57 protein-coding genes (1 of these 57 only partly in view) are annotated in these 56,504 nt (G+C 69.0%); 20 read left to right on the plus strand and 37 right to left on the minus strand.

Annotation, left to right across the window (positions count from 1 at the left end):
* The 9 genes from A4R44_RS46985 to A4R44_RS41015 all read right to left on the minus strand — a co-directional run.
* Window positions 1-804, minus strand: an 804-nt coding sequence (locus tag A4R44_RS46985; protein ID WP_198545647.1) for a pyridoxal-phosphate dependent enzyme, incomplete at its 3' end; no start/stop codon positions are given.
* Between the two features lie 5 nt (window positions 805-809).
* On the minus strand, window positions 810-3,719 hold the full coding sequence (locus tag A4R44_RS40980; RefSeq protein WP_067593730.1) for a type I polyketide synthase: 2,910 nt from the start codon (window positions 3,717-3,719) through the stop codon (window positions 810-812).
* The gene (locus A4R44_RS40985) at window positions 3,716-4,906 is read right to left on the minus strand and encodes an FAD-binding oxidoreductase (protein WP_067593733.1); all 1,191 of its coding nucleotides are present in this window, start codon (window positions 4,904-4,906) and stop codon (window positions 3,716-3,718) included. The genes A4R44_RS40980 and A4R44_RS40985 overlap by 4 nt, the downstream gene beginning before the upstream one ends.
* Window positions 4,903-5,652: a thioesterase II family protein gene (locus tag A4R44_RS40990; RefSeq protein ID WP_067593736.1), complete on the minus strand. Its 750-nt coding sequence runs from the start codon at window positions 5,650-5,652 to the stop codon at window positions 4,903-4,905. The genes A4R44_RS40985 and A4R44_RS40990 overlap by 4 nt, the downstream gene beginning before the upstream one ends.
* Window positions 5,649-7,295: a (2,3-dihydroxybenzoyl)adenylate synthase gene (locus A4R44_RS40995; protein WP_067593739.1), complete on the minus strand. Its 1,647-nt coding sequence runs from the start codon at window positions 7,293-7,295 to the stop codon at window positions 5,649-5,651. Before A4R44_RS40995 ends, A4R44_RS40990 begins: the two co-directional genes overlap by 4 nt.
* On the minus strand, window positions 7,292-7,549 hold the full coding sequence (locus A4R44_RS41000; protein WP_067593742.1) for a hypothetical protein: 258 nt from the start codon (window positions 7,547-7,549) through the stop codon (window positions 7,292-7,294). Before A4R44_RS41000 ends, A4R44_RS40995 begins: the two co-directional genes overlap by 4 nt.
* Window positions 7,550-7,649: 100 nt before the next feature.
* Window positions 7,650-8,597: a ParB N-terminal domain-containing protein gene (locus A4R44_RS41005; protein ID WP_198545648.1), complete on the minus strand. Its 948-nt coding sequence runs from the start codon at window positions 8,595-8,597 to the stop codon at window positions 7,650-7,652.
* Window positions 8,594-9,841, minus strand: a complete 1,248-nt coding sequence (locus A4R44_RS41010) for a DegT/DnrJ/EryC1/StrS aminotransferase family protein (RefSeq protein ID WP_232792003.1) — start codon at window positions 9,839-9,841, stop codon at window positions 8,594-8,596. The genes A4R44_RS41005 and A4R44_RS41010 overlap by 4 nt, the downstream gene beginning before the upstream one ends.
* Window positions 9,842-10,151: 310 nt before the next feature.
* Window positions 10,152-11,558 (minus strand): MFS transporter, encoded by a 1,407-nt coding sequence (locus A4R44_RS41015; protein ID WP_067593748.1) that lies wholly within the window; start codon window positions 11,556-11,558, stop codon window positions 10,152-10,154.
* Window positions 11,559-11,584: 26 nt separating this feature from the next.
* Between A4R44_RS41015 and A4R44_RS41020 the strand changes: the two genes are divergently transcribed.
* The gene (locus tag A4R44_RS41020; RefSeq protein WP_067593751.1) at window positions 11,585-12,118 is read left to right on the plus strand and encodes a CGNR zinc finger domain-containing protein; all 534 of its coding nucleotides are present in this window, start codon (window positions 11,585-11,587) and stop codon (window positions 12,116-12,118) included.
* 164 nt (window positions 12,119-12,282) lie between these two features.
* Here A4R44_RS41020 and asnB read toward each other — a convergent pair whose 3' ends face one another.
* The 6 genes from asnB to A4R44_RS41045 form a co-directional block, all read right to left on the minus strand.
* Complete coding sequence (asnB, locus tag A4R44_RS41025; protein ID WP_067593754.1) at window positions 12,283-14,112, minus strand: asparagine synthase (glutamine-hydrolyzing); 1,830 nt, start codon at window positions 14,110-14,112, stop codon at window positions 12,283-12,285.
* A 28-nt stretch (window positions 14,113-14,140) separates the two neighbouring features.
* On the minus strand, window positions 14,141-15,334 hold the full coding sequence (locus tag A4R44_RS41030) for a cytochrome P450 (protein ID WP_232792004.1): 1,194 nt from the start codon (window positions 15,332-15,334) through the stop codon (window positions 14,141-14,143).
* A 16-nt stretch (window positions 15,335-15,350) separates the two neighbouring features.
* Entirely contained in the window at window positions 15,351-16,583 is a 1,233-nt protein-coding gene (locus A4R44_RS41035; RefSeq protein ID WP_067593757.1) for a Bcr/CflA family efflux MFS transporter, read from the minus strand.
* A gap of 121 nt (window positions 16,584-16,704) precedes the next feature.
* A complete protein-coding gene (locus A4R44_RS41040; RefSeq protein ID WP_067593961.1) occupies window positions 16,705-17,706 on the minus strand; it encodes an AraC family transcriptional regulator in 1,002 nt (333 codons plus the stop codon).
* Between the two features lie 46 nt (window positions 17,707-17,752).
* On the minus strand, window positions 17,753-18,058 hold the full coding sequence (locus A4R44_RS46990; RefSeq protein ID WP_093573122.1) for a hypothetical protein: 306 nt from the start codon (window positions 18,056-18,058) through the stop codon (window positions 17,753-17,755).
* Between the two features lie 137 nt (window positions 18,059-18,195).
* Window positions 18,196-19,320, minus strand: a complete 1,125-nt coding sequence (locus A4R44_RS41045; protein WP_067593760.1) for an alkaline phosphatase family protein — start codon at window positions 19,318-19,320, stop codon at window positions 18,196-18,198.
* 45 nt (window positions 19,321-19,365) lie between these two features.
* Between A4R44_RS41045 and A4R44_RS41050 the strand changes: the two genes are divergently transcribed.
* A complete protein-coding gene (locus A4R44_RS41050) occupies window positions 19,366-19,569 on the plus strand; it encodes a zinc ribbon domain-containing protein (RefSeq protein ID WP_067593762.1) in 204 nt (67 codons plus the stop codon).
* 175 nt (window positions 19,570-19,744) lie between these two features.
* Here the strand turns inward: A4R44_RS41050 and A4R44_RS41055 are convergent, their stop codons facing one another.
* Entirely contained in the window at window positions 19,745-20,857 is a 1,113-nt protein-coding gene (locus A4R44_RS41055; RefSeq protein WP_067593765.1) for a PLP-dependent aspartate aminotransferase family protein, read from the minus strand.
* A gap of 59 nt (window positions 20,858-20,916) precedes the next feature.
* Between A4R44_RS41055 and A4R44_RS41060 the strand changes: the two genes are divergently transcribed.
* Window positions 20,917-21,432 carry an Lrp/AsnC family transcriptional regulator gene (locus A4R44_RS41060; protein WP_067593768.1) on the plus strand — a complete coding sequence of 172 codons (516 nt, stop codon included), beginning with the start codon at window positions 20,917-20,919 and terminating at the stop codon, window positions 21,430-21,432.
* A gap of 18 nt (window positions 21,433-21,450) precedes the next feature.
* The gene (locus A4R44_RS41065; protein WP_067593771.1) at window positions 21,451-21,885 is read left to right on the plus strand and encodes a GNAT family N-acetyltransferase; all 435 of its coding nucleotides are present in this window, start codon (window positions 21,451-21,453) and stop codon (window positions 21,883-21,885) included.
* Here the strand turns inward: A4R44_RS41065 and A4R44_RS41070 are convergent.
* The 9 genes from A4R44_RS41070 to A4R44_RS51485 form a co-directional block, all read right to left on the minus strand.
* Entirely contained in the window at window positions 21,879-23,645 is a 1,767-nt protein-coding gene (locus A4R44_RS41070; RefSeq protein ID WP_067593774.1) for a 3-hydroxyacyl-CoA dehydrogenase family protein, read from the minus strand. The two genes, A4R44_RS41065 and A4R44_RS41070, sit on opposite strands and share 7 nt — an antisense overlap.
* 114 nt (window positions 23,646-23,759) lie before the next feature.
* Window positions 23,760-24,446: a dihydroxyacetone kinase phosphoryl donor subunit DhaM gene (dhaM, locus tag A4R44_RS41075; RefSeq protein ID WP_067593777.1), complete on the minus strand. Its 687-nt coding sequence runs from the start codon at window positions 24,444-24,446 to the stop codon at window positions 23,760-23,762.
* The gene (gene dhaL / locus A4R44_RS41080; protein WP_067593965.1) at window positions 24,443-25,066 is read right to left on the minus strand and encodes a dihydroxyacetone kinase subunit DhaL; all 624 of its coding nucleotides are present in this window, start codon (window positions 25,064-25,066) and stop codon (window positions 24,443-24,445) included. Before dhaL ends, dhaM begins: the two co-directional genes overlap by 4 nt.
* Window positions 25,066-26,067 carry a dihydroxyacetone kinase subunit DhaK gene (gene dhaK / locus A4R44_RS41085; RefSeq protein WP_067593780.1) on the minus strand — a complete coding sequence of 334 codons (1,002 nt, stop codon included), beginning with the start codon at window positions 26,065-26,067 and terminating at the stop codon, window positions 25,066-25,068. The genes dhaL and dhaK overlap by 1 nt, the downstream gene beginning before the upstream one ends.
* Before the next feature lie 92 nt (window positions 26,068-26,159).
* Window positions 26,160-27,167: a hypothetical protein gene (locus A4R44_RS41090; protein ID WP_157905128.1), complete on the minus strand. Its 1,008-nt coding sequence runs from the start codon at window positions 27,165-27,167 to the stop codon at window positions 26,160-26,162.
* Window positions 27,168-27,214: 47 nt separating this feature from the next.
* Window positions 27,215-27,490, minus strand: coding sequence for a hypothetical protein (locus A4R44_RS41095; protein ID WP_067593786.1), 276 nt, complete (start codon window positions 27,488-27,490; stop codon window positions 27,215-27,217).
* Between the two features lie 10 nt (window positions 27,491-27,500).
* Window positions 27,501-29,198, minus strand: coding sequence for a sodium:solute symporter family protein (locus A4R44_RS41100; RefSeq protein WP_067593789.1), 1,698 nt, complete (start codon window positions 29,196-29,198; stop codon window positions 27,501-27,503).
* 701 nt (window positions 29,199-29,899) lie between these two features.
* The gene (locus A4R44_RS51480) at window positions 29,900-30,754 is read right to left on the minus strand and encodes an XRE family transcriptional regulator (RefSeq protein ID WP_232792005.1); all 855 of its coding nucleotides are present in this window, start codon (window positions 30,752-30,754) and stop codon (window positions 29,900-29,902) included.
* Window positions 30,645-31,301 carry a helix-turn-helix domain-containing protein gene (locus A4R44_RS51485; protein ID WP_232792006.1) on the minus strand — a complete coding sequence of 219 codons (657 nt, stop codon included), beginning with the start codon at window positions 31,299-31,301 and terminating at the stop codon, window positions 30,645-30,647. Before A4R44_RS51485 ends, A4R44_RS51480 begins: the two co-directional genes overlap by 110 nt.
* A 275-nt stretch (window positions 31,302-31,576) precedes the next feature.
* On the opposite strand from A4R44_RS51485, the gene tgmA reads away from it, so the two are divergent.
* From tgmA to tgmC, 3 genes are read left to right on the plus strand one after another with little or no spacing between them, the layout of a single operon-like run.
* Window positions 31,577-31,894: a putative ATP-grasp-modified RiPP gene (gene tgmA / locus A4R44_RS41110; protein WP_067593792.1), complete on the plus strand. Its 318-nt coding sequence runs from the start codon at window positions 31,577-31,579 to the stop codon at window positions 31,892-31,894.
* Window positions 31,891-32,874: an ATP-grasp ribosomal peptide maturase gene (gene tgmB, locus A4R44_RS41115; protein WP_067593796.1), complete on the plus strand. Its 984-nt coding sequence runs from the start codon at window positions 31,891-31,893 to the stop codon at window positions 32,872-32,874. The genes tgmA and tgmB overlap by 4 nt, the downstream gene beginning before the upstream one ends.
* Window positions 32,871-34,064, plus strand: coding sequence for an ATP-grasp peptide maturase system methyltransferase (tgmC, locus tag A4R44_RS41120; protein ID WP_067593799.1), 1,194 nt, complete (start codon window positions 32,871-32,873; stop codon window positions 34,062-34,064). Before tgmB ends, tgmC begins: the two co-directional genes overlap by 4 nt.
* A 185-nt stretch (window positions 34,065-34,249) precedes the next feature.
* Here the strand turns inward: tgmC and nucS are convergent, their stop codons facing one another.
* Window positions 34,250-34,909: an endonuclease NucS gene (gene nucS / locus A4R44_RS41125; protein ID WP_067593802.1), complete on the minus strand. Its 660-nt coding sequence runs from the start codon at window positions 34,907-34,909 to the stop codon at window positions 34,250-34,252.
* A gap of 93 nt (window positions 34,910-35,002) precedes the next feature.
* Between nucS and A4R44_RS41130 the strand changes: the two genes are divergently transcribed.
* Window positions 35,003-35,542: an NUDIX hydrolase gene (locus A4R44_RS41130; protein ID WP_067593805.1), complete on the plus strand. Its 540-nt coding sequence runs from the start codon at window positions 35,003-35,005 to the stop codon at window positions 35,540-35,542.
* Window positions 35,543-35,617: 75 nt separating this feature from the next.
* On the opposite strand, the gene A4R44_RS41135 is transcribed toward A4R44_RS41130, so the two are convergent.
* Entirely contained in the window at window positions 35,618-36,391 is a 774-nt protein-coding gene (locus A4R44_RS41135) for an enoyl-CoA hydratase-related protein (protein WP_067593808.1), read from the minus strand.
* Entirely contained in the window at window positions 36,364-37,362 is a 999-nt protein-coding gene (locus tag A4R44_RS41140; protein ID WP_067593811.1) for a GlxA family transcriptional regulator, read from the minus strand. The genes A4R44_RS41135 and A4R44_RS41140 overlap by 28 nt, the downstream gene beginning before the upstream one ends.
* A gap of 71 nt (window positions 37,363-37,433) precedes the next feature.
* On the opposite strand from A4R44_RS41140, the gene A4R44_RS41145 reads away from it, so the two are divergent.
* Window positions 37,434-38,057 carry a cysteine hydrolase family protein gene (locus A4R44_RS41145; protein ID WP_093573134.1) on the plus strand — a complete coding sequence of 208 codons (624 nt, stop codon included), beginning with the start codon at window positions 37,434-37,436 and terminating at the stop codon, window positions 38,055-38,057.
* Here A4R44_RS41145 and A4R44_RS41150 read toward each other — a convergent pair.
* Genes A4R44_RS41150 through A4R44_RS41160 form a run of 3 tightly spaced genes read right to left on the minus strand, consistent with a single transcriptional unit; the run spans window position 38,054 to window position 40,961 of the window.
* On the minus strand, window positions 38,054-40,078 hold the full coding sequence (locus A4R44_RS41150) for a protein meaA (protein WP_095213933.1): 2,025 nt from the start codon (window positions 40,076-40,078) through the stop codon (window positions 38,054-38,056). The two genes, A4R44_RS41145 and A4R44_RS41150, sit on opposite strands and share 4 nt — an antisense overlap.
* Window positions 40,079-40,128: 50 nt before the next feature.
* On the minus strand, window positions 40,129-40,446 hold the full coding sequence (locus tag A4R44_RS41155; protein ID WP_338080371.1) for a DUF6191 domain-containing protein: 318 nt from the start codon (window positions 40,444-40,446) through the stop codon (window positions 40,129-40,131).
* A gap of 41 nt (window positions 40,447-40,487) precedes the next feature.
* A complete protein-coding gene (locus A4R44_RS41160; RefSeq protein ID WP_067593814.1) occupies window positions 40,488-40,961 on the minus strand; it encodes a hypothetical protein in 474 nt (157 codons plus the stop codon).
* A gap of 114 nt (window positions 40,962-41,075) precedes the next feature.
* Here A4R44_RS41160 and A4R44_RS41165 point away from each other — a divergent pair, with 114 nt between their 5' ends.
* Window positions 41,076-41,705 (plus strand): LysE family translocator, encoded by a 630-nt coding sequence (locus tag A4R44_RS41165; protein WP_067593817.1) that lies wholly within the window; start codon window positions 41,076-41,078, stop codon window positions 41,703-41,705.
* A gap of 476 nt (window positions 41,706-42,181) precedes the next feature.
* The gene (locus A4R44_RS46995) at window positions 42,182-43,099 is read left to right on the plus strand and encodes a hypothetical protein (RefSeq protein ID WP_095213934.1); all 918 of its coding nucleotides are present in this window, start codon (window positions 42,182-42,184) and stop codon (window positions 43,097-43,099) included.
* Window positions 43,100-43,558: 459 nt separating this feature from the next.
* On the opposite strand, the gene A4R44_RS47000 is transcribed toward A4R44_RS46995, so the two are convergent.
* The 3 genes from A4R44_RS47000 to A4R44_RS41180 all read right to left on the minus strand — a co-directional run bounded on the left by A4R44_RS47000 (window position 43,559) and on the right by A4R44_RS41180 (window position 45,656).
* On the minus strand, window positions 43,559-44,446 hold the full coding sequence (locus tag A4R44_RS47000) for a Scr1 family TA system antitoxin-like transcriptional regulator (protein ID WP_157905129.1): 888 nt from the start codon (window positions 44,444-44,446) through the stop codon (window positions 43,559-43,561).
* Entirely contained in the window at window positions 44,443-44,790 is a 348-nt protein-coding gene (locus A4R44_RS48645) for a hypothetical protein (protein ID WP_157905130.1), read from the minus strand. The genes A4R44_RS47000 and A4R44_RS48645 overlap by 4 nt, the downstream gene beginning before the upstream one ends.
* A gap of 314 nt (window positions 44,791-45,104) precedes the next feature.
* Complete coding sequence (locus tag A4R44_RS41180) at window positions 45,105-45,656, minus strand: NUDIX hydrolase (protein WP_067593973.1); 552 nt, start codon at window positions 45,654-45,656, stop codon at window positions 45,105-45,107.
* Between the two features lie 227 nt (window positions 45,657-45,883).
* Between A4R44_RS41180 and A4R44_RS41185 the strand changes: the two genes are divergently transcribed.
* From A4R44_RS41185 to A4R44_RS41200, 4 genes are read left to right on the plus strand one after another with little or no spacing between them, the layout of a single operon-like run.
* A complete protein-coding gene (locus tag A4R44_RS41185; RefSeq protein WP_067593826.1) occupies window positions 45,884-46,291 on the plus strand; it encodes a hypothetical protein in 408 nt (135 codons plus the stop codon).
* An 8-nt stretch (window positions 46,292-46,299) separates the two neighbouring features.
* The gene (locus tag A4R44_RS41190) at window positions 46,300-46,896 is read left to right on the plus strand and encodes a DUF3558 domain-containing protein (RefSeq protein ID WP_067593975.1); all 597 of its coding nucleotides are present in this window, start codon (window positions 46,300-46,302) and stop codon (window positions 46,894-46,896) included.
* A complete protein-coding gene (locus A4R44_RS52110) occupies window positions 46,896-48,182 on the plus strand; it encodes a hypothetical protein (protein WP_067593829.1) in 1,287 nt (428 codons plus the stop codon). The genes A4R44_RS41190 and A4R44_RS52110 overlap by 1 nt, the downstream gene beginning before the upstream one ends.
* Before the next feature lie 12 nt (window positions 48,183-48,194).
* Window positions 48,195-48,968 (plus strand): ESX secretion-associated protein EspG, encoded by a 774-nt coding sequence (locus A4R44_RS41200; RefSeq protein ID WP_067593833.1) that lies wholly within the window; start codon window positions 48,195-48,197, stop codon window positions 48,966-48,968.
* A 9-nt stretch (window positions 48,969-48,977) separates the two neighbouring features.
* On the opposite strand, the gene A4R44_RS41205 is transcribed toward A4R44_RS41200, so the two are convergent.
* On the minus strand, window positions 48,978-50,147 hold the full coding sequence (locus A4R44_RS41205; protein WP_067593837.1) for a hypothetical protein: 1,170 nt from the start codon (window positions 50,145-50,147) through the stop codon (window positions 48,978-48,980).
* A gap of 223 nt (window positions 50,148-50,370) precedes the next feature.
* On the opposite strand from A4R44_RS41205, the gene A4R44_RS41210 reads away from it, so the two are divergent.
* Window positions 50,371-50,769, plus strand: a complete 399-nt coding sequence (locus tag A4R44_RS41210) for a transcriptional regulator (RefSeq protein WP_067593841.1) — start codon at window positions 50,371-50,373, stop codon at window positions 50,767-50,769.
* On the opposite strand, the gene A4R44_RS41215 is transcribed toward A4R44_RS41210, so the two are convergent.
* Window positions 50,704-51,849: a hypothetical protein gene (locus A4R44_RS41215; protein ID WP_067593844.1), complete on the minus strand. Its 1,146-nt coding sequence runs from the start codon at window positions 51,847-51,849 to the stop codon at window positions 50,704-50,706. The two genes, A4R44_RS41210 and A4R44_RS41215, sit on opposite strands and share 66 nt — an antisense overlap.
* Before the next feature lie 182 nt (window positions 51,850-52,031).
* Window positions 52,032-52,412: an XRE family transcriptional regulator gene (locus A4R44_RS41220; protein ID WP_067593977.1), complete on the minus strand. Its 381-nt coding sequence runs from the start codon at window positions 52,410-52,412 to the stop codon at window positions 52,032-52,034.
* A 360-nt stretch (window positions 52,413-52,772) separates the two neighbouring features.
* On the opposite strand from A4R44_RS41220, the gene A4R44_RS41225 reads away from it, so the two are divergent.
* The 4 genes in view from A4R44_RS41225 to A4R44_RS41240 are tightly spaced (each overlapping or abutting the next) and all read left to right on the plus strand, a layout consistent with a single transcriptional unit that may run on beyond the window.
* Entirely contained in the window at window positions 52,773-53,105 is a 333-nt protein-coding gene (locus tag A4R44_RS41225; protein ID WP_067593847.1) for a WhiB family transcriptional regulator, read from the plus strand.
* The gene (locus tag A4R44_RS41230; RefSeq protein ID WP_067593980.1) at window positions 53,102-53,434 is read left to right on the plus strand and encodes a hypothetical protein; all 333 of its coding nucleotides are present in this window, start codon (window positions 53,102-53,104) and stop codon (window positions 53,432-53,434) included. Before A4R44_RS41225 ends, A4R44_RS41230 begins: the two co-directional genes overlap by 4 nt.
* Complete coding sequence (locus tag A4R44_RS41235) at window positions 53,431-54,228, plus strand: hypothetical protein (RefSeq protein ID WP_232792008.1); 798 nt, start codon at window positions 53,431-53,433, stop codon at window positions 54,226-54,228. The genes A4R44_RS41230 and A4R44_RS41235 overlap by 4 nt, the downstream gene beginning before the upstream one ends.
* A protein-coding gene (locus tag A4R44_RS41240) for a hypothetical protein (protein ID WP_067593850.1) crosses the window boundary here: on the plus strand, window positions 54,225-56,504 show its 5' portion. The gene runs 72 nt beyond the window's last position; only the first 2,280 of its 2,352 coding nucleotides appear in the window; it begins with the start codon at window positions 54,225-54,227; its stop codon lies beyond the right edge, outside the window. Before A4R44_RS41235 ends, A4R44_RS41240 begins: the two co-directional genes overlap by 4 nt.

The following is a 56,504-nucleotide window of genomic DNA, read 5'->3' on the forward strand; positions in this document are numbered from 1 at the left end:
CACGCTTTCCGTTGCCAAGTCCGGCAGTTCTCCCTCCACGAGCGGCTGCCGGTAGCCGTGGCCGAGTCCGGCCCATCCCGGCAGCCCGGACCTCGGCGCGGCGGCCGACCCGTACGGCAGCTCCGCGGCGGTCACCCCGGTGACGACCGGGTCCGCGCCCGTCGCGCGCAACGCCCTGGTCACCCCGGCGAGGCAGCCGCCGGTGCCGGTCCCGCACACCCACGCGGCCGGGACGAGTCCGTCGAGCTGGCCGATGATCTCGCGTCCGGTCACGAATTCGTGCATCGCCACGCACACCGGATCACGATGCGCGGCCAGGAGAATCCACTCCGGTCCGGCTTCCGCGATCTCCTCGGCCAGCGCGATCGCGCCGAGCAGCCCGTCCTCCGGAGCAGACCGGTCGACCCGCACGCCGGCCCCGTCCGGACCGAGCGCCGCTTCCTCGGCGAGCACCAGCCGCAGCGGCGCGCCGATCAGCGAGCAGAGGCGGCTCAGCGCGCGAGCCAGGTCCGCTCCGGCCGCGGCGACGAACCGCGGTTGCCTCGCCGAAGCCCCGATCGCCTGGCAGACCAGCGCGTAGGCCACCCGGTCCGCGTCGGATCCGGTCGGGTTCTCGTACTCGTGTTTGGCCAGCACCCGAGCCCCGCCCGCCGGTCCGGGCACCTCGGCGAGCCGGGTCAGGCCGAGCCCGGCCCGGAAGGCGCGCAGCCGGGGAAACCGGGAAAGCGGAACGCTTTCCCGGAACAGCGAACCGTGCGGCTCGGACAGTGCGGTCCAGTTCGGGAACCGTCGCGTGGACACCACGCTCTTCACTCCTTCGGTTCAGCGGGCACGGTCTTTTCCAGCGCCTCGGCGAACGCGGCCGGGGTAGGCCGCCCCAGCACGTCCGGCAGCGAGATCTCGCGGCCGAGCGCGGCGGCGAGACCGGCGCTCAGCTTCGCGGCGAGCAGCGAATGGCCGCCCAGTTCGAAGAAATCGTCGTGCACGCCAATCGGCCGGTACTGCAGGACGTCCTCCCACACCGCGACGATCCGGCGGAGCAGTTCGGTGTCCGGCTCGGCGAAACTCCCGCTCAGCTCGGCCGGCCGGGAAACGGCTTCGTCCGCCGGGACCGCGGCCGGTTCCGGAGCGCCCGGCTGCCGTCCGATCCAGTAGCGCTGCCGGGCGAAGGCGTACCCGGGTAACGAGACCGTCTGCCCAGCTCCGTCGTGCACCGCTTCCAGATCGACCGGACAACCCCGCTGCCAGAGCGCGCCCACCGCGCCCAGCAGCACCTCCAGTTCGGGCCGGTTTTCGTTCGGACGCGGCATAGTTCGCGCCACCGCGACCGGTTCGCCGAGCGTCGCCCGCGCGAACGTGCCGAGCGTGGCACCGGGCCCTGCTTCCAGCACCAGCCCGCCGCCCGCGCTGGCCAGCGCCGCGGCGAAGCGGACCGGTTCCCTCGCCTGTGCCGCCCAATACCCGGGATCGACGGCCTGCTCGTCGGTGAGCAGCGCTCCGGTCACCGCGGAGAACACCGGCACCTCGGGTTCGCTGAGCTGCGCGGTGCCGAGGAAATCGGCCAGCCGCGGCACGACCTCGTCCATCATCGCCGAGTGGAAGGCATGCGAGGTGTGCAGCGGTTTGTGCGGAATCTCATGCCCGGCAAGGACTTCAGCACATTTCGCGATCGCCTCCGCGGGCCCGCTCAACACGCACAGCTCCGGCGCGTTGACCGCGGCGACCGTGACGTCACCGGACAGCAACCCGGCGATTCGCTCCTCGGCCGCGGAAACGGCGAGCATCACTCCCGGCGGCTGCTCCGCCATCAGCCGCCCCCGCTCCGCGACGAACCGCAATGCGTCCGGCAGCGACAGCACTCCGGCCAAGCAGGCGGCCACCAGTTCGCCGAGACTGTGGCCGACCATGGCGTCGGCGCGGCAATCCCAGCGGAGCAGCTGGCGAGCGAGCGCGTAGGAGGTCACGAACAACGCCGGTTGCGCGAGTTCGGTCGCCCGCAGCCGAGCGGGATCGGTGTCCGGCGAGAACATCAGCTCCCGCAGGTCGACGCCGAGGCGCGGCGTCAGCTCCCGGACGCATTCGTCGACGGCTTCGGCAAAGCCGGAGAGTTCCCGGTAGAACTCCGCGCCCATCCCCGGGTACTGCGCGCCTTGCCCGGGGAACATCCACACCACCCGGGGCTTGTTCGCCGACACCGCGGCCGCTGGAGCCGCAAGCGCGGCGGACGACTCGGACACCACCACCGCCCGCCGGTACCGCCAGGCTTCCCGGCCACGGCGCAATGTCGCGGCGACATCCGCGATAGCCGGCGCGTCCGGCTCCCGAAGCACCGCGGCCAGCTCACCGGCCATCGTTTCCAGCGCTTCCTTCGTTTTCGCCGACAGCACCAGCACTTGCGGACGGCGCACCGGCGGCGTCGGCTCCGGCGGGGCCGCTTCTTCAAGCAGAACGTGGGCGTTGGTCCCGCCGATGCCGAACGCGCTGACCCCGATCCGCCTCGGCAGCCCGCCGGTCTCCCATTCCCCGGCCTCGGTTCGCACCACGAACGGCGTGCTCGCGAAGCCGATCGCCGGATTCGGCTCGGCGAACTGCGCCGTCGGGGCCAGAACACCGTGCCGCAGCTGGAGAACCGCCTTGATCAGCCCGGCGATCCCGGCCGCGGACTCCAGGTGCCCGACGTTGCCCTTCACCGAGCCGACCGTGCAGAACCCGGTGCGCGAGGTGCCGAACGCCCGGCTCAGCGCGGTGATTTCGATCGGGTCGCCGATCGGGGTCGCGGTGCCGTGCGCCTCCACCGCGGTGATCGTCTCCGGGTCGAAGTCCGCGTCCCGCAGCGCGGCGCGCACCACCGCCTCCTGGCCGGCGGCACTCGGCGCGGTGAAACCGACCTTGCCCGCGCCGTCGTTGTTCACCGCCGATCCGGCGAGCACCGCGAGCACCCGGTCCCCGGCCGCGAGCGCGTCGCCGAGCCGTTTGAGCACCACGACGCCGACCCCGTTGCCGAACACCGTCCCGGAGGCCGCCGCGTCGAACGGACGGCAGTGCCCGTCCCGCGAGAACACCATGCCGCGTTCCCAGCGATAGCCGACCCGGTGCGGAACCCGCACGCACACCCCGCCGGCGAGCGCGATCTCGCATTCGCCCGCGCGCAGCGCCCGCACCGCCTGGTGCACCGCGACCAGCGAACCGGAACACGCCGTCTGCACGCTCACCGCCGGTCCGGTCAGGCCGAGCCGGTGCGCGACCCGGGTGGCGAGATAGTCCTTGTCGTTGTGGATCTGGAGTTCGAAGACCTCCGAACCGAGCACCACCGGACGCCCGCCCAGCAGGTTCGACATCAGGTACGCGGGCATTCCCGCCGAAGCGAACACCCCGCCGCTGCTCGCGTCGCCCGGCCGGATCCCCGCGTCTTCCATCGCGTGCCAGGCACATTCCAGAAACACCCGGTGCTGCGGGTCCAGCAGCGCCGCCTCGCGGGCACCGAAGCCGAAGAAGCGGGCATCGAACAGATCGTGCTCCGCCAGGGTCGCCGCCACCGGCACGTAATCCGGGTGCGCGATTTCCTCGGCAGGCACGCCTTCCGCGAGCAGTTCGGCTTCGCTGAGCGGAGCGACGGATTCGACCCCGTCGCGAAGATTGCGCCAGAACGCCGCCGTGCTGGGCGCGCCGGGGAACCGGCCCGCCATGCCGACGACCGCGATCCGCTGGCCGGCACTCACTGGACGGCGGCCCGAAGGCCGGTCAACGCGTGCCGGGCGATGTCGTGCTCGGTCTTGCCGCGGGAAAGCAGGTCGGCGCAGATCCGGCCGAACAACGGGACCAGCTTGAACGCCCAGCCGCCCGCGGCGACCACGACGTTCTCGCCGCCCTCGACCAGTCCTTCGGCGGTGCCGAGGTAGAACTGCCGCTGCGGGTCCCCGGGCAGCACCGCGAGGCAGGTGCCGGTGGAGACCGGTTCCGGGTCCAGCCACGGCAGGTGCGCCCGGACCCAGCCCGACACCCGCTCGACGTGCGCGGGACGCGGACGGCCGGTGGCGAGGTCGGCGTCGGCCAGCGCGTCCACCTCGAAATCCGGGCCGAGCCGGGCGAGCCCGTCGTTCGACCACGGGTTGGGCGGGAAACCGTAGAACAGGTTGGTGTCCTCGGCGGTCGGCTCCTGGAAGGCGAACCAGAACGGCCTGCGCACGCCGTCGCCGCGATCGCGCAAGGTCACCAGCGCCATCTCGTAGGTGTGCAGGTCCAGCTCTCCCGCTCCCCACGGCCGGATCAGCTCGTTGACGTGCGCGTTGGCCGCCAGCACCACCTTGTCCGCGCGGTAGGTCGCCCGGTCGCTGCGCACCACGACGCCGTCCTGGCCCGGTTCCACCGCGAGAATCCGTTCGGGCGACTGCATCCGCACGCCGTTGAGGTGGCATTGCCGCACCAGTGCGGCGAGCGTGCCGCGCACGTCGATGGCTCCGCCGCTCGGCTGCAGGAAGCCCTCGAAGTGCGCGGGCAGGTCGCGGAATCCGTAGCGGCGCTCGATTTCCTTGCCGGACAACCATTCGTACGGCACGGACAGTTCGTCCATCGCGGCCGCGGTGTCGGCGATGTGCCCCTCGTTGGTCGGCACGTGGGTGTCGCCGAACCACAGACTGCCCAGTTCGTGCACCAGCGTGCGCCCGGTGTCGGCTTCCAGTTCCTTCCACAGCGGCGCGGTGGCCAGCGTGAGCCGGAAAATGTCCGGCTGGGTGTACTGCACCCGCCAATGCCGTTCGCCGCCGCTGGATCCGCAGCTCTCGTTCAGGAAGCCGAACCGGTCGGTGACGAGCACGCGCGCGCCGCCGGCCGCCGACCGCCACGCGGCGGACAGCCCGACCGGGCCGCCGCCCACCACGATCACGTCGAAATGCTTCTCGGCACTCATGCCAGTACGTCCTCTCGTCGGAGAATCCCGGTGATCGCGGCGACCGTCTCCGCCGCCGATTCGCGCAGATAGAAATGGCCGCCGGGGAAGACCGTCCGGTCGAAACCGGCCCGGCACCACGCGGCCCAGCCCGCGACCTCGTCCGGGCTCACCGCCGGGTCCCCGGCCCCGCAGAAAGCGCTGACCGGCACGGTGATGGCCGCCGTGCCCGGCCGGTAGGTCTCGACCGCCTCGTAGTCGGCGCGGACCAGCGCGGCCACGAACGCGCTGAGCCGTGAATCGGCCCGGATGCCGGAGGATCCGCCGGCCAGCCAGTCCACGAGGTCCAGCACCGCCTCGTCGCCGAAGTCGCGGACTCCCCGGTCGGGCAGCAGCCCGGGCGGGAACTGGCTGGACACTATCAACCGCCGCGGTGCCGGAAAACCGTTCTGCCGCAACACATTCACCAGCTCATACCCGACCAGCGCACCCATGCTGTGGCCGAACACGGTGTACGGCGCGTCCAGCGCCTCGGGCAGTGCGCCGGCCACGCCTTCGGCCAGCTCCGCCAGCTCGGTCAGCGCGGGCTCGCCGATCCGGTCCTCCCGGCCCGGATACTGCACGACCAGCAGTTCGACCTCCGGCGGAAGCAGCTGCCGCCACGGCCGGAACGACGACGCGCCGCCCCCGGCGTGCGGAAGACAGAGCAACTGCTGCCGGACCGGGCTTTCACCGGGAAGCCGTTTGAGCCACGCGGAACCGGTCATCCTCGTGCCCCGCTCAGCATCGTGGGCTCCGGCGGCCCGGTTACGTCCCGGCGCAGTGCGGCTTTGTCGACTTTGCCGGTGCCGGTCAGCGGAAGCGCGTCGAGGACGACGAGATGCTCGGGGAACTTGTACCGGGCAAGTCCTTGGCCGTCCAGGAATTTCCGGACCTCGCGCAGTCCCGGCCGCTCGGCACCGGCGGCAGGCACCACGCAGAGGCAGACCGTTTCCCCGTGGACCGCGTGCGGCATGGCGACCCCGGCCGCTTGTGCGATCGAGGGATGCCGCAGCACCATCGCTTCCAGTTCCTCGGCGGAGATCTTCTCGCCGCCGCGATTGATCACGTCCCGAAGCCGTCCGAGAATCGCCAGGTTGCCGCCGGGATCGACGCGGACGAGGTCGCCGGTGCGGTAGAAGCCGTCCGGCGTGAACGCTTCCGCGGTCGCTTCGGGATTCGCGTAGTACCCGGCGACGGTGTAGGGCCCGCGAGTGAGCAGTTCCCCTTCCTCGCCGGGCTCGACGTCCGAACCGTCGGCGGCGACCACCCTGATCTCGTCCTCGGGCAGCAACGGCCTGCCCTGGGTGTCGCGGATGACCTCGTCCGGGTCGTCCAGGCGGGTGTAGCAGAGCAGTCCCTCACTCATCCCGTAGCACTGCTGGACGGTGCCGCCGAGCGCGGTGCGGAGTTCGTCGGCAGTCCCTGGCGCGAGCCGGGAACCGCCGACCAGCAGCACGCGGAGAGACGACAGATCGCGGCTGGTCCGCTTCGCTTCGGCACTCCAGCGCAGCGCGACCGAGGGCACCAGCGTGCTGTGCGTGACCCGCTCTCGTTCGATGATTTCGAAAGCGCCCGAAGGAGATTCGGGCGAGCTCAGCACCACGGTCGCCCCGACGGACAACGCGCCGAGAATGCCAGGGCAGTTCATGACGAAGCCGTGCTCGGCGGGCATCACGACCAGGTTCACCGCGTCCCGGGTCATCGCGTTCACGGTGATCGCGTGCCGGATCATGCAGCCGTAGCCCTCGTGCGTCCGCGCGATCGCCTTGGGCAGACCGGTGGTACCGCCGGAAAGCAGGAACACCGCCGGGTCGGACGGGGCCGCCGCGGGCTTCCACTCGCTCGGCGTCTCGCCGCCGGGTTCGCACAGCAGCGCGAGATCCACCTCGTCGCCGGTGGTCTCCCCGCCGCGCACGAGCAGGTTTTTCAGCCCCGCATGGCGTTCTCTCAGCCGCCGGGCGACGGTCAGCGCTTCCGTGCGCCGTCCGGTCGCGTCCACCGCCAGCAGCACCGGCTCGGTCACCGCGACTACGTGGTCCAGTTCGTGTTCCCGGAAGGCAGGCAGGATCAACACCGGGGCGGCGCCGAGTTCCAGCGCCGCCAGCACGAGCACGACGTACTCGGCGCAGTTGGTCAGCGCGACCGCGATCCGATCGCCAGGACGCACGCCCAACCCGGCGAGCCGGTCTCGTGCCACGCCCACCGCGTCGCCGAGTTCCGCGTAGCCGATGCGGCGCGTACCGTCGACCACGGCACACCGGCCCGCCGCTTCGGCGAACTGCCGGCGGATCGGCGTCACCACGAGTTCGTCGTTCCACAGCCCGGATTCCCGGTACCGCCGGGCGCGTTCTCCGGTCACCCCGGTCATCGGGACACCGCCGCACCAGCCAGTTCGGCGAGCTGGCCGAGGGTGTAGTCCTCGGTGTCCCACAGGTTCACCGCGAGCCCGAACCGGGCGGTGAGCTCCAGTTGCAGGTCGGTCGTCTCGACCGAGCTGAGCGCGAGGTCCGCGCGGAGCCGGGTCGAGGAGTCGGCCTCGGCCAGGGTTTCGGCGTCGAGGCCGATTTCGGTCAGCAGGTCGAAGATCTCTTCCGCGGCCGGGGCCGGGTGCGAGGATGGCACAGCTCTCCATACCTTTCACGGTTTGGTCCCGCGTCCGGGCGCGCGGGAGTTCGGAACGGGCCGTCCGGGGCCTGCCGGACGCCGGGGCACAGCCAGGAATTCAGTGCGGATCCGGCAGCGCCGCGCGGATCTGCTCGGCGAGCCCGGACAGGTCCCGCGCGTAGGCCTCGGCCATCGCGGCCACCGCGGGCAGGCAGTGCGGCGGCACCGCGCCGAGGATGTCCGACCGGCGGCCGAGCGCCTGTCCGGTCAGGTTGAGCAGGTGCAGCAGCACTCGTCCGGGCTCGCTCGAACGCAGCGCCGGGTCCGTGCGGAGCTGGCGCAGCAGCAGCGCCGCGTCCACCCGCGGCGGGGCTTCCGGCACCGTCTCGGCGCGCGAACGCCGCTGGTCCGGCACCGGATCCTGGCCGGAATCCAGCCGCCGCCGCACGTCGTGCGCGGTGCCGAGCGAGATCCCGGCGCGGCGGGCGACCTCGCGCAGGGACAGGCCGGGCTCCTCGGCCAGCAGCGCGCCGGCCTGGCGGCGTCCCTGCGCCGCCGACAACGGGCGCGCCCGTCCGTCGCGGCCGATCCGCGCGGTGTTCGACTCCGGAATTTCCGAGGTCGAACGCCGCAGCGCACCCACCGTTTTGTCCGAGAGCCCGGCCAGATCCGCCACCACGTGGTCCGACCAGCCCGGGAATTCCCGCACAATCCGCACCGCCGCGGCCCGCCTGCTCTCCAGCGACAGCGGAAGGCCGTGCGCGATGTTCGACCGCACCGCGTAGAGGAAGCACTCGGCTTCGGTGCCTTCACACAGCACCGCGCGGATCCGCTCGTCCTCGCGCAGCACCGCCGCCCGCACGCGGTGTTCGCCGTCGACCACGCGCAACGTGTCGCGCTGCACGACGATCGGCGGCAGCACCTCGGGATCGCGGCCGGTCAGCATCCGGACGTGTTCGGCGACCGGGCCGTCCACCCGCGGCGAACCGCCGAGCACGAGGTTCCGCACCGGCAGCGAAACCGGGGTGCCGGACAGCACCGCGCCGGGTGTCGCGAAGCCGATCACGAGCCGCTCGCCCGCGCCCCGGCCGCCAGCAGCATCGCCGGCGCAGGCCCGTTGAGGTCGGCGAGCACCCGGTCCAGCGTGTCGACCAGATAGTCGACCTGCGCCAGGCGCAGCCCCGGATGGCATGGCAGGTTGATCAGCGAGCTGAACCACAATCGTTCCGCCACCGGGCATTCGCCCGGCCCGTGCCCGCGGTGGCGCCATTCCGGGAGCAAGTGCTGCGGGAAATAGCGGAGCTGGATCTCCACGCCGCCGCGGTCGAGCGCCAGCACCATTTCCTCGCGCAGTTCGGCGGTTTCCGCGAAGCAGGTGTACAGGTGGTAGGCGTGTGTGCTGCCCGCCGGGGCGGATTGTGGCGTGACGAAGGAATATCCGTCGATCACCTCGTCCAGCCGCGAAGCGATCGCACTGCGCAGCGCGGCCAATTCCGGCAACCGCGCGAGCTGCACCACCCCGACCGCGGCGGCGGCCTCGGACAGGGTCGCGTTCGTGCCGCTGCGGCGGACCCGGTGCACCGTGTCGCGGTATACGCCTTCGGAGTACTTCATCCACGGCAGCAGCAGTGGTTCGTCCTCGCCGGGCAGCGCCGAGGTGCTGAGGTGGCCGTCGTAATCGTTGCCGCGCAGCCGCTGCAGCCGGTGCGCCCAGACCTCGCTGTCGCAGGTGATCATCCCGCCCTCGCCGAGGGTGGTGATGTTCTTGGAGTTCTGGAAGCTGAAGCAGCCGAGGTCGGCCAGCCCGCCCGGCACTCGCCCGCGATAGCCGGCGCCGAGCGCGTGCGCGCAGTCCTCTACGACGAGCACCCCGTGCGCGCGGGCGATCCGCATGATCGCGTCCATGTCCGCGGGACAGCCGCCGTAGTGCACCAGCAGCAAAGCCTTGGTGCGCGGGGTGATCAGTGCCTCGAACGAGGCCGGGTCGACGGTGAGCGAACCCGGGTCGACGTCGCAGAACCGGACTCGCACGCGGTGGTCGAGCAGCGGCTGGACGGTGGCCTGGTAGGTCTGCGGGGTCGCGATGACCTCGTCGCCCGGCTCAAGATCGAGCATCTCGACCGCGAGCTGCACCGCGACCGTGCCGCTGGTGACCGAGACCGCGTGCCGGGCCCCGACCATCGCGGCGAACTGCCGCTCGAACCGCCCGCGGTGCTCGCCCATGGACAAGGTGGACTCGCTGGTGACCAGCTCGACGAGCGCGTCAGCCTCGGGCGAGGCCAGCACGCTGCCGCGCAGAGGACAGGGCACAATAAATTTCCTGGACACGGCCGAACACATCTCCCCAGTTCAGGTCGAATGCCATCCGCCTCATTCAAGCATCGCGGACGAACCCGCTGGAAGGGTTTTCTCCCGACCGGGAATGTCAACCGGGTAAAGCAGCTTTACCGACCCAAGTTCCTTGCGCGGCACGAACCAGCCTGCTATCGCCTGGTGAATTGGTCACCGCACCCGTGCGCTGAATGTACATTGTGGACAGACGATTTTGGCAAGGTCGAACAATAGCAATCGTCCCCCCGTTTCCAGCTTCCTCCTTTCAGGTGACGAAACAGCGGTCAACTCATCCCTGAGCGTTGCCCCCGGGGCTGTCCCGCAGCAGCCAGCCGCCCGTGAGACCGCTCACTGCCGCGAGCACGCCGCACAGCAGCAACACCAGCAACACCCCGTGCGTCGCCCCGGCGCTCCCCTCGCCGCGGGTCGCGTAGACCGCGCCGGACACCGCGATCCCGAGCGCCAGCCCGAGCTGCCGGGAGCTGTTCGCGGCCGCGCCCGCGGTGCCGCCGTACTCCGCGGGGACCGAGGCGATCGCCACCGCGGGGAAGACCGGGGACACGATGCCCGCACCGATTCCGGTCAGGACCAACGCCGGCAGCAGGGCGATCCAGGTCGGGCTGAGCAGCACCGCGACCCCGGTCAGGCAGCCGAAGCCGAGCAACATCGTCGCGCCGCCCAGCACCCGGCCCGGCGACTTGGCGTGCAACCGTCCGCTGATCAGCGCCGACACCGCGACGAACACCACCACCTGCAGCGCCAGCACCGCCGACGTCGCCGCCGAACTCAGGCCGGTCACGTTCTGCAACCACAGCGAAATCACCGGCAGCGCACCGAATCCGGCGAAGTAGTAGCTGAACGCGACGAGCACTACGCCGAGGAACCGGCGCGTCGCGAACAGGCCGGTCGGCACCATGGGCGCGGCGCTGCGCCGTTCCACCACCACGAACGCTCCGATGGCAACCGCCGTGACCAGGTACCCGATCACCGCACCGGCCGACGACCATCCGCGATCGCCGCCGGTGATGACGGAATAGGTGAGGCCCGTCGCGGCGAGCGAGAACGTGCCGATGCCCGGGTAGTCGACGCTGCGGCCGCGCACTCGCGGCCCCTCCTTCAACGACGTCGCCGCCATGATGATCGCGACCGCGCAGAGGGGCAGGGAGACAAAGAAAATCCAGCGCCAGCCGAGCAACTGCGCGAGCACGCCGCCGGAGAAGGTGCCCACCGCGCTGGCCACTCCGGCGACCGTTCCCCAGACCGCGAACGCCCGGGCCCGGTGCCGGCCCTCGTAGGTCAACCCGACCAGCGGCAGGATCGTCGCGAACATCGCCGCGCCCGCGACGCCCTGCACGACCCGCGCGGCGATCAGCTCGCCGGGCGTTCCGGCCAGCCCGCAGGCCAGCGTCGCGAAGGAGAACAGAACCAGTCCGGCGAGGTAGACGCGCTTGCGGCCGAGCAGGTCGCTCAGCGAGCCGAAGCCCAGCAGCAATCCGGCCAGCGCTACCGTGAAGACGTCCACGATCCACTGCAGCTGGCCGTACCCCGCGCCGAGCTCGGCCCCGATCGCGGGCAGCGCGACGGTGACGATGCTGGTGTAGATCAGCAGCAGGAACGTGCCGACGCACGCGGCGATCAACGGAACCCAGGACGGCGCGGCCACCGCGGGTTCGGCGCGACTCGTCAAGTGAGGCATGCCTAAGATCGTGGTGTAATAGGCTTATGACACATAACTCTTACTACCGGAGTTTCCTCAAGTTTGTGACCGGCCTCACCAACGATCGCCCGGCAGACCTCGCTGACCTGGTCGGACGCTGGGACGAGCCGGAGATGGGCCCGGTCCCGCCCGCCGCCGACGAGGATTTTCCGCAGGTGTGCGCCTTCCTGGACCGGTGGGTCGAGGTCATCGACACGACCGGCGAAGCGGACCGGGTCCGGTTGCTGAACGCCCTGCTGGCCGAGGCCGCCGCCTACCCGCGAATCACCGAGCACGACGGGTACAGCTGGCATCTGCACTACCAGGACGACGGGATGCGCCTGCCCGCGGTGTTGCGCGCGGTGACATCCGTGGCCGCGGCGCAGTACCTGACCTCGACCAGCCTGCACCGCCTCGGCCGCTGCGCCGCGACGGAATGCCGCCGCGCGTTCGTCGACTTCACCCGCAGCGGGACGCAGCGGTACTGCACCCACGCCTGCGTCAACCGCGACGCGGTCCGGCGGCACCGGGCGCGCCGGAAGGAAACCCTTTCGCCGTAAGGGTTTCTCTTCGCCAGCGCTGGTCCGGCCGCCGCCGGGGCGCCCAGCGGCCGGGCACGCAGCCACGGCAACCGGGCGCCGTCGGGACGGTTCGGCGCCCGCGGCGCTGCCGCGGCCACGCCCGTGTCGCCCGCGCCGCAGTCCGGCGGCAGCGGTTTCCGGGTTCACAGCGCCAGGTCGTGGTCGGCGAGCCAGGAGTCCAGCTGCACCATGAACTCCAGCCCGGACCGGGACGGCCAGCCGTTCGCGGACCCGAGCCGGGCCGTCGCGGTGCCGTCGATCAGCGCGTGCACGGGTGTACCGGGAGAACTCGCGAGCCGGGCGAACTCGGCGCGCAGTGCCGCGTCGTATCCCGGGTCGTGCGTGATCGGGTACGCGCTCTTCTTCCGGTTCGCCACCGGTTCGGGGAGCAGGTGGCCTGCCGCCGCCCGCAGCAGGCTCTTTTCCTTGCCGTCGAAGAACTTCATCCGCCACGGCACGTTGAACAGGTAGTCGACCAGCCGGTGGTCGCAGAACGGCACCCGCACCTCCAGGCCCACCGCCATGCTCATCCGGTCCTTCCGGTCCAGCAGCATCGGCACGAACCGGGTCACCGCGAGGTAGCCGACCTCGCGGATCCGCCGCGCCGCGGCGTCCTCGCCGGGTAGCACCGGCACCTCCGCCAGCGCCTCGGCGTACCGCTGGGCGCGGTAGCCCTCGACGTCCAGGTCCGCGAGCAGCCCGGGATCCAGCAGCCCGGACAGCGCCGGGAGCAGGTCGTACCCGGCGGCCACCCACGGGAAAGTGTCCGCGTCGCGCAGCTCCGGCACGTGGAACCACGGGTAGCCGCCGAACAGTTCGTCCGCGGCTTCCCCGGACAGCGCCACCGTCGACCGTTCACGGACCGCGCGAAACAGCAGGTACAAGGAGGCGAACGCGTCACCGAGCAGCGCCGCGGGCACGTCGTGCGCCCGCGGGACCACGGCCCGGGTCGAGGAAGCGGCGAGTTCGCCGAGCCCGAGCACCAGGTTCGTGTGCTCGGCCGCGACATGCCGCGCCATTTCCGCGGCGAACGGCGCGTCCGGCGATTCGTGCACCAGGCTGGCGGCGAAATCCCGTTCGTTGCCCGCGAAATCGACCGAGAACGACCGGACCGGGCCGGCGCCTTGAGCGGCGAGCGAGCGCGCCGCCAGCGCCGTCACCACACTGGAGTCGAGGCCGCCGGAAAGCAGGGTGCACAGCGGGACGTCGGCGACCAGCTGGCGTTCCACGATGTCCTCAAGCAACGCGCGGACCGTCCGCACCGTGGTGTGCAGATCGTCGGGATGCTCGCGTGCCTCCAACGCCCAGTACCGCTGGATTCGCTTGCCCTCGCGGTCGAAGACCAGCAGGTGTCCCGGCCGCAGTTCCCGCAGGCCGCGGAAGATCGCGTGCTCCGGGGTTTTGACCCCGGCCAGCAACTCGCGCAGCCCGTCCCGGTCCACCACCGGCGCCACGTCGGGATGCGCGAGGATCGCCTTGGCTTCCGAACCGAACAGCAGCCCGCGGCCGGCCGGGCAGTAGTAGAGCGGTTTGATCCCGAGCCGGTCGCGCACGAGCAGCAGTCGCTCGCTGCGGGCGTCCCAGATCGCGAACGCGAACATCCCGTTCAGCCGCCGTGCCATCGCCGTGCCCCACTGCAAGTAGGCGTGCAGCACCACTTCGGTGTCGCTGGCGGTCCGGAACCGGTGGCCGAGCGCGCTGAGTTCCGCGCGTAGTTCGCGGTAGTTGTACACCTCGCCGCTGTAGGTGATCGCCAGCACCGTGCGGCCGAGGTGCTCCAGCGTCATCGGCTGGCCGCCGCCCGCCGGGTCGATCACCGAAAGCCTGCGGTGGCCGAAGGCCACGTGCTCGTCGAACCAGCAGCCGTGCGCGTCCGGACCCCGGCAGGCCATCGCCTCGGTCATGTCCTGGAGCACCTGTGGTTCCCGGCTGGGAAACCGTTCGAAATCCGCCCACCCCGCGATGCCGCACATCGGATCTTCGCCTCCTCTACGCCCGGGTTCACCAGGTCACCGGGAATTCGTGGATGCCGTAGATCTCGGCATCGGTTTTGAACCGCAGCCGCCGCGCGGGCACCGCGGCGCGCAGGCCGGGCAACCGGGTGGCCAGCGCGGTATAGACGATTTCCAGCTCCGTCCTCGCCAGCTGCTGGCCGAGGCACTGGTGCGGACCGTGCCCGAACGCCAGGTGGTCGCGAGCGCCGCGCCGGGGACCGGGGAACACCGCCGGATCGTGATCGGCCGCGTTGCACAGCAGCACGACCACCTCCCCCGCGGCGATCCGTTCGCCGTCGAGGTGCACGTCCTCGGTGGCCACCCGGGTCGGGATGAACTCCGCGATCGTGAAGCGGCGCAGCAGCTCCTCCACGAGCAGCGGGGCGCGTGCCGGGTCCGCGCGCAGCGCCGCCGCCAGCAGCGGCCGCTCGGCCAGGTTCAGCGCGCCGAGCGAAATCATGTTCGCCGTCGTCTCGTGTCCGGCGACGAGCAGCAGGAAAGCCATCCGCACCAAGGCCGTCCGCCGGTATTCGCCGTCCTCGCGGCCCTTCCGGATCTGCCGACCGAGCAGATCCTCGGACGGGGCCGCTTCCTTTTCGGCGATCAGCGTCTCCAGCGCGGCCAGCAGTTCGTCGATCGCCCGCAGCCGCTGCGGCGCGGTGGCGGTGCGCAGCAGCATCGTGGTGGAGCGGGTCTGGAAGAAGTCGTGGTCGGAGTAGGGCACCCCGAGCTGTTCGCAGATCACCCGGGAGGGCACCGGCAACGCGAGCGCGCGGACCAGATCCGCGGGCTTCGGACCGGCCAGCAGGGCGTCGAGGCATTCGTGCACGATGCGGTCGATCCGCGGCCGCAACTGCCGGACCCGGCGGACGGTGAACTCGCCGGCCACCGCGGACCTGGCGGCGCGGTGCTCGGCGCCGTCCATGGAGATCATCGTGCGGCGGAAGGCGCCCGGCTGGCCGTCCACGGCAAAGGGGAAACCCTGCCGTTGCCGGTCGGCGCTGAACCGGTCGTCGGCGAGCACGGCGCGGATGCCGCGGTGACCGGCCACCGCCCACACCGGCATCCCGGACGGCAGCCGCATCCGCACCGGGCGGGCCGCGTCCCGCACTCGCACGTGCTGCGCGTTGGGCCGGTAGGGGCAGGCTCGGGCAAGCTCCAGTTCGGGCGCCGCGGTCAGTTCGTCTTCCGGAACGAGCACGGGATTCTCCTTTCGCTCATGCGGTTTCGGGCTCGCCGTTCCCTTCCCCCGGGCGCGCGAGCACGAACAGGGCGACCGCCGCCACGAGCGCGAAACCCAGCACCGCGACGGCGGTGGACAGCGCGGTGGTCGTTCCGGCCGCTCCGGGCAGCGGGGCCGCCGCCGCGCCGATCAGGAACTGCGCGCCGCCGATCAGGCCGGAGGCCGCGCCGGGGGCGTCACCGCCGATCGCGAGGATGATCGTCGTCGAAGCGGGCAGCACGATGCCGAATCCGAAGGTCGCGCCGAACAGGCAGATCCAGGTCGTGGGCACCGTGCTGACGCCGGCGAGAAGCAGCAGCACGAGCGTCCCCGTCGCGAGCGCCATCACGAGCACACCGATCGTGAGCAGGGTGTTCAGCCGCACGCGCCCGGCGAGCCGGGCGAACAGCGCGCCGGCCAGGACGGTGCCGACCGCGTTCGTCGCGAAAACGAGGCTGTAGACGGCGGGCGACAAGCCGTAGCCGTCCTGGAAGACGAACGGCGAGCCGCTGATGTAAGCGAACAACGCGCCGATCCCGCAGCCGGCCACGAGGAGATGCCCGACCAGCGCGCGGCGGCGGAGCAGCCGGCCCATCGCGGCGGCCGCCCGCCGGGAGCCGCCGGGCAGCCGCCGGTGCGCGGGCAGCGATTCCGGCACCCAGGAGCCGACCCCGGCCAGCAGCAGCATCCCGGTCACGGCGAGCACCGCGAACACCAGCCGCCAGGAGCCCAGCCCGACGACCACCCCGCCGAGCACCGGGGCCAGCACCGGCGCGGTCGACCCGATCACGCTCAGCGCGGTCAGCCTGCGGGCCGCGCCCGCGCCGGTGAACAGATCGCTGATCACCGCCCGTCCGAGCACGATCCCCGCGCCGCCGGCCACCCCCTGGCACAGCCGGGCGAGGTCGAACACCGCGAGGTTCGGGGCAAGCGCGCACACCACGGAAAAGACCGCGAACAGCGCGGCCCCGGCGAGCAGCAGCCGGCGGCGGCCGAGCGTGTCGCTGACCGGGCCGAGCACGAGCTGCCCGGCCGCGAACCCGACGAGACACGAGGTGAGCGAGAACTGCACCGCCGCGGTGGTGGTCCCGAACGAGGAGACGATCTGCGGGAATCCCGGCGCGTACATGTCGACCGCGAACGGCGACACCGCGGAAAGACCGCCGAGGACGAGGACAAGCCGTCCGGTTCCGGTACGCGGGGTCGCGGTGTCGATGCCGCCGTTCATGAGCCTCCACTCCGTCCGAGCCACAACGCGGCCGGCGAGCGACCGCTGCCGTTATCGTCGGCGGCTCGGCCCGGTTGTGGTGTGGAGCGCGCTGCTCGGTGCTGTGGAGATCGTTGCGGCGTCAGGTTCGGGCATGCCGGAACCGGGCGGGCGAACTCCCGCGGTCCCGGCGGAAGGCGTACCCGAAATTGCTCGCCGAGGCGTACCCGATCTCGGACGCGATCCGCGCGATCGGCCAGTCCGTCTCGACCAGCAGGACCGCCGCCCGGTCGAGGCAGCGGCGCCGGTGGTGCTCCATCACCGGAATCCCGTACAGGGACCGGAAGCCGGTGGTGAGCCGACGCACCGACATCGCGGACGCCCTGGCCAGCTGGGCCAGCGTCGGCGGGTCGTGGCGATGCTGCCACAGCAGGTCGGGCACGCGGCGCAAAGCGGTCTCCTCGTGGTCGGCCAGCTCGGGTTCGCCGGTTTCGGCTGGCGTGGCCACCAGACCGTCGGCCAGTGCGGCGAGCGCGGCCATCAACCGCGATTCCAGGAACAGCAGGCGGCCGGCGGAACCTCGGCGATGCGCGAAGATCTCCCGCAGCGGATCAGCGGCGGGCAGCAACGCCGTCGAGCGGCCCAGATACCGCTCGCGGGCGAGGTGTTCCGGCCCGATCGCGGGCAGCGAATACGCGCCGAGGTCCTGGAGATAGGACTCCAGCCCGGTCCACGTCCCGGTCACCGAGACCGCGCGATAACGCTCCCCCGGCTCGTATTCGACCACTCCTTCGAGGGCGCTGCGGGAACTCAGCGACACCGCGCTGGCGCGCATCTCGCCGGTGCCGGTGCCGGACTCGCGGATGCGCATCCGCCCGCCGAGGCAGTGCTCCAGCTCGAAATGATCGCCCGGGAACCGGTATTCGACCCGGTGGGTCCCGGAGAACTCGACGTCGTAGCGGACGAGCGACAGCCCGCGGCGCAGCGCCGTGACCTCGATCGCGCCGTCGCCGAACTCCGGCCGCAGCCGGTGCCGGACCGTCCCGTCGGGACCCGGTTCGGGGCACGCGATCGACGACAGGTAGGCGGCATGGCTGTCCTCGGCCGAGCCGGTCGGACCGCAGATCTGGTGAGACTGGATCACGACAAGCAAGGGTAGCCTTACTCGCCGGCCCGTGTCGCTTTCCCGTTCACCGGCGCCGCTGCGGACGCCGCCGGGCCCGGGCCTCCCAGCAGGGCCGATGCCAATGCCTGCGGTCGGCGACCCCGCCGGTCTCGTCCGCGGGCCACACGACCAGATGCGGGACGCCCGGACGGATCTCGTGATCGCAACCGGGACAGCGATAGGTCTTGGCGGCCTGCGAACCGGGAACGGTGCGCACCAGCCAGTCGCCGTCGGGAGCGGATTCGCTGCGGGCCCAGCCGCTGACCGCACCGGCATCCGGCCGTTCGACGGCACCGGAACGGCCTCGGCCGGGTCGATTGCGTCTGGGCACGCAGCCACGGTAACCGGACGTCGGCGGGATGGTTCAGCCCCACACCGAACCGCTGCCCGCCGACGCTGCCGAGCGCTGTGCAAGGTAGGTCAGGGTTCCCCTCACGTACCTCGGCGAGAGCGAAGGCTCCGCATGGATCAGGCCCGGGCGATCGCAAGCGGGACGAGTTGCTCCGCTGACGTCAGCGAGCCGTGCTGGCCTACCAGGTTCGACTCCACTGCCTCGGCGAGTTCGCGAACCATGCCGAAGGTTCCCGTCGCCGCGGCGATCACGTCGCCGATTCGTGGGCGCACCCGGTCGCTCACCGCGGCGCCGAACCAGCCCGCCGCGATCGCTTCCTCGCGCGACAGCACCCACGCCCGGGAACCCAGGACCTCGCGCCACGCGGCCACCACGTCCGCAGTCGCACCGGGCTCCGTATAGACATGCCGCGCGCGAACCTCCCCGCCGAACGCGCGGACGCCCGCCAGCAGCTCCGGAGTGTCCTCCAGGTTCAGTTTTTCCTCGACGGTCACCATTCCGTGGTCGGCCACCACCGCCAGGACGGCACCGGCGGGCAATCCGTCCACAATGGACTCCACCAGCCGGTCGACCTGGCGGAGCTGCATCCGCCACGCGGTCGAGCCGGGGCCGTAAAGGTGGCCCAGCAGGTCCAGTTCACTGTGGTAGGCATAGCAAAACGCGCGCGAAGAGAGTATGTCCAAGGTTCGCGCGGCCAGGTCGCCCAGCGCGTGCACGCCGGCGTATCGGGCACCGCTTTGCGTCGCTTGGGTCAAGGCGGTGTTGGCGAACTGCGCCGAAGACACCACCGCGGCCTCGATGCCCGCGGCGGCGGCGCGTTCGAAGGTCGTCGGGAGAGGTTGGACATCGCGGGGCGGCAGGGCTCCGCGGAGGTCGCTTCCGTCCTCGTGGGAGCGCCAGCGCAGCGCGTTCAGGACGCCGGTTCCTGGGATCTCGAAGGTGTAGCCGACCATGCCGTGCTCGCCCGACGCCAGACCAGTGCCGATCGCGGCGACGCCGGCGGCGGTGGTCGACGGGAAGCCGACTCGCAGGGGGCTGCCGGCGAGTTCGGTGAGAACGGGAGCGTCCGCCGCGTGCTGGGCCAGCAGTTCCCAGCCGAGGCCGTCGATGAGGAGCACGCACGCGCTGCGGGCTTCGGGCACTGCCAGGCCGCCGTCCTCGCCGGGCACGCCCAGCGCGCCGAGCAGGGCGGGAACGACCTGGCCGAGGTGCGGAACATCCGCGTACTGGGGCACATCCACCCGGACAGCTTCCCACCAACGCGGCCCGCCAGCGATAATCAAGCCATGCCCACTTACGCCTACCGCTGCCGCGACTGCACCGAGACGTTCGAACTCCAGCGCCCGATGGCCGAGTCCAGCGCGCCCGCCCCCTGCCCGGAGGGGCATGCGGACACGGTCAAGCTGCTCACGACGGTCGCGCTCACCGGTTCGGCCGCCGCGCCCGCACCGGCTGGCGGAGGGTGCTGCGGCGGCGGTTGCTGCGGCTGATCGACGCGTCGCGGCTGACGAAGGGCTGGCCCCGGTCAGTTGCCGAAGCTGGCCAGCAGAACGTCCCGCCCGGCGTGCTCGCCGGTTCGGCGGGCTGCCAGGCGAGGGCTGTGCCCAGCCGGGCCGCCCGGTATCCACCGCCGACCCGGGCGGTGGATACCGCGTGCGCACCCGATCAGCAGGACTTCAGCGCCTGATCCAGATCAAGCCACAAGTCCTCGACATCCTCCAGCCCGGCCGAAAGCCGCAGCAAACCGTGGGTGATGCCCGAACCGGTGCGATCGTCCTCGGCGACGATGCGGTGCGTCAGCGAAGCCGGGTGCTGGATCAGCGTGTCGACGCTGCCCAGGCTCACCGCGGGCGTGATCAGCCGGACCGCGCCGATCACCGCGTGCGGGTCGCCGGTCACCTCGAAGGCCACCAGCGGGCCGCCCAGTTTGGGGTAGTGCACGGTGCGTACCGAAGGGTGCGAAGCGAGGCGCTCGGCCAAGACCGCCGCGGTTTCCGAAGCAGCCTTCACGCGCAGCGGGAGTGTCGAGAGGCCGCGCAGCAGCAGGTATCCGGCGAGCGGGTGCAGCACGCCGCCGGTAGCGAAGCGCAGGGAGCGCAGGCGCGCGGCTTCTTCGGCGTCGCAGGCCACGATGCCGCCCATGACGTCGCCGTGGCCGCCCAGGAACTTGGTCGCGCTGTGCAGCACCATTCGGGCGCCCAGCCGGCCGGGGCGTTGCAGGACTGGCGTCGCGAAGGTGTTGTCGACCAGGACCGGGACGTCGCCGCAGGCCGCGGTCAGGGTGGCGATGTCCAGTTCGCTCAAGGTCGGGTTCGCGGGGGTCTCCACGAAAACCAGGCCGGTGTCCGGGCGCAGGGCGTCGGCGACATCCTCGGGCGCGGTCCAGGTGACCTCGGTGCCCAGAAGGCCGGTGGTCAGCAGGTGGTCCGTGCAGCCATACAGCGGCCGGACACCGACGATGTGCCGTTTTCCTCGCGATACCGCGGAAAGCAGGCACGCGGAGACCGCCGCCATGCCGCTGGCGAAAGCCACCGCGTGGTCGAAGCCTTCGAGTTCCGCCAGCGCCTGTTCGAACCGTTCGACGGTCGGGTTGCCGATCCGGCCGTAGATGCCGGTGACGTTCCCGCCCGCGGCGAACTCGTCGATCCGGCGGGCCTCCTCGGCGCTGTCGCGCGCGGGGTAGGTCGTGGAGAAGTCGAGCGGGGCGGCGTGCAGGCCGAGGTCGGCGAGATCGTCGCGACCGGCGTGGACGGCTCGGGTGCGCAAGGCGGAAGTCATAGCAGCCACGTTCGGACACACAACGGCGGTAAAGCAACAATCTCGGATAAGATTCAACGATGAGCGACACCGTCGAACTGAGCCCGGTTGATCTTGAGATTCTGCGGGTGTTGCAGAACGATGCCCGGACGTCGAACAAGGAACTCGCGGCCGCGGTCGGGCTCGCGCCGTCGACCTGCCTGGACCGGGTGGCACGGCTCCGGGAGACCGGCGTGATCACCGGCCAGCACGCCAAGGTCGACCCGGCGAAGGTGGGGCGTCCGCTGGAGGCGTTCCTGTTCGTGCAGGTCCGGCCGCATCGACGGCCGCTGGTCGAGCAGTTCGCGGAACATCTTCTCGCGCTGCCGGAGATCCGCGCGGTCTACCACCTGACCGGGCCGGACGACTTCCTCGCACACGTCGCCACTACCTCGGCCGCCGAGTTGCAGCGGCTGGTGCTGGACGAACTCACCTCCCGCGACGAGGTCGCCCGCGTGCACACGAACCTCGTGTTCCAGCAATGGCAGGGCGGCCCGCTGCTGCCGCCGGACGGCGAACCCGCCCCAGGCGCGCGCATCCGGCGGCGCGACCGGTGAGCAGCGCGAGATAGCCCCGTGGAGATCAGCGACCTGACCGAATCCGACCGCGCCGACTGGGAAAACCTCGCTCGCGGCAAAGACGCCTACTTCGACGTCGAACGCACCGGCGACAGCTACGACCGGACCTGGCGCCGCCTGCTCGACGACGACCGGATCCGCGGGATCGCCGCGCGGCTGGACGGCACAATGGCCGGCATCGCGCACTACCTGTTCCACGCCAGCATCTGGTACTGCGGAAGGTGCTATCTCGCTGATCTGTTCGTCAACGAGAACGTCCGGCGAAAAGGTGTCGCGACCGCGCTGATCGAGTGGGTTGCCCGCGACGCCGCCGAACAAGGCTTTCCGTCGCTTTACTGGAACACCCTCGAAGACGCCCCGGCTCGCGCGCTTTACGACCGCGTGGGCAAATACCACGACGGCTTTATGCTCTACACGTACAAGCGTCAGTAGTCCTTGAAGCCCTTGCCGGTCTTGCGACCCAATCGTCCTGCCGTCACCAGGTGTTCCAACAACGGCGCCGGGGCGAAGCCTTCTTCGCGGAACTCGTTGAACAGTGTCCGCTCGATCGCCAGCGACACGTCCAGCCCGACCACGTCCAGCAATTCGAACGGCCCCATCGGCAGACCGCAGCCGACCTTCATCGCGGTGTCGATGTCGTCCGCCGACGCGTAATGCGCTTCCAGCATTTTCACCGCGTCGTTGAGATACGGGAACAACAACGCGTTCACGATGAACCCGGCCCGGTCGCCGCACTGCACCGGGTGTTTGCCGACCGCCGCGCACACTGCCGTCGCGGTGGCGGTGACGTCGGGAGCGGTCGCGATCGTCGACACCACTTCGACCAGTTTCATCACCGGTGCGGGATTGAAGAAGTGCAGCCCGATCACGTCGCCGGGCCGCGAAGTCGCCGCCGCGCATTCGATGACCGGCAGCGAGGAGGTCGTGGTGGCGAGAACCGCGCCCGGCTTGGCGACCTCGTCCAAAGCCGAAAACACCGCCTGCTTAACGGAAAGCTCCTCGGCCACCGCTTCGACCACCAGGTCGACGCCGGCCAGTGCCTCGAATTCCGTCACCGGCCGGATCCGCCCGAGCGCGGCCGCAGCGTCCTCTTCGGACAGTTTGCCCTTCACCACTGCCTTGTCGAGCGACTTCTTCACCTTCGCCACCGACGCTTCGGCCTTCTCCGTGCTGCGAGCCCGCAGCACGACGGCAAAACCGCGTTTGGCGAAGACTTCCGCGATGCCGGTCGCCATTGTCCCAGTGCCGATCACACCGACGGAACGCACTTCGCGAGCCACCGAAGAGTCCGCTTCGGCCGAAACGGCCGAATCCACCACCACCGGGGAATCCGGCGCGTCGTAGGCGTAGAAACCGTGTCCGCTCTTGCGTCCGAGCTGCCCCGCGGTGATCATCTGCTTCAGCAGTGGCGCGGGCGCGTGCAGCCGGTTCCGGGATTGGTGGTACATCGTGTCGAGGATCTCGTACGCGGTGTCCAGCCCGATCAGGTCGAGCAGCGCGAGCGGACCCATCGGGTAACCGCAGCCGAAACGCATTGCGGCGTCAAGATCTTCCCGGGTGGCATAGCGCTGCTCGTACATCCGCACCGCGTGGTTGAGATAGCCGAACAGCAGCGCGTTCGCGATGAACCCGGCCCGGTCGCCGATCACCACCGGCGATTTTCCCAGCCGCTGCGCGAATTCCACGACGTCGGACACCACGTCCGGCTCGGTGACCACCGTGCGCACGACCTCGACCAGCTTCAGCACCGGAGCCGGGTTGAAAAAGTGCATCCCGACGACCTTGCCCGGCCGCGCGGTGTGCACGCCGATCTCGGTGATCGACAGCGAGGAGGTATTGGACGCGAACACCACGTCCGGCCGGGTCACCTGGTCCAACTGGGTGAAAACCTCGGCCTTCGCCGCGAGGTTCTCCGGGATCGCCTCGATCACCAAGTCCGCTTCGGACAGTTCAGCCAGCGAGGTCGTGGCGCGGATCCGGCCGAGCAGCGCCGCGCGGCCCGCCTCGTCGAGTTTCCCGCCCGCGAGCGCCCGTTCGGTCGAATGCCGCAGGTGGCCGAGGCCGCGTTCGACCCCGGCCTCGTCGAGTTCCACCGCGACCACGTCGAGTCCGCTGCGGGCGAGCACCTCGGCGATGCCCGCGCCCATCGTGCCAAGACCGACCACGCCGACCGTCGAGATTTCCCGTGCCACAGGGCCTCCAGAGGTTACCCGCTGGTAATTGCCGCTCACTGTGCCACGCGCGACCCTCGAAAGCACATCGGAATCGAGTCAGTCCCGGCGAAGTCACCCGGTCGGAAACCGGCGTCACTCCCCGAAGTTCGACTCCACCAGCTCGGCCGCCTTCGCGACCGCCTCCGCCGCCTGTGGCCCGCGAGCCCGCACCACGATCCGGTCGCCTTGGCGCGCGCCGAGCGACATCAGCGCCAGCACGCTGTGCGCGTCCGCCTCCTGTTCGCCCAGCCGGATCGATACCTCGGCCTCGAAGTCCGCCAGGCTGCGCACCACGACCGCGGCCGGGCGCGCGTGCAGGCCGACGTCATTGGTCAGCGTGAATTCCTTCTCCACCACACCTTCCTCGCCGGCGACCGAAGGCTCCGCGGCGGTCAGGTCGGGTGCGACACCGGCGCTCGCCGCGGCCTCGCCCACCGCCTTGGTGTTCGCGCCGCCCTGCGCCGCGACGGCCGCGGCCACCGCGCCTTCCACCAGCGGCGCGTCGACCACCACCGCGGCGGACGGGTCGGCCAGTGACTCCACCGCCAGCTCAGCGGTCATCTGCGCGCTGCCGAGGTCGTACAGCAGCACCACGCCGTCGCCGGAATCCGCCCGCTGGGCGGCCGCGACGACCTCGTCGTAGTCAGTGCCGATGCCGCCGCCGTCGGGCAGTCCGCCCGCCGGGACGATCCGGACGTCCGGGGCCATCTGGGCGGCCAGGTCGGCCAGGCCTTCGGCCAGTTTCGCGCTGTGCGACACAAGAACGATTCCGACGGTCACCGGGCCGCCTCCGCGAACGCACGCAGCAGCAGCGCCGTCGAACGGGCGCCCGGGTCCATGTGCCCGACCGCGCGTTCCCCGAGGTAGGAGGCACGGCCCTTGCGCGGGATCAAGTCCACAGTGGACTCCGCACCGCGGTCGGCCCCGTCCGCCGCGGCGGTGAGCACGTCCGCGATCGTGCCGTCCGCAACGCCTTCGGCCGCGGAGACGGCCGGGATCAGCGCGTCGACCATCGTCGCGTCGCCGCCTGCCGCCTTGCCGCGCGCCCGCACCCCTTCCAGCGCTGCCCGCAGTGCGTCCAGCAACAGCGGCACGTCGATCTCCGCCGCGTCGCCGAGCTTCGCCGACGCACGCAGGAAAGCCGTGCCGTAAAGCGGTCCGGCCGCGCCGCCGACCTTGGAAATCAGCGTGGTGGCAGCGAGTTTCACGACGCCGGCCGGGGTTTCCGGCACCGCGGTCTCCAGCGCGGACACGATGGCGGTGAAGCCCCGGCTGAGGTTCTCGCCATGGTCGGCGTCGCCGATCGCGCGGTCCAGGTCCACCAGTTCGGTGCGGTGCTCGGCGATCACTTCGGCGGCGGCGCGCAACGCGGCCGCGACCCCTTCGGCAGTGCAGGCCATCAGATCCCCCACCGCAGCGCGGGCGTGCGCACCGGCGCGTCCCACAGCCGCGTAAGCTCGTCGTCCAATTTCAGCAGGGTCAGGCTGATGCCCTGCATTTCCAGGCTCGTGATGTACGGGCCGACCAGCCTGCGCTCGACCAGGATCCCGCGCTCGGCCAGCAGCCGCTCGGCGATGCCGTGCGCGAGGTACAACTCCAGCTGCGGGGTGGCGCCCATCGAGTTGGTGAACAGCAGCACCTTGTCGCCGGATTCGAACGGCAGGTCGGACACCACCGCCTCGACCATCCGGGCGACCAGCGCGTCGGCCGGTTCGGCCGGGATCCGCTCGCGGCCGGGCTCGCCGTGGATGCCGATGCCGAACTCGATCTCGTCCGGCCCGAGGTCGAAACTCGGCTCGCCGGCGTGCGGCACGGTCGGCGCGGACAGCGCCACCCCGATCGAGCGGACCTGCCCGATCACCTTGCGCGCCAGCGCTTCCACCGCGTCCAGCGAATCGCCGCGCTCGGCCGCGGCACCGGCGATCTTCTCCAGCAGCACGGTGCCGCCGACGCCGCGCCGCCCGGCGGTGAACGTGGAGTCCTTGACCGCCACGTCGTCGTCGATCACCACGCTGCGCACGTCGAGGTCCTCGGCCGCGGCCAGTTCGGCGGCGGTTTCGAAGTTCAGCACGTCGCCGGTGTAGTTCTTCACGATCAGCAGCGCCCCGGCCGGTCCGGTGGTCGCCGCGAGCGCGCTCTGCACCGCGTCCGGGGTCGGCGAGGTGAACACCGGCCCGGGCACCGCGGCGTCGAGCATCCCGGGGCCGACGAATCCGCCGTGCAGCGGTTCGTGCCCGGACCCGCCGCCGGACACCACCGCGACCTTGCCCGATACCGGCGCGTCCGCGCGCACGACCAGCGCCGGATCGTCGCGCACACGCAGCAGGTCCGCGTGCGCGACCGCGAGCCCTCTCAGCGATTCGGCGACGACGGCCGCCGGATCGTTGATGATCTTCTTCATGGCGGACCTCCGGCACCTCGGCGTCGTGGACGACCCCAACCTAGTGCGCCGGGCTCGTGAGTGCCCATCCCGGTTCTCACCGTGATCAGCACTCACGAGGCCGGCGGCAGCTTGCCGGCCAGCTGCTTGGCCAGCCCGCCGGTCTTGCCGCACGGGTCGTCCTTGTCCGCCTGCGCGTCGGAGTTCGTGTACTCCAGCTGGACCACCTCGACGTGGTCTTCCTTCCACTGCCGGTGCTGCCATTTGACCTGGCAGCTCGACCCGGAGGTGCCTTGCTTCGCGTACGCCTGGCTCGGCGTGCCGACGTCGGCCTTCAGCCAGCCGTCGCCTTCGGACGGCGCGATGCCGGGGAACATCGTCACCCGGACGCTCGGGATGAGGCCCCATTCGCACGAGTGCAGTCCGGACGGTCGCGGCTTCCCGCCCTTCACGACCCCGTCCACCGCGGCCGGGTCGAGCACCGTGCACGGGTCGACGGCGAGCAGCGTGCCCGGGCCGGGCGTGTACTTCTGCGGGTTGTTGTGCAGTTTCTCGACGGCTGTAGCCACGAGTTTGCGACCGGCCGCGCAGGCGTCGCCACCGGTGTAGTCGACCCGGAAGGAGACGCCGAAGGCCGGGTTCCGCGCGGTGAGCGCGCTGACCACGCACCCGGAGCCGCCACCGAGGTCGGGCACCTCGACCTGCGGCAGCCCGCCGACCGCACCGGTGGTCTTGTCGGAAGCGAACGTCACGATGCCGCCGACCTCGACGCTCGCCCGGATTTCCTTGCCGCCCGGGTCGTTCGCCTTCGCGACGCAGGAGTCGAACTGCGTGCTCGACGCGGTCGCCTCGCCCTGCATCGTGCCGAGCGGGCTCATCGCGGTCTTGTCCACGAACTGGCAGGGCAGCAGGTCGCGCAGCACGGCGGGGGCGACCGCGGGATCGGTGATCGGGCCGGACGTCGCGGCGCCGTCCCCGGCGGCGGGGACGGTCGTGCGCGCGAAGTTCTCCTTGCCCAGATTCGGGCCGCCGCACGCGGACAGCGCGGAGATCGCGACCGCGACCGCGGCCACCAGGGCGGACACCTTCAGGAACCGGCCGAACCGGGGATCGTGCACCACGTCCGGCAACCTAGCGGGCGAGGCCGCCGGACGTGGTGCCAACCCGGTTATTCGGCGGGTGACTCTTCTGTCGTTTCGGTCGACGGGGGCACGACCAGCGGCCGCAGCACCGCCCACAGCACGAACAACGCGGTCACCACCAGCAGGCCGATGCCCGACCAGAGGTTGATGTTCACGTCGGCGGCCTTCTTCAGATCGTCGTCGCTGGTGAACCCGGCGCCCATGATCGTGAGGATCACGCCGTAGACGCCGAGCAGCAGCGCGATGATCAGCCGGATGTCGAAGGCGCCCGCCTTGTGCGGCCGCGAGGTTTTCTCGGTCATGCGGGCCTCCTCAGAAGATGATGTTGAGGGCGATGGTGATGACGAGGACGATGCCGGCCAGCAGACCCGGCTTGCGGTACCAGCCGGCGTTCTCGCCGGTGTTGTCGTGCTTGAGCGCGTCGCGCGGCGTGAGCGAGTAGACCAGGCCGACCAGCTGCGCGTCCGGCTTCGGCTGGGTGGCCAGCGAAACCCCGACGCTCACCACGATGTCGACGACGAACGCGGTGCCCGCCGCCACGAAGCTGGTGCCCTGCCCGGCGAGCGAGAGGACGTCCGCCTGCGACAGCGCCCAGATCGTGATCGCCGACGCGGTGCCCGCCACCAGGCCGATCCACCCGGCGGCCGCGGTCATCCGCTTCCAGAACATGCCGAGGATGAACGTGGCGAACAGCGGCGCGTTGAAGAACGAGAACAGGTCCTGCAGGTAGGTCAGGATGTTCGAGGACTGGGACGCGACGAACGCGGTGCCGATGGCCAGCACGGTCGCGACGACCGTGGTCTTGCGGCCGAGGTTCAGGTAGTAGCCGTCCGGCTTGTCCTTCTTCACGTACGTCTGCCAGATGTCGTAGGTGAAGACGGTGTTGAACGAGCTGAGGTTCGCCGCCATGCCCGCCATGAACGACGCCAGCAGACCGGCGATCGCGATGCCGAGGATGCCGTTGGGCAGCAGGTCGCGCATCAGCAGCAGGAGCGCGTTGTTCGCGGTGACCCCGCTCGGCGCGGCCTTGTCCTGCAGCAGAAGTCCCTTGTCCTGCAAGTACTCCGGCACCACGACGCCGGCGATCATGCCGGGGATGATCACGATGAAGGGCACCAGCATCTTCGGGAACGCGCCGATGATCGGCGTCCGCCGCGCGGCCGACATGCTCTTCGACGCCATCGCGCGCTGGACCTCGACGAAGTTCGTCGTCCAGTAGCCGAAGGACAGCACGAAGCCGAGACCGAACACGATGCCGAGCACGGAGAGGAAGTTGTTGCCGAAGCCGGTGAGGTTGTCCCCGGGCCAGGAGTGCAGCTGCGCGGTGCCGCCGGGGCTGTCGGTGATCTTCTGCACCAGGCCCTGCCAGCCGCCGACCTTGACCAGGCCGACGATGGTGAGCGGCAGCAGCGCCACGACGATCACGAAGAACTGCAGCACCTCGTTGTAGATCGCGGCCGAAAGCCCGCCCAGCGCGGTGTAGCCGAGCACGATGGCGGCGGCGATGACGATCGACACCCACAGCGGCCAGCCCAGCAGCAGGTTCACGACGCTGGCCAGCAGGAACAGGTTCGCGCCCGCGATGAGGATCTGCGCTGCGGCGAAGCTGATGCCGTTGACGAGATGCGCGGTCGGCCCGAACCGGCGGCGCATGAACTCCGGCACGCTGCGGACCTTGGAGCCGTAGTAGAACGGCATCATCACCAGGCCGAGGAACAGCATCGCCGGGATGGCGCCGATCCAGAAGTAATGGACGGTCGGCAGGCCGTAGAGGACGCCGTTGGCGGACATGCCCATGACCTCGACCGCGCCGAGGTTCGCGGAAATGAACGCCAGACCGGTGACCCACGCCGGCAGCGACCGGCCCGACAGCAGGAAGTCGAGACTGCTCGACACCTGCCTTCGCGCGAGATAGCCGATGCCGAGCACCAGGACGAAATAGAACGCCAACTCGATGTAGTCGATCGGACTCGCGTCGAGCCGCAAGTTCGCGTCGGCGAGGAACGGCACCCTGCCACCTCCGAATCAAACATTCTCACACAGAAAACACCATCGTTCCTGTCAGACCGGCACAGTACTGCATGGATTCCGAAGCGGCACCCCGACACCGCGGTTTTTCACCAACCTGCCGCTGACCTGTGCATTCCGCGTGCCCGGAAGCACCCGTGTTGAGTCCTGTCGCTTCGCCGGCCAACCCCTCGCCAACCGGCCGGATTCACCCGTTCCGGGGCGGTGCTCGGCGTCGGGCCCCTCAGATCCCGGCACCTTCGGCGATCCCGGAGAGGCCCCTCCGCCGCGATGACCGGTCCCGCGCTGCCCGTGCCCGGACCTCCGGGCCGCTCTGGCAAGCGCTGCTGAACGGCGCGTTCGACGTCGCCCAGCGGCAGATCGACAAGCGCGCCGACGGCGAGGAGCTGTTTTCGATTCTGTACTCGCTGGAGTACCTGTCGTACGCCTTCGCCGCCGGAGTTGAGGCCGCGCGGATCGCGACCTTGCAGAGCGAAAAAGCCCAACTCGACGCGCTGGTGCGCACACCGAAGCATGAGGTCGCCGCGCTCGTGGTCGACCACCACAATCAGCGCGAAGAGATCGAGCGTTTGCGCGGCCGCGTCCGCAAATCAGAGGGCAGCCGACTGCGACCCGTCCCGTTTGGAGACGGAGATCAATCGTCCAGCCCAGCGCGGGCGAGCAGACGACGCGAGAGGTTCGTCTTACACCAGTGCGTGCGTCCGGGAGGCCAGTTGGCGCAGGCCCGGCAGGCTGGCTTGCTGGGGGTGGTGGAGCAGGTCGCTAACAAGGCGGCGGACGGTGGCACGGGTGCGGACTTCGCCGGGCGCGGTGCGTTCGGCGGTGAGCAAGGTCTGATACGCCCGGCCGGGTTTGTTCCATTGGGCGAAGCACAGGGCGACGTCGACGAGGAACCGGGCGCGGCGTTCGGTGTCGGGGAACTGCCCGAGTTGCGCGGCTTGGGCGTGATACAGGCCGGCACCGGCGTTGCCGAGCACGTAGTCGGCGGACACCCGGTGGCTGACCACGTTCGCGGTCAGCGCCTGCTGCTGCGCGGGATGGTCACCGAGCCGGCCGGCGGTGGCGTCGGCGTCGGCGAGAAGGTCGGTGGCGCGGTCGTGGTCGCCGGCGCGGGCGGCGGCATACCCGGCCGAGCACATCAGCACTCCATGCAAGGCCAGGTGCCGCGGATCGGGGGCTTTCCCGCCGACGTCGAGCTGGTCGGCCGCGGTCATGGTGAGGGTTTGGGCGCGATCGTGATGTCCGGCCCGACGGCACGCGGAGCCGAGCAGACGCTGCGCCTCCGCGAGAGCGAGGGGATCGTCGGCACCGGCGGCGGCGCGCAGCGCCCGGTCGGCGGAGACCCATTCCAGGCCGCTGGCCTCCAGCTTGATCAGCGCGCGCGTGACGAGGTTGTATGCCTGCGCCACCAGGCCCGCTGCGGCGGGATCACCGGTCTGCTGGTGCGTGGTTTCGGCGGTGGTGATCAGTTCCGGCAGCCGCGCGGCCAGGTCGACATAACGGCAGGCGCGGAAGTCGGTCCGCGCGGTGGTCAGCACCGTCTGGAGCGTGCTGATCGGCGCGGGGCGTGCTNCGTGCTGATCCGGCAGTGGTGCCCAGCAGGATGCCGTCGAGACGCTGGGCAAGGAACGCCGCCGGATCGACTCCCATGCCGTCGGCGGCGAGCGCGTTCGGGGAGGCGACCGCGGTTCCGGCCAGGCCCGCGGCGAGCAGGAACGCGCGTCGTCGCACCGGATCATCCCCTTCCTGGCTCAGGTCGATGCTCACCTTAGAAGCCAGTGCGGTCGAGGCGGGGGAGGCAGGCCGTCCACGATCGGCCCCGGTGAGGCCGAACGCTTCGGCGGGCAGGTCGAGGATGCTGGCGAAGCGGCGCAGCACCGCGACGTCTCGCAGCCCTCGGCGGCTGTTCTCGAACCGGGAGATCGTCGAGGCCGAGCAACCGAACCGCTCTCCGAGCTGGCCTTGCGACCAGCCCCGTTCCTCGCGGGCCAGGCGCAGCACGGTGGCGTGCTCGCCTCGGCGGGCGGCGTCCCACAGGGCGGGTGGCCACCAGTCCGGCACAGCGCACCCCCGAACTTCGCGCACGTGTTGTCCTACCTACCGTAGTCGCTCCACCACGCACGCATGAAGATTTGCGTGATTGGCACACCTTGTGCACACCTGGCACAGCGGGCTTCTCACCTGGTCGGCGCGTTCCTAGCGTCGAAGGCATCCGGTTCGGCGGCAGCAGGCCCCGACCTCCCGCCGGATCGGCCGGCCGGAACGCCGCATCGCGGCCTCCCCGAACACGGTGGTCCTGCCGGCCGGGACCACGCCGCACCAACGCCGGCCACCATCCGGCGGGAAGGAGCCCGAAGATCATGACCACCACCCTCGAAGCCGCCGAGCCGGAGCCGGGCGCGAATCCGTTGTCCTCGGCGAGCCTGCGCTACCTGGTGCACCAGCCCGCGGTCGCCGACGAGCCCGGACCGGACACGACCCGCCCGTTCGGGTTGCATGGCGCGACGCCGGTCGAGACGCCGGTGCGGCGGGAGTTTCGCTACTGCCCCGAGCAGCAGGTCGCCGTCGACGAGCGCGGCCGTCCGCTGATCGAAACGATGGGCAAGGACTGGAAGACCAAGTCCTCCACCGACGGCGACGAGGGCCCGGAGGAGAACTGGGGCTGGGAAGAATCATGACCAACCCGCCGGGAACCGTGGTGATCTTCGCCCAGGAGGCCGACGCCCCGGTCGACGCCGTCGTTCGCGAGCTCGATCAGCGCGGAGTGGAGGTGTTCCGGGCGGACACCGCCTGGTTCCCTCGGCACCTGTCGCTGGAGGCCCGCCTCGACGGCGACGGCCGCTGGCGCGGGGTGTTGTTCACCGAGCACCGTGCCGTCGACCTGGAGGACATCGCCTCGATCTGGTATCGCGACCCGTCGGCCTTCGCGTTCCCGGCGACGCTGACCGAGGTCGAGCGCGCCTATGCCCACCGCGAGGCACGGCTCGGCTTCGGCGGCGTCCTCGCCGCGCTGCCAGCGCTCTGGGTCAACCACCCCAACCGGGCCGCGGACGCGATGTTCAAACCCCTCCAACTCGCCACCGCCGCCGCTTGCGGGCTGCGCATCGCCCCGACCCTGGTCACCAACTCGCCCGCGGCCGCTTCCCGGTTCGCCCGCGAACACGGCGCCGCCACCACGATCTGCAAGTCGTTCGGCCCGAACACCATCACCGAAGGTGTCCAGCTCAAGATCGCCTACACCCGCCGTCTCGACGAAACCGACCTCGACGAGCTGGACGGGGTGGCCTCGACCGCGACCCAGCTGCAACGCTGGGTGGACAAGACCCGCGAAGCACGAGTGATCGTGATCGGCGAGCGCATGGTCACCATCGCGATCACCGCGGACTCGCCGGCGGCCCACGTGGACTGGCGGGCCGATTTCGCCGCGCTGCGCTACCAGCTCGTCGACACACCCCCGGAGGTTGAGAAGGGGCTGCGCCGCTACCTGAATACCCTGGGTTTGGCCTACGCCGCAGTGGATTTCGCGATCGCGAAGGACCGATTCTGGTTCCTCGAAAGTAACTCGTCCGGCCAGTACGGCTGGCTGGAAGCCCAGACCGGGGCACCGATCACCACGGCACTGGCCGACCTGCTCACCCACCCAAGGGGACGCCCGTGATCACGACCAACACCCCGGCTGACGCCGAGTGGGAGCCGCACGCGCAACGGCTCGCCGACGAGTTGGCCGCGGCGGGCAAGTTCACCGACCCGCGCCTGGCCGAGGCGGTCCGGGCGGTTCCCCGGCACGCGTTCGTGCCCACCTACCACCAGCAGACCCCGGACGGCAGCTGGGCACAGCGCACCAGCGTCGACGACCTCGCCGCCGTCTACTCCAACACGGTGCTGATCACCGCGCTCGCTCGGACCGCGACCGGCGGCACGACGGTGCTGTCGTCGTCGACCCAGCCAGGGTTGATGACCCGCATGATCGAAGCCCTGAACCTCGCCGACGGGGCGCGGGTGCTGGAAGTCGGCACCGGCACCGGCTACAACGCCGCCTTGTTGGCGCACCGACTCGGCGATGAGCAGGTCTGCTCAGTCGACGTCGAAGCAGACCTCGTCGAGTTGGCCCGCCAGCGGCTGGCCGAACTCGGCTACCACCCGACCCTCGTCGTCGGCGACGGCGCGGCCGGACTGCCGGAGCACGCGCCGTTCGACGCGATCATCGCCACCTGCGCCGTCCCCGCGATCCCGTGGGCCTGGATCGAGCAGGTCCGGCCCGGCGGAGTGATCCTGACCGACCTCAAACCCGCGCCCGGCGCCGGCAGCCTCGTCCGCCTCACCCGCACCGCCGAAGACCGCGCGGAAGGCCGGTTCGACCCGACCTACGCGGCTTTCATGGACCTGCGCCACACAGCGGGCGACAACCCCGCCGGATTCCAGGTTGAGCGCGACCACGGCCAGGCCGAGCACCGCACCACCAGCCTGGACCCGAACACCCCGTGGACGTCGCTGCTGGTCTGGTTCCTCGCCTCGTTCGACCTCGGCCCCGGGATCTCCTACGGCTACACCCTTCCCGAGAGCGGCGCGGTTCCCGTGCGCAGCGACACCGCGCCGACTGCGTGCTGGATGGCCACCCCGGACGGCTCCTGGGCCGAAATCGCCCTGGCTTCTGACAACGGACAGCATGAGGTCGCCGAAGGCGGGCTCCGCCGCCTCTGGCAGCTCGTCGAGAACGCCCACGACACATGGACTGAGCTCGGTCAGCCCGGCTGGAACCGTTTCGGGCTCACCGTCACCCGCGAGATGCACACCGTGTGGTTCGACCACCCCGACGGCAAGCGTGCCTGGCATATCGCCAGCCACTGACCATATCCAAGGGATACGCCCCCACCACGGCGATCTCGTCGCGTTCGGCAACGACGAACCCCGACACAGTCACGGGCTTGCGCGCCCACGGCTACGCCAGCCGCCGCGTCGACCCGCGGCGATCAGCTTGGTGCAACACCTGCGCGGATTAACTTTGGTCGTGACAAATTGTTGCGACTGGTCAATCAGAACAGCCGGAACTCGTCCGAATCCGTGCCGCGCAACGCGTCGTAGTCCAAGACGACGCAGCGGATCCCGCGGTCCTCGGCGAGGACGCGCGCCTGCGGCTTGATCACCTGCGCCGCGAACACGCCCTGCACCGGGGCCAGCAGCGGGTCGCGGTTGAGGAGTTCGAGGTACCGGGTCAGCTGCTCGACGCCGTCGATCTCGCCGCGGCGTTTGATCTCCACCGCGACCGAACCGCCGCTGGCGTCGCGGGCCATGATGTCGACCGGGCCGATCGCGGTCGGGTACTCGCGGCGGACCAGGGTGTAGCCGTCGCCGAGGGTTTTGATGTGCTCGGCGAGCAGTTCCTGCAAGTGCGCTTCGACGCCGTCCTTCTGCAGGCCCGGGTCGACGCCGAGGTCGTGCTTCAGGTCGTGCATGACCTCGTCGATGGTGATGACGAGTTTCTCGCCTGCCTTGTTCTGGACCGTCCAGACGTCCGGGTCCTCGATCAGCCAGCACGGCGGCGACATCCAGTTCAGCGGCTTGTAGGAGCCGCCGTCGGAGTGCACGAGCACCGAACCGTCGGCCTTCACCATCAGGACGCGGTTGGCCATCGGGAGATGCGCGGTCAGCCTGCCGACGTAGTCGACCTGGCACCGGGCGACGACGAGCCTCATCGGACCCGCCCCGCACGGAGCGGGCTGGCTTGCTGGGAAGGGAGCACGAGACGCACCCGCCGAGGGTAGGACAGGCTCGGCGATACTGGCGAGGTGGACCCCATTCAGCGTGTCGCGACCCGCGAGGTGTATCGGAACAACTGGATGACGGTGCGGGAGGACGCCATCCGCCGCGCCGACGGCAGCGACGGCATCTACGGCGTCGTCGACAAACCGACCTACGCACTGGTCATTCCCCTCGACGGCGACCGGCTGCACCTGGTCGAGCAGTTCCGCTATCCCCTCGGGATGCGGCGCTGGGAATTCCCGCAGGGCACCGCGCCCGATCTCGCCGAGACCCCGCCCGTCGAACTGGCCCAGCGGGAATTGCGGGAGGAGACCGGACTGCGGGCCTCGGCGTTCACGGAACTGGGGATGCTGGACGTCGCGCCCGGGCTGGCCAGCCAGCGCGGGCACGTGTACCTGGCGACCGGTCTCACCGAGGGCGCGCCGGAGCGGGAGCTGGAAGAACAGGACATGCGGACGGCCTGGTTCAGCCGGACGGAGGTGGAGAAGATGATCTCCACCGGGGAGATCTCGGACGCGCAGACGGTGGCGGCTTATACGTTGCTGCTGCTGCACGAACGCCGCTGACCGCCCGAGGCTTCTCGCCAGAAGTCCGTGCGCGTCACCCTGAGGGAATCTGATTCCCTCACCGACGATAGCTGGTCAATCCGTCCAGTCGGGTTTGCGCTTCTCCAGGAACGCCGCCATCCCCTCCCGCGCCCCCGGCAGCTGCGAAGCCGACGCCATCACCTCGACGGCGATCGCGTACGCGTCCGCTTCCGGGCGGTCCAGCTGCGCGTACAGGGTCTGCTTCCCCATCGCCTTGCTGGCCCGGCTGCCGCGGGTCGCGCGGCCGAGCAGGTCGGCGACCGCCTCGTCCAGGGAGTCGTCCGGGACTACGCGGTTGACCAGGCCCCAGTCCAGCGCCGTCGCCGCGTCGATCACGTCGCCGGTCAAGGCCAGTTCCATCAGGCGTTTCCGGCCGATCGCGCGCGCCACCGGCACCGCGGGCGTGTGGCAGAACCAGCCGCCCTTGCCGCCGGGCAGCGCGAATCCCGAGGACTCCGCCGCGACCGCCAGATCGCACGACGCCACCAGCTGGCACCCCGCGGCCGTCGCCAGGCCGTGCACCCGGGCGATCACCACCTGCGGCACCGATTCCATCGTCCGCATCAGCGTCGTGCACAGGGTGAGCAGCTCGCGCACCCCCATGAGGTCACGGGCGGCGACGTCGCCGAAGTCGTGCCCGGCGGAGAAGACCGGTCCCGCGGCGGCCAGCACGATGCCGGTCGCGTCGGACTCGCCCGCCTCGCCGAACGCGGCGAGCAACTCGCCGAGATGCTCGGCGGACAGCGAATTGCGCCGCGCCGCGCGGTTCATCGTGATGGTGACCGTGTCCCCGTCCCGCTTCACGAGGAGGTGCTCGTACTCGCCCATGCCCCGACCGTAACCCCGACCGGCGGGATGCGGAAAGTGCGCCGATACGAATCCGGCCCGGCCCCGACCTCCGCCCGCAGCCGGCGCCGCAGGTTCGCGGCGCTGCCGAGCCCCGCCCGCTCGGCCACCCGGGCGACCGGCAGATCCGTGGTCTCCAGCAGCCGCCGCGCGTGCCGCACCCGCTGGACGAGCAGCCACCGCCCAGGCGTGCTCCCCGTCGCGGCAGCGAACTCGCGATGAAAGGTCCGAGCACTCATCCCCGCGTGTTCGACCAGATCCGGCACCCCGATCTCGTCCGCGAGCCGAGTCAGTGCCCAGTCCATTGTGGACGCGATCCCTGGCCGGGAAGCGCTGGCGGGCAACGGAGCCTCCGCGTACTGCCGCTGCCCGCCTTCCCGGACCGGCGGCATCACCAGACGCCGGGCAAGCCGCGCGGCCACCTCCGCCCCATGATCACGACGCACCAGATGCAGGCAAAGATCAAGACCGCCAACGACACCCGCCGAGGTGAGCACCCCGTCCTGCTCGGTGTAGAGCACGTCGCGACGAAGGTCTGCGGCTGGCGCGGCCGTCGCGAGTGCGTCCAGGTCGCGCCAATGCGTGGTGGCGGGGCGGCCGTCGAGCAGCCCGGCGGCGGCGAGGGTGAAAGCTCCGGAGCACAGCCCGGCCACCGTCGAACCGGCGCGATGAGCGCGGCGAAGTGCGGCACGAGCGACGGCGGGCACTTCAGCCAGCGGATCGTCCCGACCCGGGGCAAGGACCAGATCGCAGTCGGCCAAGCCGGAAAGTCCATGCGTGGCGACGACTTCGCCAAACGGCGACACCCGCGTCCGCTCTCGCCCCGGTGCGCACACGCGCACCGCGAACGGACCGATACCGCTGTCAGTGCGGTCCTGAGCCCACACCTCCGCGATCACCGCCAGGTCGAACATCCGGCTGCCCGGCAGAAGCAGCACCCCGATCGTAGGCATGGCAGAAAAGTATCGTATCGCGCATCTTGTGCCACTCCCCGCCGTGCGCTCCCCCGGACAGAATCGAGGCCATGACTACCGCATTGCTGCTGATCGACGTCCAGCGAGGATTCGACGACGCCGAGTTCTGGGGACCGCGCAACAACCCCGGCGCGGAAGCGAACATGAAGGCCCTGCTGCGAGCCTGGCAGGACCGGCGCGACCCGGTCGTGCTCGTGCACCACGATTCGACCACGCCCGGTTCGCCGCTGCGTCCCGGCCAGCCCGGCAACGACTTCACACCCGAACTCGACGGCGCCCGCCCGGACCTGCTCTTCGGCAAGAAAGTCAACTCCGCCTTCCTCGGCGACGTCGACCTGGACGCGTGGTTCAAGACCCGCGGCATCACCAGCTTCGTGCTGGCCGGAATCCAAACCAACTTCTGCTGCGAAACCACCGCACGCATGGGCGGGAACCTGGGCTACGAAGTCACTTTCGCCCTGGACGCCACCTTCACCTTCGATCTGGAAGGCCCGGACGGCACCACCATGACCGCCGACGAGCTGTATCGCGCGACCGCGACGAACCTCCATGGCGACGGTTTCGCGAAGATCAAGTCCACCAAGGAAATCCTCGCCACATTCCGTGAGGGGAACCCTGAGGGAATCAGAGTTCCGGAGGGTTCCCCTCACGACCCGCTGGTCTCGCCGGGCTAGCCCCCGCCCAACCCGTGCCGCTCCCGAACCAACTCCACAATTCCAGCCATAATGTCCGTCAGCTCATAATCCTTGGGCGTGAACACCCGAGCAATCCCCCGCTCAGTCAACAGGGCAGCATCATCAGGCGGAATAATCCCACCCACAATAACCGGAATATCCCCGGCCCCAGCCGCCCGCAGGCCGTCGACCACCAGCGGCACGACCTCCAGATGCGACCCGGACAGCACCGACAGCCCGACGACGTGCACGCCTTCCTGCACCGCGGCCGCGACAATCTGGTCCGGGGTCAGCCGGATGCCCTGGTAGACCACCTCGAACCCGACGTCGCGGGCCCGCACCGCGACCTGCTCGGCACCGTTGGAATGCCCGTCCAGACCGGGTTTCCCGACGAGAATCCGCAGCCGCTCTCCCAGTTCGGTTTCGGTTCGGCGAACCAGTTCCCGGACGCGCTCCAGCTCCGGATCCCCCTGCCCGGCCGCCGAGGCCGCGGAAACGCCCGTCGGCGCCCGGTATTCCCCGAACACCTCGCGCAGCGCGCCCGACCATTCCCCGGTCGTCACGCCCGCTCGCGCACAGTCCACAGTGGCCTCGAACAGATTGTCCGAAGTGGACGCTTTCGCCTTCAGCGCGGCGAGCGCCTCCGCCACCGCGGCGTTGTCCCGTTCCTCGCGCCACTTTTCCACCGAGGCGACCGCGGCCTTCTCCACCGCCGGATCAATGGTCTCGATCGCCTTGGCGCCCTCAGCCTGCAACGGCGACGGCTCAGTGGTCTCGAACTTGTTGACCCCCACCAAAACCCGCTCGCCGTTCTCCATCCCCCGCCGATACTCCGCGAGCGACGAAACCAGCTGCGACTTCATGTAGCCGCTCTCGACCGCAGCCACCGCGCCGCCAAGATCCTGCACCCGCGCGATCTCCTCGCGAGCCCCGGAAACAATCTCCTCGACCTTCGCCCGCACCACATGCGACCCGTCGAAAATATCCTCGTACTCCAGCAAATCCGTCTCGAACGCGAGCACCTGCTGCATCCGCAACGCCCACTGCTGATCCCACGGCCGGGGCAACCCCAGCGCCTCATTCCAAGCAGGCAGCTGAATCGCCCGAGCCCGCGAACCCCGCGACAACGACACTGCCAGCATCTCCAGCACAATCCGCTGGACGTTGTTCTCCGGCTGCGCCTCGGTCAGCCCGAGCGAGTTCACCTGCACCCCGTACCGCAGCCGGCGCGCCTTCGGGTTCTCGACGCCGTAGCGCTCGCGCGTCAGTTCGTCCCACAGCTGCGTGAACGCGCGCATCTTGCACATCTCTTCGACGAACCGGACGCCCGCGTTGACGAAGAACGAGATCCGCGCGACGACCTTCTCCATGTCGGCCTGGTCGACCTGGCCGGAGTCGCGCACCGCGTCCAGCACGGCGATCGCGGTGCACAGTGCGTACGCGACCTCCTGCGTCGGCGTCGCGCCCGCCTCCTGGAGGTGGTAGCTGCAGATGTTGATCGGATTCCACTTCGGCACGTGGTGCACGGTCCACGCGATCATGTCGGTGATCAGCCGGAGGCTCGGCCCCGGCGGGAAGATGTAGGTGCCGCGCGACAGGTACTCCTTGATGATGTCGTTCTGCGTGGTGCCGGTGAGCTTGGCCAGCACCTCGTCGACGTCGCGGCCCTGCGCCTCGGCCTGTTCGCGGGCCACCGAGACGTACAGCGCGAGCAGCCACATCGCGGGCGCGTTGATGGTCATCGAGGTGTTCGCCTCGGCCAGCGGGATGCCGTCGAACAGCTGCCGCATGTCGCCGATGTGCGACACCGGCACGCCCACCTTGCCGACCTCGCCGCGCGCGAGCACGTGGTCCGGGTCGTAGCCGGTCTGCGTCGGGAGATCGAAGGCGACCGACAGCCCGGTCTGCCCCTTGGCGAGATTCCGCCGGTACAGCTCGTTGGACGCGGCGGCGGACGAATGACCCGCGTAGGTGCGCATCACCCAGGGCCGGTCGCGCTCGTGGTCGGTGGGGTACGGCACGGTGCACCTCTCTTCGCCGAGACGACCGCCCGAGTGTACCCGCCGGTAACTTAATCGGCGGAGTGGATTCGGCCACGCCCGGGTGACGCGCCGGGCCGGACGACCACTACCCCGCGGTCGAGGTCGACGGTACCCAGCGGAGGCGCTCCCTGCGCGTCCTCCTCAAGCGTCATCTCCACCGAATCCCGGTGTTCGAGCTCATTGCGCTTGGTGCCGTAGAGGAACGCGGTGACCTCGTCGAGGTACGTCGAGGACAGCCGCGCCTTGAGCCGGGACGGCTTCTTCTTCCGGCGCAGCTCCCACCCGCCGACGATCAGCAGCGCGATGGTGGCGACCGGCAGCGAGAGACCCAGCAAGGTCAGCAGCATATTTCACCCAACGACCGGGGCACGCGGAGCGTTCCGGGCGATCAGCTCGGCGACGTGGGCCGGGTCGGCGATAGCCACCAGCTCAGGCAGCATCGGCAGGCCGGCTGCTGCGCCCGGTACTTCTGGTCCCGGAGCCACTCGCTGAGGGTCGGATGGAAGTCGACGGTGCCAGTGCCGTCACGGTAGTCGTGCACTCGCGGCGTGCGAAGCTCGGTGAACCACGCCCAGCGAAACTCGACACCTGACGGCCGCTCGGCGACGAACACGATCCGGCGGTCGGTCACCAGATAAGTCAGGACGCCCACCAGGCTCTTGCGCTGCCGGTTCCGCTCTGTCCTCAGCCCGAGCGCCGTCCCCAGCAAAGCTAGGCGCAGCACGAAGATCTCGAAATGCGCGCCGTATTTCGAACTGGCGACGACGCCGAGCGCAGCGAAGGCCGCCGTCCCTACGACGTAACCGTGAAGGTTCGACCGCCCGGACCAGAGCAGTTGTTCGCCTTCGGCCAGCGGGTACATGAGGCCCTCCTCGCTCCCGAAGAGCGCACGCCGTCCGGTTCGCCCGGTCGGCCGAAAGCACTGTGACGGAAATCCGCGAGACGTCGGCCGATCCGGGATCTACCGTGGTCAGACGTGACGTGGAGCGGGTACGGCAGTTATCTGGTGATCGTGGTCCTCATCGTGCTCGCGCCGGGGCCGGACACGATGGTGATGCTGAAGAACGCGCTGTCCGGCGGGGCGCGCGGCGGCTTGCTGGCGACGGCGGGCATCTTCGCCGGCAACGCGGTTCAGGGCACCGCGGCGGCGCTCGGGCTGGGCGTCGTCATCGCCCGTTCGCAGCCGGTGTTCCTCACGCTCAAGTGGCTCGGCGCGGCGTACCTGCTGTACCTCGGCTTCCAGGCACTGCGCGGCGCGTGGCGCGGCAACTACGACGCGGTCGCCGACACTCAGCGCAAGCGCACCAGCGGCTTCCGGCGGTGGCGCGAAGGGTTCCTCTCGAACATCACGAACCCCAAGGTGCTGGTGCTGTACCTGTCGGTGCTGCCGCAGTTCCTCGACCCGGTGCGCACGACGACCTGGGACGCGCTGGTGCTCGCGTACACGGTCGCCGTGCTGGGCACGATCTGGCTGCTGGTCCTGCTGTTCTTCGTGCACCGGGTCCGCGCGTGGCTCAGCCGTCGCAAGGTCCGCCGCGCGCTGGACGGGGTGACCGGCACCGCACTGGTCGGGTTCGGCGCGGCGCTGGCCCTGGAATCCTCGTGAGTGTTTATCCCGGTGAGAGCGGATACCTATTTGGTTACCTACTTGTGACGTGCATTTCTAGGCACTTCGAACCCTCTGACGCGGTTGGTACTGGCGTGGGAACATCTTGGAGAGCGAGAGTCCGCTGCTCCTCTCCCGCACGTCGGACGGGCCTGTATACCGCTTACCCGTACAGACCTGCCGGGCCGGGCGAGACGGGTCCGGCGGGAGCCCGGCCACCAGGTCCGCCTTTCATACGTTGCACGGGTGTGCACCTGGCGTCTGCACCTTGACACGGCTAGCCGTCAGGCAGCGAGGTTCCACGTGCGACGCTGCATAGTCGCACCTTAGTCGAAACAGGTCGCAAAACGCGGAACTCTGCGTGTTCTCGACGACTACGCGCATCTTTTACTCGTAACGGCCGCAAGAGGATGGTTTGTTTCTGACGCTGGTCAATCGATGGTTTTCCATTGCGATCTTTCCTGTATGGTCTAGGCGTGAAGACTCCTTATCCGGTTCCGAAAGAACACAGTCAGGCGTTTACCGAGGTAGCTCAAGGAAGTCGGATCGCTTGGCACATGGTCCAGGCATGCGGCGATCCCATGGATGGATCAATCTTCGCGAATGTCAATGAGCTGTACCCGCACGAAAAGGTTTCCGACCGAGTTCGACATTATGTGGAAGCAGCTTTCGAACATCTACTTATGTGGGCCGACAATGCAGCACCACTTAAATTCCACCCCGAACAGACCGTAAACTTCACGCTCAGGCCAACCTATACACTGGCGCGAGCTGCATTGGAAAGCTCGGCTCAAGCCGTCTGGATTCTAAGTGCAAATAACTCGAAGGAGTGCGTCCGGCGGCATCTCAGCCTAATCCGATGGGATATTCAAGAACACAAAAAAAGCTCGCCTAGTCCGGAGCACAAGGAAGCCTGTCGAACGCGGGAAAACGAGTTGCTTGCCAGGGTGGGTTCAGTGTTCACCGAGCAGGATGTAAAGCCGCCGAACGGCTACCTTGCGGTGCTGAAATCAGCCTGCGAGCCTAATGATCTCGATCTTGAGCCAGTGGGCATTGAGCGACTTTGGCGAGCTGCAAGTGGGGCTGCGCACGGCATGTACTGGCCAAATCTTGAACTACAGACTCTGACTACGGGCAATGAAGATGAGCGCGGGCATTTCCGTGCGCAAAGGCTTCCCGACTCCACCGTCATGGTCGAAGTGATCCAATCCGCTCTCAAGATGAGTCAATATGCCGCATACAAGTATGTGGTACTTTCAGGGCTTGACCTTTCTGCACTCGTGGGGCCTGCGATGCGTTGGCTTACCAGCAACATGACATTGAAGCCGGATGCCGACCCCGAGCTGCTTAAGCAGCTCAATGCCGACCGTCCGCCAAATTGGGGCATGGAATAAGCGTGACTCAAACCGCATCAAAGGAATCAATAGGTATCTGTCCAATTCATTTCCGGCTTCATTGGCGCGTTTGTCAAATTCTCAGCCATAAGAGTTTGATAAACCTATCAAATTGAAAAATTCCTGTCGCGACCCCTTCACTTGGTTGAAAACGTTAAATTCCCATAGGGTCCACTAGGGCTGACTTGCATTTTGTTGCCTGCTCGCAACCTGGAATTATGTGAGTCAGGTCAAGTGATCAGCAGCGTGAAGTCGCCTGCGCGGGCGGGCTTTCTCTTGACACAAGAGGGCAGCCACAGGTCATCGTTAAGGTAACGGGTCTTCGACGTCCAGGGATGACGCTGCGGGTGGCGCCCTCTCGGCGCCGCGAAGGTTCAGCGCTGGCTCACACCCGCTGGCCGTCTGATGCGGTTGCGTACTTGGCGGAGCGACTACGGCGCGCAAGTTGCCATCGGACGCTCAGATCGCTGGTCCCGCACCTCGCTTCGCGTCCTTGAGCTCGAGATCAAGTCGTGCTGCGTGTTGGGCGATCAGTGCCGCCGACTCTCGTGGTTGGTAGGCAGTGACCGCGAGGCGATCGATAACCGCACTGTAGGCGTCCTGGTGGTCGAGCATGAATGAGCCGCAAAGCCCGTGAGGGAAATATGTGATCGGTCCGACGTGCGTGTAGTAGCGGGTGAATGCGGTCTCTGCGCCTGCGCTGTGGTCGGGCACGACGTTGATGGTGGTCTTCCGTGCACGTCTCTCGTCCGCGAGTTCAAGCAGGAACCTTAGTTGCTGCGCTGTGACGGCCGGATCAACGAGGGGGTGCGTGAGCGCGCGCTCGCCGACGAAGACGGCCAAGTCGGCTTCCTGCTTGTGCGAATGACTGGTTAGGGCCCGCGTTCGTGCATTGAGTACGACCTGGGCCGCGACTCCTCGCGGAAACGTTGCGAGCTGGACAGCTTTCGCGTAAGTGGGGGTACGCAGTGTATCCGGCACAAGCAGTGGATGCCAGTCCACGATGCTGCGCGCCGTACTGGCGCATGCGTTCGCCACTGCGATGTGGCTCGGTCTGCCTGCTTGGCCCAGCACGATGACATCGGACTCGGCGAACTCAGCGATTTGCAGAATGCGGTGCTTTCGCTCACCGACGACCCCGAGGGCGCCGAGGATTCCGGCCACATCCGTGGGACTGGGACTACGTATTCCTAACTCCCAACTGCTCAATTGTGCTGGACTGATGCCAACTCGCCGAGCCAGTTCGCGCACCCCGAATGGCTTTTCTTCCCGTACGGCGCGGAGTTCTACACCGAGGACCGCCGCCCGTGCGCGACATCCGCCACTGCGGCTCTGTAGCGGCTTCACCGGGACTGCCCCTCTGAGGCGGCAGCTTCGCTCTCGCCGCGGTGGTGCTGGAAGCTCACTGCCGCAGGCTGGGAGAGAAGAAGTGGTGTGCAGGTGCCAGGAGATGTGGCGGAAACGAGCGTCCCTGCTTGGCTTCGGTGTTCGCGAGCGACTGCGAGCGCCGTCTCGATGACGCACTCGTCAAGGCCAGTTCGCGCGGCCAGGGCTTGAATGGTGACGCATCGCTCGACGTGGCTCAGAACGAATTCGGCGAAGAGCCGTACGGCCTCGCTGTCGTCGATGATCTCGCCGGTATCCGGATCGGTGTCGATCTCGGTGCCGTCGAAGCGGATCCACCAGCCCATTGGGACCTCCTGCGCGACTTGGCGCGTCTCGCAGAAGGTCGCCGACCTGTTCGTGATCCGCTGGCGCTCGAAAGCCACCCTGACCAGCGATAGCAACTGCAGACGCTGACATCAGCGTCGCAGGTGGAATGATTTCATTGAAAGGCCAGGGAAGGGCCACTGCGGTGCCCCAACGGGGCCACGCAGCAACCGAGCAGACGACCTGATCCCGTGCCGTCGTTCCCAGTCCGCAGGCTTCGATCGGCCAGAACGGCACTGTGTGGCCGCCAATGACGGCGCAGACAACGAACCTGAGGCCGGGCAGGAGCCAGTTTCTATCGTGTACCGCGTGAGGCGACGTAGTACAGCAACGGCACCAGCGCTCCCGCGCCGAGAAGCTCTTGCCGCTGCGCCAACTCCAGTATCCGGCTGAGCGGAACCCACTCCAGCCTGCCCACTTCTTCAGTGTCTGTGGGTTCGCCGACTTTTTCGGCTCCCCGCCAGAGATACACGTCGGTGCCCGCGGTCACCTGTCCGGGCAACGGCTCGAAGCTGATCAGGTGCTCGGCCTCGCCGAGAGGCTGGTAGCCGCTCTCCTCCCGGATCTCGCGAGCTGCTGTGACTGCCGGTTCCTCGCCGTCCTCGACGAGGCCTCCGAGCAGTTCGTAGCCCCATTGGTCAGTGGGGAACCGGTAGCGCCACAGCATCAGCACCCGATCCTGGTCGTCCACGATCAATCCGATGGCGATGCGCGCCAGGTGGACCACGTGGTAATCCCACCGCTCGCCATTCGGCGCTTGCACGTCGGCCAGGCCGAGCCGCACCCACTTGTTGTCGTAGATGGTCCGTTCGCCGAAGGTCTGCCACGCCCCATGCTCGTCAGTCACGCCCAGCACCCTACGGGGCTGTCAATGTCCGTGGAACGGACATGCGACGGACATTGAACGTCGCTCTGACGTCCCTGGTCGACCGCGACGCTGCTCCTGTATAGCCAGGTCAGAGCAGGTGCGGATGCCGGTTGGGGTGACCTGTGACGTTCCAGGGACAGTTTGTTGCCAATTGGCTACTATCGGTGCGAGGCGAGGTGCCCACAGTGTGTCAGGGGAGGCGTGCAGTGGCAGGGCAAGAGCAGGCGTTGAACGCGGCCATGTTCGTGGTGTCCGGCGAAGGCGGCGGAGGTGCCGGTGGCGGCGGGTCGGCCGGCGGAGCCTTCTCTCTCGACAGGGATGCGATGACTGCGGAACTGGCGAACTTGCAGAAGCTTCACCGCCAGATATCTGATCTGCTTCGCGAGGCGGTGCCGATGTGGTCAATCCAGTCGCCGGGCAACGATCCTGCGTCGCTGCGTAACACCGACGCTTCCAACAAATCTGGCACGGCCTACCGGGACTCGCTTGTCAAGCAACGAGATTTTGTAAGCGTTTTCATCGGCAAGATTCAGTCTGCGCTTGGCATTCACGAGGACAACGACCAGCAGGCCGCGCAAACCGTAAGCGTCAAGGGTAACGGGGGCCACTTCTAGTGACTGGCGTGTCGAGGTTTGTCAGTGTTGCAGCTGGCCTGGCTGTTGCGTGCACGCTCACAGGGTGTTCGGGGACCACGCCGGGCACCCCGGAACCGAGCGCGAGTTCAACCGCGCTGAGTACCGATCCGTCGGTCCCGAAGATCACTTCGCCCTTGCCTCCCGCTCTGATCCAGGGCGATCCGTGCGCGGCGCTTACCTCAGCCCAGGTCAATGGCCTGTTCTCGAAGACGCCCACGCGCAGCCCAGCGGCGAAGGACACCGGGGTCGCGAAGTCCTGTTCATGGGGTGATGATTCCCGCGGATCTCTGGTCGGTATTCAGTTCGTGTATGCCTGGAAGCGCGGCCTAGCCGACGTGTACGCGACGCAAGGCCGCGGCTTCCTCAAGGTTCTGGCTCCGGTGCAGGGATATCCAGTCGTTGCCTACGGCCCGTCCGACGAGCGTTCCAAGGGCATGTGCAACGTCGCCGTGGGGATCGCTGACAACGCAGCGTTCGAGGCCGATGTCCAGTTCGCCAGTTCGGCGGTGGGCCAAGGCGATCCGTGCGATGACGCACGGAAGGTTGCGGATCTGGCGGTCACGACGTTGAAAGCAGGCGCGTGATGTTCGATTCGGCAAATGAAGTTGTCAAGTCCTGGATGGAACAGCAACAGAAGGAAGGCAAGCTGATCCTGCCGGGCGAACTGGTGCGGCGAGTGAAGCAGGGTCCGGGACTGGGCAGTTTGGGGCAGGCCCAGGACGTGGCCCGGTCCCATGCCTTGAAGCAGCAGGAAATCGAGTCGGACACGCGGGCGATCGTGGCCCGGTTGGAAGCGGCGTGGTCCGGTCAGAGTGGTGACGCGGCCCGCGGCGGGTTGCAGCCGCTTGCGCAGGTGGCGATCGCGTCATCGTCGGCGTTGGGCACAGGTCAGAACACCCTGACCGATCAGAGTCATGCGTTCCAGTCCACTCGCGACTCGTTGCAGGACGTGTCCGATTGGCCGCCGACGCGGGACATGGTGGACAAGCTGTCGCCCTGGGACACCGACACCGAAGACCAGATCAACCAGCGCAACGCGGCGGTACAGCGGAACAACCAGATCTATCAAGGCTTTACGTCGACCAGCGACGGACATGCCCAAGCCATGCCGACCGAGTACGGCCAGATGTCCGACGCACAGGGCGACTTCACGGTCGGGAAGCCTTCTGCCACAACGAATCAGCAGGCTACGAGCGGCGGGCATTCGACGTTCGAGCCGCGCTCGTCGTCCGGTCCGGATTCCGGGTCGTCGCAGTCGGACCGGGCCAGCTCTTTCGTCTCGCCGTCCACGCAGCATTACGCAGGGAACAGCGCCGGGCAGGTCGGCAACCAACAAATCCCTGCCGCGCATTTGCCTGTGGCACAGGGCAACAGCGGCGACGGCACGCAGTCGGCGGGTTGGGTCCCGCCGACGGAATCCGGGGTGGGTGGCGGTGACGCGAACCGGTTTACCCCGTTCGCTCCGGGAGGAAGCGGGTCGTCTTCGTACGGTGCTGGAAACGGACCCGGCGGGAGTTCCGGCTTCAGCGGCGGGTTCGCCGGTGGCGTGCCCGGCGCAGGCGAGCCGGGGACCAGTGGGCGGATGCCGGGAACGCCTGGGGCGGGTGCGCGTGCTGGTGGCCCTGGCGGTCCGGGACGGTCGACTGGTTCGGGTCGGCTTGGACCAGTGGAAGAGCCGGTGACGCGAGGCGGGGCAGGCGCGGCGGGCGCTCGTGGCGCCAACGGCATGCCGATGGGTGCCGCTGGGGCGGGGAAGGGTGGCAAGGAGGAGGACAAGGAGAAGAAGTCCGCCTCGTACCTGCTGGAGCCGGATCCGAACGCGTTGTTCGGGTACGACGGCAAGGCCATACCGCCTGTCATCGGCAAGTAGCGGTTGCCGGTCATGCTCGTTGACGAACCGGTGACGGTGCCGCGCGTCGCTTTGGCCAGGGCGTGGGAGTGGGAACGGATCGGTGCGGCGCATCCTGTGCTGGGTGTGGTCGAGTGGTGGCTGGAAGACGACGCAGCGGCCACGTTTGATGATTTGATGCGGCAGGTCCTTGCCGAACCGGGGTTCTACGACTTGCGCCGGCAGCGGCTGACCGGGGATTTCCGCGACGTGTTGTGGGGAATCTCGACTGCGGACGCGGAGTGCTATCGCCTCTCCGGCGCTCGTGACGGACGGACTTCCGCGGCGTTGGCGGTCCTTGCCGGACGCGAAGGATTGCTGATCACCGTGGAGGACGAGACGGCGACGCTGGTTCGTATTCCGGCCGGGCGCTTGTGCCGGGCGGTGGTCGACACGCTGCCTGACGTTCGTCCGGCCATGATCGGTGAAATCAGGGTGCCTCGCGCAGAGTACGAGACAGGGTCGGTGTCCGAGTCGTACGACTTGGACACGACCAGCGACTACACCGCGCCCGATCCTGCCGAGCAGATGCGTACGCTCATGGCCGCGTCGCGCAGTGCCGTGCACCAGTTCTATGTAGCCAGTCGCGCGAACGGCAAGCGCTCGTCAAGCTATCCGCTGTCCGCGGTGGACACCGTCGACCACGGCCGGGTCCTGGCGATGCTTCAGAACGGTGCCGACAGCGAGGACATCATCTCCTGCGGCCCAGGCAGCGCCGACTACATCGCCGCGACTCTGGACGCCACCATGCGCGGACTGCACGACTGATCTCGGTCGTCAGTGACGGTTGTCCGTCAGCCGCGCCAGTCGACGTAGCTGGCGAGCCGAGCCGATTTCCGTTGCCAAGTCACGAGCTTCGGTGATGTGACGACTCGCTTCGTCGTGTTCGCCCGCGACGGTGAGAGCGGTGGCCAGATCGACACGGAGCCCTGCTTCTGCGCGGGTAAAACTCGGGTCGAGGTCTCGCAGGGCGGCGGAGAGAACGTCGACGGCACCCGCCTCGCCGATCCGAGCGAGCGCGTTCCCCCGCCAGCGGGCGAGATGCACCGGGTCGAGTACGACGTAGGGGCCGTCAGCCGCGGACGGGTCGGACGGGAGCAGCGACTCCGCACGGTCGAACGCGCGGAGGCTGTCGGAACGCCGGTTGCTCGCAGCGAGTGCTTCGCCGTGCGCAGCCGCCAGCCATGCACGCAGCAGACGGCCGGTATCGGCCCGCCCATCGTCTTCGGTCGCCGACAGCCGTTCGACGGCATCGGCCGCGTGCCCGATGTCCAGCAGCACGAAAGCTTGTTCGGCTTCAATGTGCCGGGCGAAGGAAGAATCATCAGCTTCGCTCGCAGCCTGTTTCGCGCTCTCGTAATGGTTCCACGCGGTGGCGACCCGTCCTTGGTCGAGTGCTTGCCACCCGGCAAGGGCGCTCAATTCGGCGAGCAACGCGGCAAGCTGGCTGCGCGTTCCGGCGGCCAGGCTGTACGAACGCAACCGGGCGACCTGGTCAATCTTGACCGCAACTTCGTCCGATGCGGTGGCTGCGCCTAGTTTCCGGTCGAGTTCGCGCGCTGCCGTCAGTTGCCCACGCATGAGTGCGACTACGCCCGGGTCGATCCGCTTGGCGGTCGCGATGGCGGAGCGCAGCTCCTGTTCGGCTGTATCGACAGCGGCGGTGGAAGGTCCGCTCGGCTCCAGAAGCTCGTCAATGCTCGTTCCGAAGAGACGTTCGAGCAGACGCGCAGTGGCGGGGCGGGGACGTCCGACCTTCGCGCCGTCCGTCCGGCGTCCGGCAACCAGCCGCTTGAGGTTGCGCTCGCTGAGCGTTCCCGGCTCGCCCGACCGGCGGGCGAACTCCTCTGCGAATGCCGCGAATTCGGATAACGACTGGTTACGCTCCCAGATCTTCTGTTCGAGCAGCGTCCGCGGTCGCCGGGTTCCCTCGTCGCTTGCTGCCATGTTCCCCACCTCTACGGCCCCGCAGCGGCCTCTAAATGGCCCGATCGTGCCCTTGCGCTGAAATAGCTACACCATACACGCTCATATCAGCTCAATGAAGGTGGCGGACTCCTGTAGCGGGCGTGCCGCGGGGAGGGACTTGGACGATGACACTCGATCCGGCGCGGCTTGACCTCGCGTGGCACCGTCGTGCGAATGCCTTCCGCGTCGAGGGCGGCGAGTGATGACGCGCTTCGTGTTCGTGAAAGGGTTTACCGAGGGGATCGATCCGATTCTGGTTCCACCGGTCCGGCTGCTGATCGCGGTCATCCTGGCTGATCAGCGGTGGCACGAATACGCCGCGCTGCGCTTGAGGCTGACGCTGGAACCGGCCGTGTTGTCGAAGCAACTAGCCAACCTCCGTACGGCTGGCTACGTGGACACGAGGTCGGCGACCGATGGCCGCCGGTCGGAATGGCGCATCTCAGACCGTGGAATCGACCAGCTGTCCACGCACCTGTCCGGATTGCACCGCCTCACTGTGACCGCGTCAAAAGCGCTTGCCGATGCCCGCGCGTCAGCTGGCGAATCGCACGGCGTCCGCGGCGCTCCCCGGCAAGATCAGGCCGCTGAGACGCCGTAACTGTCGATCCGACTTGATCTGCGAGGCAAGCCGTCGCGCTTGCCTCGCGTGGTCGAGCGAAGCGTCTCGGTCTCCCGCTGCCGCGTAGGCGAATGCCAGATCGACCAGCATGCCCGTCTTGGCGCGGATGAAGTCCGGCGGCAGGAGCGGCAACGCGGCGGTGAGCTGCTGGATGGCGTCCGGCTCGCCGAGCTTGCTCAATGCGTTGCCGCGCCATCGATCGAGGTGCGCTCCGCCCAGGAACAGGAACGGCAAAGCTGGGTCCACTGGGTCGGCGGGGAGGTGGGTGCCCGCCGCGTCGAACGCCCGCAACGCGTCGTCCCGCTGATTCGCCGCTGCGAGTCCTTCCCCGTGCGCTGCCGCCATCCACGCGCGCAGCACTGGCGGTGCCGTGCGTTCCGCCAGCGCACGCGCTTCGGCGAGCTGATCGACGGCTGCTTGGACTTCGCCAAGGTCGATCAGGATGAATGCCTGCTGCGCGGTCGAATGTGCGAGCAGAATCGGTGACCCCGCTTCGCGCGCGGCAGCCTTGGCCGTTTCGTGATGCTCCCAAGCCTGCCGGATCGCGTTACGGTCGAGCGCTTCCCAACCAGCCAGTGCCGACGCCTCGGTCAGCACGCCCGCCAATGCCTGGCGCTGTCCGTTCGTCGTGCTGAAACCGAGGAAGCCTTGAAGCTGCTCGATATTGCTGCGCAGCTGATCGAGCAGCGCTACGCCGCCGAACCGTCGGTCAACGTGCCGCGCTTGCTCTACCTGCCGCTTGAAGACTTCCACGGTTTCGGCGTCAACGGAGCGGGCCTGCGCAAGCCTGGAGATCAGTTCGTCCGCTTCGTCGTTCGCTTCCTCCTGCGGGAAGCCGAGTTCTTCGCTGGTGCGGCCGTAGACGTCGCGGAAGAGACGGCGGTACGGCTGACTGACCGCTTCCTTCCCGTTCTCCCAGCGCGACAGCTTGGTCTTGAGACTGGTCGCGGACATCACGGGAACGGCAAGTGCGTCGGCGCGACGCAGCAGCATTTTGATGACGTCGTCAGCTTTGTAGCCGAGATGCCTGCGGACGGCTTGGAGCCTTGTCTCAGCCATCTGAGACCTTTCGCGGATAACCGCTCTGACCTGCGTAGTTAATTGCAGTTAATGGGGCCGCGGTTAACCTCAGCCATCTGCGGAAACGGCCTTTGCTGCCGTTTCCTTGGGGCATGAACGCAAACGAAATCGCCACGGCGCTCCGGCTGTTTAGGCACTCGGCACCCATGGACATCGGGTGCCTACTGCTCGCCCGGCCGGCTCAGTGCGTCGGCGACGTCTGCCCGCAGCGCGGCGAGCTGGTCGGTGATCTCGGAAAGACGGCGCTCGATGACGGCAAGCCGTGCCGACACGGCATCTTCCATGTCCTCGCGCGGCTGCCCAAGAGCTGGCGGGATGCGGCCGTGCAACACGGCAAGCAGGTGTTGCGGGTGCAGGCCGAGAGCCAAGGCCAGCGCTTCGAGCGTCCGGTCACTGCGCTTGCGTTCCACGGTGTGGTTCTGGATTTCGCGGACGATCGCCTGCGAGACCTGCGAGCGTTCAGCCAGCTCGCGTTGTTTCCATCCGAGTTCCTGCACGCGCTCGTTGATGGTCCTCGCGACCGCCGCCCAGTCTTCCGACACCCATTCCTCCGTGGTCCGCCTCAGCGCCGACATTAGCGCTTGACGGAATCCGCGACGCCCAAGATCGGCACCGCGTCGCGCATTCGGACCATTCTCTTGCCTTTGTGCGCCTAAATAAGCGCATTAATTCAGCTTAAATCATCGTTCTTGCTTTCAAGGGACTCAACTCATGACTAAGAACCTTCCTGACGCCGGTCGACCGGCGTTCCACTCTCTGGCCGATGCGGCATGGATTCTCGGCATCGACCCCAACGAGGTACGTCGCGCAATCCGGGTTGGCACGCTCCGCGCGGAGCGTCGGCGCTCCCGGCTGGTGATCTCCGCCGCCGAACTCCGGCGTGTGCTTGACGGCGGTGCGCGATGACCGATTACGACTACAAGGAGATGGCTGCCCAACTCGACCGGTACGCCACGACGCCGGACGACGTTCTGAACGAAGTGGTGACCCGGGACGGCCTGTGCTTCTGGGCATTCGACCGGTCTGACGTGCCCCGACTGTCCGGCGAAGCTACCCCTGACCGGGAACTGGCGTTTCGCATGTGTGCGGGCTGCCCTGTGATCGATGAGTGCCGTGAACTGGACTTGCGTACTGCGGGACCGGACACAGTCGGGGTGTGGGGCGCGCTGCCAGACACGGATCGGCGTGCGCTCTACCCGGTATGGCGGCACCGCCGGGACGGGGGCCGTTCATGAACGTCTCTCCGACCGTGTTGTTCGCGGCGCTGGGTGTGGCGCTGCTGGTGTTGTGGGTGTGGCGTGCGTCCGCTCGCCGTGCCCGCCGGGCGGCGGACGCCGCGCGGGCGAGTGCCCGGCTGCTGTCTCTCGCGGGCCGTGTCGTGGTCGGCGCGGCGGTGCTGACCGGGGTGCAGTGGCTGGCGTTCACCTACCCCGGGGCGCCGTGGCTGCTGCGGGTCGCGGCGCTCGGCCTGCCCGCGCTGTTCTCCTCTTACACGCTGGTCCGGGCGCTCACGGTGACCGCTGTGGACTTCCGGCGGGAGACGCGGCGGGGTGGTCGCCGATGAACGGGGCCGAATCGGTCGAACGGGTTGCCGTACAAGTGGATCGGTTGTGCTGGGCGGGCGTGCTGCTCGGGTTGGCGTTCACGATGACCAACGTTCAGCAGTTCGCCGCGAACGGCGCGCGTTCATGGTCGTTGCCGTGGTGCACGGCGTGGCTGCTGGATCCGATGGTGTCGGTGGTGCTGCTGTCCATCCTGCGGGCAGAACAAGTCACCGCACGGCACGGAGTCCGCACGGGCCGGTGGGTGCGCGCGGCGAAGTGGTTCACGCTCACCGCCACCTACGTCATGAACACCTGGGAGGCGTTCACGGCCGGGAGCCCCGCCGGGGTGGTGTTGCACTCGGTGCCGCCGCTGGTCGTGTTCGTCGCCGCCGAAGCGGTCACCGACCTGCGAGACAAGCTCGGCGCGGCACAGTCCGCGGCGGCGGTCTCGGCGGGCCGCCCGTCGGCGCCGGGGCCGGAGCGGTGCTTGTCGGTGCCGGAACCGGGAGCGTCCGCCGATCGTGGCCAGCCGCGCCCGGCCACGATCGGCCTAATGCCGGCGACATCCGCGGCGACGTCGCCGGCTGCGGACGGGCCGAAAAAACCTGCCTCCGACCAGGGAGTTTCAGCGGGCGCCGCGTCCGGCCGTCGGCGCCGGACGTCGTTCGCCGAATATCTCGCCCTCGCCCGGAAGGTGCGGACGCCGGAGGTGACCGTGTCCCCGGCGTGGGTGCGGGAGGTCACCGGGTGTTCGCGCGGCCTGTCCTCCCGGCTGGCCGCCGCCCTCGACGCCGACGACGGGGGTGAGCGATGAACACCTCGGAGAACCCGCACGACCACGCGGGCGAGCTGGTGCCGAAGATATACGACGGAGAGATCGTGACCGCCGAGGACAGTGGAGCGACGGCGGACCGGCGGCCGGTGGCGGTGGTGCGGCGGGCGTTCATCGACTGCACCGGACGACTCATCGGGCGGGTGCGCGAGTCCGGTCGCGTGGCACGGTGGCGGGGCCTGCTGGCCTACCGGGCGCGGAAACTCCCGGCGGACGTGATGCGGCTGCTGTGGTTCCTGCTGCGCGGACACGGCCGCTGGATCGCCAAAGCCTGGACATGGGCCACCTACGCGGACCTCCGCAGCGACGCGCGCCAAGCCCGGATGTCCGGCGACGCGCAAGCACGCCGCGAAGCACAGGAAACCATCCGCGCCGACGCCAAAGCACGATGGGCGAAACTCGGAATCGGGTTGCGCCGCACCGTGATCAGCGCGGCCGTGCTCACGGTGGTGCTGGTCCTGCTCGCCTTGGTCGAGATGCTGTTCGATCGGGCGGGCATGCCCGGCTGGCTGGTCACGGTCTACGAGGTGCGGGACTTCGGTGCGGCGGCGGTCCGGTTCACGGTGTCGTGGCTGGTGATTCTCGGCCCGCTCGGCTGGATCGCGGCGGCGGTGTGGGAAGGACGCGACCGCACGCCCGGCGCGGGCTGGCTGACTCAGCCGGACCGGGCGGACGCGGATTCGTGGGTGGACGACCGGATGATCTCCCGGGCGCTGGCGCATCTCGGCATAGCGCCGATGAACGCGTTTTTCAAGAACGGCGGGGAACTGGTCTACCCCATCCCTCCCCGGACGGACGGAGACGGCACGTTCGCCCGGATCCGGATGCCGCTCGGGGTGACCGCCGACATGGTCGCCGACCGCCGCCCCACGCTGGCCGCGAACCTCGGGCGCGCGTCGCTGGAAACCTGGCCCACCAAGGGCGATGAAGACGGAGTGCTTGACCTCTGGGTCGCGGACAAGGGCACGTTGCAAGGCGGTGCGGGCGACTGGCCGCTGTTGCACGAGGGCACGGCGGACGTGTTCGAGGGCGTGCCGTTCGGGCTGACCCAGCGCGGCCTGGTCGTGAACGCGCCCTTGCTGGAAGCCAATTGGCTGATCGGCGGGCGACCGGGGCAGGGCAAGACGGCGGCGATGCGGACGCTGCTGCTCGGCGCCGCGTTGGACCCCACCGCCGAACTGCAGGTGTTCGTGATGGGCGAGAGTCCCGATTTCGAGCCCCTGAAACCGCGCCTGAGCCGCTATCGGATGGGGATGGACGACTCAGTCGCCGCCGACGCCGTCCAAGCGTTGAGGGACCTCACAGAGGAGATGGAACGGCGCGGCCGGACACTGGGCGCTCAGCCGGGGCAGCCGCCGAAGGTCTCCCGCAAACTCGCCGACCGCCCGGCGCTGGGCTTGCACCCGCTCATCCTCGCCATCGACGAGTGTCACGAACTGTTCCAGCACAAGAAACACGGGAAGCAAGCCGAAGAACTGGCCGTCCGGTTGATCAAACGCGGCCGCAAGTACGGAATCATCCTCTTGCTGGCCACCCAGTCGCCGACAAAAGACAGCATTCCCAAGGAGATCACCCGCAACGTCTCGTGCGGGGTCGCGTTCGCCGTGGCCGACCACATCGCCAATGACGGGCTGCTGGGCGCGGGCCGGTACCGGGCGGGCATCCGCGCAACCGAACTGAGGATGAAGACCGACCGGGGAACCTGTGTCGCGGTCGGCATCACCGACGAGCCGTGGGAACTGGTCCGCACCTTCTACGTGACCTTTGAGGACGGAACCGACCTGGTAACCCCGGTCATCGCCCGAGCAATGGCGCTGCTGGCCGAACACGGGCGGCCGGTCGCCCTCACCGCCAGGGCGGAAGACGAGACGCCGGAACCGGCCGATCACCTCGCCGACATCGCGGACATGTGCGCCGGAGAGGCGCGAGTACGCACGCAAACCGTCCTTGCCCGGCTCATCGCCCACAACCCCGACGAGTACGACGGATGGACCCTGACCGACCTCTCCGCCGCTCTCGCGGACTACGGCCTCGCCCCGGCCAAATCGCACGGAATCATGGTCATCCGCGCCGGTGACGTCGCCTCTGCGCTCGCTGCACGGGAGGACCGGGAAGGCGGGGAAGAGAGCGGGGAAGACACGGGGAGCCGGGGAGTTCTCCCCGGTCGCCGAAATGCCCCAACTCCCCCATCTGAACAGGGAGAACGCGACTCGGGGAGGCGCAAGCGCACCCGCCGGAACACCCCCCAAAGCCCCGAG

The sequence above is a fragment of the Amycolatopsis sp. M39 genome (assembly GCF_001651785.1).
Classification (GTDB): domain Bacteria; phylum Actinomycetota; class Actinomycetes; order Mycobacteriales; family Pseudonocardiaceae; genus Amycolatopsis; species Amycolatopsis rubida.

Bases quoted from the DNA above. Each gene is read 5' to 3' on its own strand.
- A4R44_RS41225 (WP_067593847.1), top strand. From the start codon at position 52,773: ATGACCGATTACGACTACAAGGAGATGGCTGCCCAACTCGACCGGTAC.
- A4R44_RS41235 (WP_232792008.1), top strand. From the start codon at position 53,431: ATGAACGGGGCCGAATCGGTCGAACGGGTTGCCGTACAAGTGGATCGG.
- A4R44_RS41060 (WP_067593768.1), top strand. From the start codon at position 20,917: ATGAGCGACACCGTCGAACTGAGCCCGGTTGATCTTGAGATTCTGCGG.
- dhaL (WP_067593965.1), bottom strand. From the start codon at position 25,066: ATGGCCTGCACTGCCGAAGGGGTCGCGGCCGCGTTGCGCGCCGCCGCC.
- A4R44_RS41055 (WP_067593765.1), bottom strand. From the start codon at position 20,857: ATGACTTCCGCCTTGCGCACCCGAGCCGTCCACGCCGGTCGCGACGAT.
- A4R44_RS41035 (WP_067593757.1), bottom strand. From the start codon at position 16,583: ATGAACGGCGGCATCGACACCGCGACCCCGCGTACCGGAACCGGACGG.
- A4R44_RS41210 (WP_067593841.1), top strand. From the start codon at position 50,371: ATGACGCGCTTCGTGTTCGTGAAAGGGTTTACCGAGGGGATCGATCCG.
- A4R44_RS41205 (WP_067593837.1), bottom strand. From the start codon at position 50,147: ATGGCAGCAAGCGACGAGGGAACCCGGCGACCGCGGACGCTGCTCGAA.
- A4R44_RS41135 (WP_067593808.1), bottom strand. From the start codon at position 36,391: ATGGGCGAGTACGAGCACCTCCTCGTGAAGCGGGACGGGGACACGGTC.
- A4R44_RS41015 (WP_067593748.1), bottom strand. From the start codon at position 11,558: ATGCCTCACTTGACGAGTCGCGCCGAACCCGCGGTGGCCGCGCCGTCC.
- A4R44_RS41230 (WP_067593980.1), top strand. From the start codon at position 53,102: ATGAACGTCTCTCCGACCGTGTTGTTCGCGGCGCTGGGTGTGGCGCTG.
- nucS (WP_067593802.1), bottom strand. From the start codon at position 34,909: ATGAGGCTCGTCGTCGCCCGGTGCCAGGTCGACTACGTCGGCAGGCTG.
- A4R44_RS40995 (WP_067593739.1), bottom strand. From the start codon at position 7,295: ATGACCGGGGTGACCGGAGAACGCGCCCGGCGGTACCGGGAATCCGGG.
- asnB (WP_067593754.1), bottom strand. From the start codon at position 14,112: ATGTGCGGCATCGCGGGGTGGGCGGATTTCGAACGGTTTCCCAGCCGG.
- A4R44_RS41215 (WP_067593844.1), bottom strand. From the start codon at position 51,849: ATGGCTGAGACAAGGCTCCAAGCCGTCCGCAGGCATCTCGGCTACAAA.
- A4R44_RS41145 (WP_093573134.1), top strand. From the start codon at position 37,434: ATGACTACCGCATTGCTGCTGATCGACGTCCAGCGAGGATTCGACGAC.
- A4R44_RS41140 (WP_067593811.1), bottom strand. From the start codon at position 37,362: ATGCCTACGATCGGGGTGCTGCTTCTGCCGGGCAGCCGGATGTTCGAC.
- A4R44_RS41095 (WP_067593786.1), bottom strand. From the start codon at position 27,490: ATGACCGAGAAAACCTCGCGGCCGCACAAGGCGGGCGCCTTCGACATC.
- A4R44_RS41050 (WP_067593762.1), top strand. From the start codon at position 19,366: ATGCCCACTTACGCCTACCGCTGCCGCGACTGCACCGAGACGTTCGAA.
- A4R44_RS40985 (WP_067593733.1), bottom strand. From the start codon at position 4,906: ATGAGTGCCGAGAAGCATTTCGACGTGATCGTGGTGGGCGGCGGCCCG.
- A4R44_RS41155 (WP_338080371.1), bottom strand. From the start codon at position 40,446: ATGCTGCTGACCTTGCTGGGTCTCTCGCTGCCGGTCGCCACCATCGCG.
- tgmB (WP_067593796.1), top strand. From the start codon at position 31,891: ATGACCAACCCGCCGGGAACCGTGGTGATCTTCGCCCAGGAGGCCGAC.
- A4R44_RS41160 (WP_067593814.1), bottom strand. From the start codon at position 40,961: ATGTACCCGCTGGCCGAAGGCGAACAACTGCTCTGGTCCGGGCGGTCG.
- A4R44_RS52110 (WP_067593829.1), top strand. From the start codon at position 46,896: ATGTTCGATTCGGCAAATGAAGTTGTCAAGTCCTGGATGGAACAGCAA.
- A4R44_RS41200 (WP_067593833.1), top strand. From the start codon at position 48,195: ATGCTCGTTGACGAACCGGTGACGGTGCCGCGCGTCGCTTTGGCCAGG.
- tgmA (WP_067593792.1), top strand. From the start codon at position 31,577: ATGACCACCACCCTCGAAGCCGCCGAGCCGGAGCCGGGCGCGAATCCG.
- dhaK (WP_067593780.1), bottom strand. From the start codon at position 26,067: ATGAAGAAGATCATCAACGATCCGGCGGCCGTCGTCGCCGAATCGCTG.
- A4R44_RS41020 (WP_067593751.1), top strand. From the start codon at position 11,585: ATGACACATAACTCTTACTACCGGAGTTTCCTCAAGTTTGTGACCGGC.
- A4R44_RS48645 (WP_157905130.1), bottom strand. From the start codon at position 44,790: ATGGGCTGGTGGATCCGCTTCGACGGCACCGAGATCGACACCGATCCG.
- A4R44_RS40990 (WP_067593736.1), bottom strand. From the start codon at position 5,652: ATGACCGGTTCCGCGTGGCTCAAACGGCTTCCCGGTGAAAGCCCGGTC.